Origin of the sequence: Bacillus cereus group sp. BfR-BA-01380 (genome assembly GCF_022663535.1) — a bacterium.
In the GTDB taxonomy this organism is placed as follows: Bacteria; Bacillota; Bacilli; order Bacillales; family Bacillaceae_G; genus Bacillus_A; species Bacillus_A cereus_BB.
On sequence record NZ_JAKUFS010000036.1, the window covers coordinates 1 to 47,486 of the forward strand.

Sequence of the window (47,486 nt, forward strand, 5' to 3'; positions counted from 1 at the left end):
CTAGAATTAGTACAACCATTATTCATAAAAAAAATGAAAATTATACATAAAAAGTGAAAGCTTCTTCGATTAAATCGAAGAAGCTTTCACTTTTTCAGTGGCCTCATTCAATTCAGGGATCATCTTCTTAAAACCGCCTAGGCTTTTTTAAAAATGTCCTTTACAACGGGTACACTTTAAAGCGGTCAGGGCCTTTTCCTTCCACGTGCAAGGGTTAAAACAAAAGGAAAAAGCAAGTAGCGGTCATGGTGTATTATGCGTAGCAGCGACTTATATGTCGAAAAATTAAATTGGATATGTATATACTTGTACCATTATTTTTAACTATTAATATATGTAATCACTTCATTTATATAACAACCTAAAGGTTGTACAGAATCAACAATTAAATAATGAGAATCAGATGGTTTTCTACTATTTTCAATCCATTCCTTAAATAATTCTTCAGATTCTACATGCTGAATTTGAGTAATCATCCGCTTCCGGTTTTTTAACCGATTATTAATTTCATGCATATCATTCAGATAACATTCAACATATTTGTATTTTGCATGATGTTTTTTAGACACAGCTGTCCCCTTTTCTACCATTTCTACATACAAACAAGGACTATCAAGTATCACATCATGCCCTTGTGACAGATGAAAATCTATTAACGCCCATTCAATATCATACGAAATTTTACCAGCAATCCTTGTATCGATATCATCTACTCCAAAAGATTCTAACAGTGCCGATTTCACAATATCATGGTCTATTATAATTGCACCTGTCATTTTTGCTATTTCCCTAGCCAAAGTTGACTTACCCGAACCTGGAAAACCTGACATTTGAAGAAAAAACATATGAATACTCCTTCCATATTACTTTAGTCTTTCATTGTTCAACTCTACTTTTTAGCGCAAACTACTTTCATTATAATCAAGTAAATTAGAAATAATCTTTCATTAATTCTTTCATCCATATTGGAGAACGAGTATCTTCTCTTGAATCAAACTCTGATACATAAGGCTTAATATCTAGGACTGGCGTCTTATTATTCGCATCTAATCCTTTTACAATCATTACATTATCATCAATCGATACTATCTCAACGGTAGAAATACCAATTGGATTCGGACGATACTTTGTTCTTTGTGCAAAACATCCCTTTTCATCTAAAGATTCTATCCCTCTCGGTTTTCTAATCCAAGACTGCGTCTTTTCCTTAAATTGATCCATATAAAAAATAACGATCGCATGTGAATATTCTTCTAATCCAACTAGTCCTTCTTTATATTCCGGATGGATAATGATAGTTGAAACAACTTCCCCCCATCGTTCATATACCTTTTCATCAATCATTGATGCTACTTCACCTATAGAGGACATATTTATTACATTCAATCTTTGGTTCTCCTTTCTTTACATGGTGTACACTTATCGGCAGTAAATGAAATATCTTCTTCATTTTGGATTCTAACACCTATATTTCTTATTTTTTTACAACCCCAAAAGTAATTTTCATACTCGGAGCATAGTTTAAAGAGGAATTAATGTCGAATACCTCAGAAAATCGTAGTTCTGCTTTATACTGTTCATATGCCTCATTACATGCAGCCCCTCGATTTATTAAGCGGTCAATAAACTCTTCTCTTTCAGCGGGAGCTTACCTAGTCCTTCTTCTTTGAGAGAATCATATAGTCTCTGCTTATCTGTTTGGTTTGCGTTAGAGTCAAGAAAATTAACTTTATCGCTAACTCGACAATCAATATTTTTAACACCTAATTTACTTAAGTATGTCGGTAATTTAGTTATTGCCTAACAATATATCCCGTATTTCCGTCACATCTGATACGATTGCACTCGGAATATGTGTAGTAGCTTTGGAAAGGCCCTTTGTATTCACCCAAATGGCGTCCATCCCAGCTTCTATTGGTCCAACTACGTCATGAGTCCAAGAATCACCAATAAAAAGAGTCTCCCCTGGCTTTTTACCAAATCGTTCTAATGCCAGTAAATAGATTTCTGGATCTGGCTTTCTGTAACCTAATTGTTCCGCATGAAGTATTGCGCTGTTGCCGAATACTTCAGACAGTCTCATTTGGAAAATTTTTAATCGCGGATCATATAATCCATTGCTGACTATTCCAAGGTTATAATGTGTTTTTAACTCATTTAATAAACTTGTAATTGAATTATTTATACCAATGCAAGACATACTAGTTTTAAGAAACAGTGCATCAATCTCATCAATAACTTCTACATCAGGTAACACATGAAAATGAGCAAAAGCATGCTTCCACCTAGCTCTTCTAAATTCAACTGGGGTTAGTTCTCGATTCTTAAAACGCTCCAATAAAGACGTAGGAATATGCAACTTTTTTTCAAGGAATATAGATGCATCAAGGTTTTTTGTTATAGGATGCATTTCAAGAGTCTTAATTAGCCCAGCATTAAACCAAGTGGAATCCAGAAGTGTATCGTCCAAATCGAATAAGAGTAAACTATACTTATTCAATTCTCTCCCCCCTTTATATCATGTTATTTTCTACAGTGATAATATTCCAATTTAAGAAAAATCTTTTATATTTTCCTTCTATTATACTACACATACTAATCTCAAAAGCATAAAAAAACACCTCCAAATAGAGGAGGTGCTCACTTAGCAAATACGCGGGAACATGGTGCCTGATAATCGAGTCAGCATTCGTTTAGAGCCAATAGGAGTTTCCAAAAGTAGCTGCCCTTTGCCTTTGCTGGTGATGCTGCCAATGATGGTAGCATCTTTTCCTTCGGGGCGGGATTTTAATATATCGATTACTTTTTCTTTCTGGCTGTCTGCAACGATAAAAATGGCTTTCCCTTCATTTGCAAGATAAAGAGGATCGAAGCCTAGAATGTCACAGGCACCATGTACCTCTTGTTTAATCGGCAGAGACCGTTCATTAATTGTCATCGTAATTTGAAAATCTTCAGCAATTTCTACAAGTGTTGTTGCAAGACCACCTCTCGTTGGATCCCGCATAATACGAACAGTCCCGCATTGCTGAAGTACGCTGTCAATCATGCCATTTAGTGAAGCACAATCGCTTAAGGTAGGAGCTGTTATCCCTAAATCTCCTCTTGCTGTTAGGACTGCAATGCCGTGATCGCCAATCGTTCCTGAGATGATAATAGCATCTCCTTCTTCAAAGACAAGGCTGCAGCCTTTATTGTGTTCATACACGCCAATCCCAGTGGTGTTAATATACACACCGTCGGCACTTCCCTTTTCAACTACCTTTGTGTCACCAGCAACAATCGTAACACCCGTTTTTTTCGCTTCATTCGCCATATCGATTACGATTTTCTTTAAATCAGCAATTGGAAAACCTTCTTCAATAACAAAGCCGCACGTTAGATAAAGCGGCCTTGCACCACTCACAGCTAAATCATTGATCGTACCAGCAACGGCTAATTTCCCAATCGAACCGCCTGGAAAGAAAATTGGCTTAATGACGAAGGAATCGGTTGTGACAGCAACGTTTCCGGTTGGAATATACAATGGTGCTGCATCAAACAATGCTGTATCCTTCTTACCAAATGCAGCTACAAATACATCACGAATGAGACGATGCGTTAATTCTCCTCCATCTCCGTGCGCCAAGTTGATGAACGTTTCCATTACAAACTCTCCCTCATATATTGATAATAGGCGGCACAACTACCCTCTGCCGATACCATGCATGGACCAATTGGATTTAACGGCTGACATGCTTTTCCAAACAAATGGCATTCACTCGGTGAAATCAAACCTCTTATGACTTCCCCGCAACGGCATTTTGTTTTCCGAGGTTCTCCTACTTCCACCTTAAACCGCTTTTTTGCATTATACAAATCATATTCTTTCTTTAAATCTAATCCGCTATTTGGAATAATGCCGATGCCGCGCCATGCTTCATCACAAGTTGTTAAATATGTTTCCATCCATTGCTTAGCAACTTCATTTCCGCTTTCACTTACAACCGATGAATAATTATTTTCAATAGCAGTCTTTTCTTGTAATGCTAAATCAATGAGTTTATAAATGGTAGACAGCAATTCAGCTGTTTCAAATCCTGTGATGCTACCTGACATATTATACTCTTCAACTAAATAGTTATAGGATGATTCCCCTAACACAATAGACACATGTCCTGGAAGGATAAAACCATCGAGTTTTACATCCCCTGCTTCTAGTAAATAGCGAAGAACGGGCTCTACCAATTTCGTTGTCATCCAAATAGAAAAATTCGTAATCCCTCTCTTCTTTGCTTCTCCAACCATTAGTGTAAGAATCGGAATGGTTGTTTCAAACCCAACACCTAAAAAGATGACTTCTTTATCCGGATTTTCTTCAGCGATTGTAACCGTATCGATCGGAGAATAGACAACCCGAATATCACTGCCAGCAATTTTTTTATCTAGCAGAGTTTTGTTCGACCCAGGCACGCGCATCATATCACCAAACGTGCAAATAATGCGGTTATCTTCATCGCTAAGCGCAATCATTGCATCAATAGACTTTTGATCCGTTACGCAGACCGGACATCCTGGACCAGATATTAAATTTACATCAGCCTTTAGGCATTGCTTTACTCCCGTTTTAGCAAGTGCCATCGTATGAGAACCGCATACTTCCATGAAAGCCGGCTTCCGTCCAAACTTCTTTTGAAATTCCTTCGCTTTTTCAAGAACTGCTTCCACAAGCGGCATACATATGCCTGGATCATTCGACTGTTTCAGAATTTCGAGCATCGACCAACTTCCTCCATTCCAACACGCTATCTTTTGCATATTGTTCATCGACAATACTCATCGCTTGACCTGCATGAACAATAACAAATTCCCCTTCTTCTACTTCTGGGACGAAAATAATCCCAACGGTCGTTTGTGATCCCATCACATCAACTACCGCCGTATATTCCATTTTTTTCATAACCTTCGCCGGTACTCCTACACACATGACTGAGCCCTCCTTTTCGCCGCTGCAACGGCCAATTGACCATATGATAAAGCGCCATCATTGCACGGCACTTGTTCTGGTACATATACGGTAAATTTTCGTTTCGTTAATTCTTCTCGTAATCGTTTGCGCAAATAACGATTGTGTAAGCTACCACCGCCGAGTACGACGGCTTTGCTTCGCTCAGGTTGTGTACTAGCTATCCTTTCTATTGCGGTAAGAATAGACTGGACAACCGTTTCATGAAAGCGACCGCTAATATTTGCTGCCTCTTCACCTGCTAAAACATCACGCACAATTTCTTTAATCATTGCTTTCATTTGAATTGTAACAAGCTCGTCTTCTATGTATTCATACGAATATGGCTCGTACACGCATGTTTCATCCACTAATTCTGAGAGCAATATTGCCGCCTCTCCGTCATAGCTCGCAATTTTTGTAATCCCGCATAGCGCGCTAACTGCATCAAACAAGCGACCGCATGTACCAGCTTGAATAATATTTATATGCTTTTCTATCATTTTCTTTAAAATATGAATTTCTTTCTCTTTATCTGGAAATAGAAGGATTACTAAGCTTTCTCCTTCTTCCCCAAGCAAAAATAGCAGCATAGCGACTGCATTTCGCCACGGTTCACGAATACACGCTTCCCCGCCAGGAAGAGGTGTATATTGCAAATGAGCAAGTCTTTCCGCACTGCTGGCATCTCCATAAAAAATTTCAAATCCCCAAATGTTTCCGTCAAGTCCGTATCCGGTTCCATCAAGGATAACTCCATAGGCCTTTCCTGTAAGATGGTGTTCCTCCATACATGCGGCCATATGGGCATGATGATGCTGCACTTCTAGCACTGTATGAAATCCTTCAATAAGCTGTCTCGTTGCATAGCCTGGATGTATATCGATAACTGCGATATCCTGCTCTGTATCCATCCATTTCATTAAATGGTTATACTCCTGCAAGTAATGATTCATTGTTTCCACATTTTCCAAATCACCAATGTGCGGTCCAAGAAAAATTTGCTCATTTCTTCCAATTGTAAAAGTTGTTTTCTGTTGTCCGCCAAAGGCAACCATTCCAGATACACCATGACTTGCCGCAAAAGGATCAGGAACATAGCCCCTAGCTCTTCGGAAAAAATCTAAGCGACCGTCGTTTACTTGCACAACCGAATCATCAACAGGGTGAAGGATGTCTCGATCATGAACAAGAAAATAATCAGCGATTCCGTTTAAGTAAGTCAGCGCTTCATTATCTTTATAGAGAATCGGCATCCCGGAAAGATTAGCACTCGTCATGACAAAGCAACCATTCTCATTATACTTAAAGAGCAAATGATGGAGCGGTGTATAGGGCAGCATCACGCCGACTGTCGTCATGTTTGGCGCTATATTTTCTGCAAGTTTACCTTCTTTTTTCTTTACAATTACAATAGGCGCTTCTGGACTTTTCAACAAATTTCTTTCTGCCTCATTCACATAAGCAAAAGTATCAATTGCAAGAACAGAGGCAGCCATAACTGCAAGTGGCCGTGCCGGACGTTCTTTTCGTTTTCGTAGCAGTGCCACAGCCTGTTCATTTGTTGCATCGCAGCAAAGATGATAGCCGCCGAGTCCCTTTATCGCCAGTATATGCCCCGCTTGTATCAACCGCACGGCTTCTTGAATCGGTTGCTTCATTTCAAGCTTATGTCCATGCTGACCCAAAAGTGTAACTTTCGGACCACATGAAGGACAAGCGATAGGTTGAGCATGATGGCGCCGATTCGTTGGATCTTCATACTCTCTTTGGCAATCGGAACACATCGCAAAGTTCTTCATCACCGTGTACGGCCGGTCATAGGGCAATTCTTCAATAATGGTATATCGCGGTCCACACTGCGTACAATTGATAAAAGGATATTCATAACGGAAATTGTCCTTATCATTCATCTCTTGTAAACAATCATCACATACTGCAGAATCAATTGGGATGACAAGGGATGAAGTTCCCTGACGCTCGCTATCAATAATGATAAACTCGGCTCTATCGGTTGGTTCTATATTTACTACAGTTATGTTATGAATACGCGAGAGACGGGGCGCTTTACTTTGCAGCTCTAACAAAAACTGCTGCACATCCGCCTTCTCTCCTTGTGCTGTAATTCTTACACCGTCCATATTGTTTTGTACTTTTCCCGCTAGATGATATTCATGGGCAAGCTGGTATACAAATGGACGAAATCCAACTCCTTGCACCCTCCCGCGGATACTAACATTTACTGCGTACATTTTTTATACGCCTCTTGAATCCATTCATACCATTCTTCCAGTCCGATTTCTGATCTTGCTGAAAGAGGAATAAGCGTTGAATTTGGGTTAATCTCCATTAAATCCTTCTTTGCTTCCTCCACATTAAAATCAAGATAAGGGAGTAAATCAATTTTGTTAAGAAGAACTAGCTCCGTACGTATAAACATTTGCGGATATTTCGGAATCTTATCATTTCCTTCAGGAACACTAAGAACCGCAACTTTATGGTTCTGTCCCAAATCATATCCAGATGGACAGACAAGGTTCCCTACATTCTCAATAAATAATATATCAATCTCATCTAAATCCAGTTCGCCAAGACTTGCTGCAACCATTCGTGCATCCAAATGGCAGCCGCCATACGTGTTAATTTGGACAGCCTTCGCTCCCATTGCGCGAATACGATTAGCATCTCGCTCCGTTGCTAAGTCTCCTTCAATAACAGCAATACGATAGGATCCAGATAACGCCTTTACCGTTTCCTCTAACAACGTCGTTTTACCAGCTCCAGGAGAACTCATTAAATTAATCACAAGTGTATTTGTTTTTTCAAAAAGATCGCGGTTAAATTCAGCCGCTTTATTATTGTTCGTTAATACATCTGTTCGTAACGTTATATTCATCAATCATCGTTCCCCTCATAAGATAAAATTTGAAATGTTTCCCCCGCTAATACCTTGCCAGATGGAATGTTACAGTTCGGGCACAATGCGATTTTCTGGGTAGGATGATATGTCAAACCGCATATAACACATTCCGCCTTCGCTTCCTCTGTATGAATAATTAATTGTGCTACGCCGCTAAATAGATGTGGGTTTTGATCACGAAAAATTTCGAAGGCCATCTGCAATGCATCTGGCATCGCATTGCTAATTTCTCCTACAATTAATTCAATTTTCTTTATTTGTATGATATTTCTTTTTGCGGCATCCTCTTGAACAAGCTGCAAAATATCTCCCATCAATGACATTTCATGCATCACAATCACCTTTTACTGTTGTCTGTAAAACCAACAACATACATTTGGTCCTTCCTTTTTATCTGTAACCTTTGGACAAATAATTCCCCGCCCAGTGTTTTAAAATCGTAATCCTTGTCACAAATCGTACATGTCGCCCGATGATCATACATACGAACTTGAATGAGATTGGAGCAAATCGGACAAATACCGCTAATAGCATGAGGCTTTTCTTCATGTGAGAAAACGATAATCGCTTTGCCAGAAGCAAAGCGAACTTCCGGCCCGATAATCATTTCATCAACTTTCATCACAGGTACCCATGTAATTCCGAGTGCTCGATCTGCCGCCTCTTCCACTTTTTTTAAATCATCCTTTAAAAAAGGCTCATACACATATTTCACGGTTTGAAATATACTTCCCGCCACTTCTTTAAAAAAATCGAGACGATTCATGATATATGTCTCCAACGATTCACTTGATGCATAACTGCTTGCGCTAAATCTCCTAGTTTTGCCTGGTTCGTTTCCGTTAATTCCACACCAAGCTCTAATGAAGTGGGCTGCATGCCAAACATAATAATCTTTTTCGGATAGCGCTCTCTGAATTTCGCTGCAAATAACACTTCCTGGAAGCCCATTTGATGAACGGACATCTTTATACCAAAATAAGCAGGAATTTCATCCCCTTCTAATGAAAGAATGGTTCCGCCTTCTACACCTGCATTAATCGCATCAATAATAATAAGATTTTCCGCTTCCTCAACCGGACCTAGAAGCTTCATCCCATCCGTTAATCCCTCTATAATCTCAATTTGCTTATCATCCTTATACGCTTCTTCAAGCAGTGGCAGCAAATGAATGCCAACACCCTCATCTGTGAAGAGGGTGTTGCCAATTCCAAGTATCGTAATTTTCGCTTCCTTATTTTGATTCATCATTCTTATCTCCAACTATTTTTTTTGGTTCGGTCTTATAGCCTGTAAACATCGACGAAATGGTACCATTTCGTTCCATATAATCATCACGAACTGCCATATAGACATGAATAACTGTAAATAACATAAACGCCCATGCCACTAAGTGGTGCCAAGAACGAATCGTATAGCTATCTCCGCCAAATAGAGTCGGAATCCAAACAAATAGCTTAGCCCAGAATGATTCTGGCTGCGGCTCAAAATACATATAATAGCCTGTTAGCATCATTACCCAAGAACCAAGACCTATAAAAATCCAATAGCTAAGCTGCGCCAGTGGATTGTGGCCGATGTAATGCGGCTTTTTATTTTTTAAGAATAAGTAAAATTTAATCGTTTCTAATACTTCTTTCCAAAACACCAAGCGAAATGGGTTCGATGTGGCAAATTTATTTCCTATAAACGCCCAGAACAATCGATAAAGAAGATTGATTGTGAAAAGAAATGCTGCAAAAAAGTGTATATATCTCGCCCATCCCATGAGATAGGAGTAATATGCTTCCTCTTGTACGCTTGAACTAACAAATGGTTTTCCAATATAAATTCCCGTTATCATGAGCAAGATAATTGCCACTACGTTAATCCAATGAAACACTCGCACCGGTAATTGCCATACATAAACTTTGACGACATCTTTTGTTTTCTTATATTGAACTGGACGTTCTGGATGAAGCGTCACCTCGCTGTTTTTTTCTGGAACAATCGTATTGGTGTTATGTGTTGTTGGCATGAGGTCTGACATAATGTGTCTCCTCCTAACCTAGTCGGATTTCAGTTGTTTTATTAGACTCTAAATCTGTTAAATGCACTGCACAAGCAAGACAAGGATCAAAAGAATGAATAATCCGTAAAATTTCTAATGGCTGTTCCTTATTCAACATCGGTGTTCCCTTCAATGCCGCTTCGTAAGCTCCAAGATTATTGTTATGATCACGAGGCGATGCATTCCAAGTAGATGGAACAACAGCTTGATAGTTTTTTGTTTTTTCATTTTCAATATCAATCCAGTGCCCTAGTGCTCCGCGCGGTGCCTCAACCCAACCAACTCCTTTTGTTTTCTTCGGCCAACTGCTTGGCTCCCATTTTGTACGATCAAATGTGACCTGGTTTCCATTCTTCACATTATTAAGTAATTCATCCATATCATGTCGAATCCAATTCGATAGAAGAATCGTTTCGAGCGCGCGTGCCACTGTACGACCAAGTGCTGATTTCATTGCAGTAATTGGAAGATCTAGCTTTTTCAACGTGTCGTCCATCAAGCTTATAATCTCTTTATCTCCTGCTGCATAACCAACCATCATCCGAGCCAGCGGACCTGTTTCCATCGGCTGATTCTTCCAGCGCGGTGTTTTCAGCCAACTATATTGCTTATTCGTATCCAGATTCTTATACGGTGCTTTCGGTCCTGTATAATGAAGGGACGTTTCTCCTTCAAACGGATGCTTTCCAATCCCACTGCCTTCCTTGCCATCATATGTATACCAAGAATGATCAATAAACTCTTTCACCTGTTCAGGATCTTTGAGATTTATATCATGTACTTCATTCATATTTCCATTTAAAATAATTCCTCTTGGGAATCGGTATGATTTCGTATCATATATGCTGCGCGTAGAGAAATCACCATAGCATAAATAGTTATCTAATCCGCCGCCATATGTCCAATCTTTATAGTAAGAACCGATAGCAATTACGTCAGGCACATACACTTGACTTACGAATTCACGAGCTTGGTCAATAATTTGAGATACATGCATTAATCGTTCTGCATGAATACCATTGTCACTATTAATATCCAGTGGAGTTGCCATACCGCCTACTACATAGTGAGGATGTGGATTTTTGCCTCCAAAAATCGTTTGTACTTTTACAACTTCTTTTTGCCAGTCCAATGCTTCTAGATAGTGAGCAACTGCTAATAAATTCACTTCTGGTGGAAGTTTATATGCATTATGTCCCCAATATCCATTCGCAAAGATGCCAAGCTGTCCGCTATCTACAAGCTTCTTTACTTTGTTTTGCACATCTGCAAAATAACCGGGGGAAGATTTTGGCCAACTTGAAATCGATTGTGCAATTCGTGATGTTTCAGAAGGATTTGCCTTTAACGCACTTATTACATCGACCCAGTCTAACGCATGCAAATGATAAAAGTGAACAACATGGTCATGAAAGAAGATTACCATATTCATAATGTCTCGTATCAAGTGAGCGTTTCTCGGAATTTTAATTTCTAATGCATCCTCAACAGCCCGAAGTGACGCAAGAGCATGAGTCGATGTACAAACACCGCAAATACGTTGAATGTACGCCCATACGTCACGAGGGTCACGGTCTCGAACGATTAACTCCAGTCCCCGAACCGCTGTCCCTGAACTAAATGCATCCTTAATCATTCCCCTATCATCGATATCTACCTCAACACGAAGATGGCCTTCAATTCTCGTAACTGGATCTACTACTATACGCTCGCTCATTCGTCTTCCCCTCGTTTGTCATCGATTTTTTTCTTAATTACAGTTCCTGCTGCATGAACAGCAATACCTGCTGTCGTAACACCAACGGCTGCTAATCCAATCGTATCCGGATTAATCGTTGTTTGTGAGCCAGGAATTTTCGCTCTTCTTGTGTAGAAAGGACCATTATCCCAGAATCCCTTTTCCGAACAGCCAATACAAGGATTTCCCGATTGAATCGGATAGCTAACCCCGCCATTCCAGCGCATTTCAGCACAGGAATTATAAGTTGTTGGCCCTTTACAGCCAACCTTATATAAGCAATATCCTTGCTTTGCTCCTTCATCATCGAAGGACTCTACAAACAAGCCTGCATCAAAATAGGCACGACGGTTACATTTATCATGGATACGATGGCGATAAAATGCCTTCGGACGTCCGAGATGATCTAATTCTGGCAATTTTCCGAACGTTATAATGTGCGCTATCACACCAGTCATTACCTCTGCAATCGGCGGGCAACCTGGAACGAGAATAGTAGGTGTGCTCGTTTGAAAGCTCGTAATTGGTTTTGCCCCTGTTGGATTTGGATAAGCAGCAGGAATGCCACCCCATGCAGAACAAGATCCATAGGCAATGACCGCTTGTGCGTTCGAAGCCATTTCAATAAAGGTATCTTTTCCTGATTTCCCTCCAATGTTTAAGAAGCCCTCTTGGGGAATACTTCCTTCAACAGCAAGAACATACTTTCCTTTATATTTTTTCAGCACCTGTTCCATCGCTGCTTCAATTTGAAATCCAGATGCAGCCGAAAGAACTTCTGTGTATTCGAGTGAAATCATATCAAATAAAACGCTTTCAACTTTAGGTTGCGAAGAACGGATAAACGACTCTGAACAGCCTGTACAATCTTGGAATTGCAGCCATACTACAGGAACTCTTGTACTCGTCTCCATCGCCTTTACGACTTTATCCGTTTTTGAGAAATCGAGACCAATCGCCGCAGCCAATACAGTGCACATTTTCAAAAAATCTCTTCGGGTAACCCCATTATCCATCGCAGTTTCATAGATTGTTTTCTGCTTTTCCATTTACTAGCCCCCTCCATTTTCCATGGAACAAGTAGGTAATACCCTGAAATTCAGGGTAAATGTAACATACTAACCACATTTTCGTCTTGATATGGAAGAATTGTTTACCCAAAACTCTTTCATCACTTTTCATAACTATTTGATCGCATCCCCTTGCTCGTAAACAGTCCATTCTTTCTCTTCTTCCTGCCTGCGCTTCAATTGCTTTCGAAAAACAAACTTAGAAAGAGAAATACTGATTTCATACAGCACTAATAACGGGATAGTTACGATAAAATCGGACACGAAATCTGGCGGCGTAATGACAACAGCAATTACAGCCAGAACAAAATAGGCATACTTCCGAATGGTTGATAATACATAAGGATTTAAAATACCGAGCGAAGTTAAAAACATAACTACAACTGGAAGCTCGAATAAAACCCCAAACGGCAATGTCACATTCATCAGAAATTGAAAATATTTCTCTACTGTAAATTGAGCCTCAAACATATCCTGACCCAAATGAAGCAAAAATGAAAGAATCATAGGGAATATAACAAAATAGCCAAACGCAAGCCCGATGATAAATAAGAAAAAGAGTGCTGGTACATATGTAAGCGTAACCTTTCTCTCCTTCGGACGCAGCGCAGGACGTACAAACAACCATATCTGCACTGCAATGACAGGGATTGTACCTGCAATTGCAACCACCGTCGCAAGCATAAAATACACCCATAATATATCACTTGGTCCGAGTACCGATAGTTTCATATCTATCCCCTTTGCAAACCATTTATAAATATCAGTGGCAAACATGAACCCAACGATAAAAAAAACGACAAATGCAACAGCTGATATGATAATTCGTTTGCGCAATTCCTCTAAATGGTCTACAATTTGCAATTCTTTATCTATCATCCTCTTCCCCTACCCATTCACAATGGTTACGGCTACCACTTCACAAAAAAACGACTCGCATAAAAACACGAAATCGCTTTCATGTAAAAGTAAAACCGTAGACATTCCACATTCTTCCTACTACACCTTACTTTGTTTCAACTTTTTGCTCTTCTTTCTTCTCGAGCTTTACTTCACTTACCACATCATCCCTTAATTCAGCTGTAGATTTCTTAAATTCTTTCAACGTTTGACCAAGCGCACGGCCAATTTCAGGGAGCTTCTTAGGGCCAAATAAAATAAGTGCAAGAGTTAGAATTAAAATTAAACCAGGAACACCAATATTAGAAAACATGCATATTCACCCCTTCACTTCCGAAGTATATTTCCAAATTAATTATAGTATTATTTTGGTAAATTAAATCCTAAATAGTGGAAAGTTCACAAGAAGTTCGAATATGAACGAAATGTGTCTGTTTTGTTGTTCGTGTAAAAAGGTGCTTTTCATATTGATTTGCACATCAATAAACTAGTGGCAACAACATCGTAATTATCTATTAAACTTTTTTCTTAACTTAACGCCCCTGCTACATATATTCATTTTCATTTTTCGACACCTTTGTCTAGCTCTGCCTCCTAGGCCCTCATATCTAAAAATCTAAACAGTCGGCTCCGCTTTTCTTTATGATCCAGCTCCAGCGGCTATGCAGCATATAACATGACCGCTACTTGCTTTCTCCTTTTGTTTTAAACCTTGCCTGAGGCAGAAAAAGGTCCTGACCGCTATGCATGGCCAGATGCTCTCGCCCTCCTAAAAAAAAGTGGGTTTTATATCGATTTTTTAATTTATATTTATATAGTTTAAGAAGAATTTATGAATTTATTCACTTTTATAATAGTAATTTATTTTTATCTGTTATAATTTACCTTTGAAATGACATTCCTGCATTGTATTTGGTTGAATGTTACTTCTTATTTACTAACATTTATAACGTTTCATCTCACAAGTTATATTATTAAAGGAGGTATTTGAATGGAGATGAGTTTTCTATCCATTCTGGCTTTAGGATTTGTACTTGGAATCAAGCATGCAATTGAGCCGGATCATGTAATCGCTGTTTCTACTATTGCTAGTCAAAGTAAAAAATTATTTCGCTCCACTTTAGCGGGAGTATTCTGGGGAATAGGTCATACTGCTACATTATTTATCATTGGAATTATTCTTATTTTTATGAAAGGTGAAATACCAGAAAAGTGGGCGATGTCATTAGAATTTTTAGTAGGTATTATGCTCGTTTATCTTGGTGTGACCACCGTCTTCTCTTTAAAAAATCTTCATGTACATCAGCACGAACATAATGGAGAAGAACATAAGCATATCCACTCTCATATACATAGCGGTAAACATGAGCATCAACACCAACATAAAAATGTTTCCTATTTAAAATCCATGTTCATCGGCTTAGTGCACGGACTTGCTGGAAGCGGAGCAATGGTTCTATTAACTATGAGTACGGTGAAAAATGTTTGGGAAGCGGCTATTTATATTCTTATATTTGGTGTAGGAACTGTTATCGGGATGCTTTTCTTTACAACAATTATTGGGATTCCATTTGTTTTTAGTGCAAAAAAAATAAGTCTGAATAAAACACTCACCCAAATAACCGGGAGCATCAGTATAGTGTTTGGAATATATTACATGTACAACATAGGGGTGACAGAAGGGCTGTTTAAACTTTGGATCCAATAGCAATTTTAAAAGTATAAAAAGAGATGGGTTTCCCATCTCTTTTTATACTTTTAATTCATTTTTTTCTAATCCGATCCGCCATAACTGACAACAAAAACTTCGGCAGTAACAATAAATCTTGGTTTCTCGTTCTTTTCTGATACCCAATCTTTTAGTATATGTACTACCTGCTTATACTCCAAACTACAAAATGGTATTCCTTTTATGTATTGTTGTTTCATTTCCTAAAGATAATCCCCTTCTATTATTTAACTATTTTCTGTTTAAATTGGCCAACATAACCCCATTATTACAAAAACAAAATCCGTGAACGCTTGTAATAAGTTCACGGGGCGGTAGTTCATTCCCTTCTTCCAATTAACTTTACTGTTTCGAGATCGTAATTCGTATAAATTGTTGTCATCAATTCATTTCCCCTTATTATAGACGATTATTCAAAATGTGCTTCATACAACCGAACAATCTCAAGCGAGTTATCACACTCCTGCAACCTTTTCACTAAACTTTCCACACCAAATATTTCGGTAAACGTATGACTACCCACGATAAGATTAATCTTTTTAAACTGCGCATATTGAACTGTATACAACGTCTTCTCTCCCGTAATGTATGTATCGCAACCACTTTCTAGCGCCGCTTGAATATGATCAGTTGAATGACCTGCTCCTGTTATGATTCCAACTCGTTTTACATCTTTATTATTATTTTTCCACGCCTTCACTTTTTCACCGAGTTTACTTTCTACTCTTTCTACAAGTTCTGCAAATGGAATTGGGTTTGTATATTCACCAACGCCCGGTAATTCTTCATCATCACAAGAAGAATACGTTATCATTTCATCAATTTCGATTGTATGAAATAACGACGTACAAGTTCCAAATTCAACAAAGTCTAACGGTGAATGTATCCAAAAGTGATTGATGTTATATTCTTTCAGTTTAATTAGACAAGCTTCTTCCATTCCGTATAGAAACTCCCATGCATCATGATGTGTTATCATCATATCTACATTTTCTTTCTTTTCTTCTTCAATCGTTTCAAGTGTTAAATTAGTAGCATAACCAATCTTTTGAAAATGGTCATTGCTTACGTTTGTTACCCCAAATTGATCCCCGTACTTACGTAAATGTTCTCCAAATAGTTCTTCAATGTGCTGGTTAAATTGTTCTATATGCATATTTTCCTCTCCCCTTAATCATCTCATTTCCGCAAAAATTATAATTCTATGACTCTATCGCATACTTGTGCTACATATGGATCATGCGTGACAATAACAATTGTCTTTCCTTCTTTATTTAGATTTTTTAAAATTTGTATAATTTCATTTCTATTGTTATCATCTAAAGAGCCTGTTGGTTCATCGGCCAATATTAATTCGCAAGGCTTTAGAAGTATCCTTGCTATGGCAACTCTTTGCTGTTCCCCTCCTGAAAGCTCATGTATTTTTTGCTGTAATGATACACTCAGTCCAACTTTTTCTAAGGCGACTGTTTTCAGTTCTTTCTTTTCCTTCTTTGTTTTTTTCGCATAAATCAAGGGGATTTCTAAATTTTTATTTACAGTATCATTGTCGATAAGTGCATAATTTTGAAAGAGATACGACATTCTTGTTCTCAGAAGCTTATTTGCTTTACTAGAACCCATACTGGGACGCTCTTCACCAAATAATTTAACGACTCCGCTATCTGGATTTTCGAGCATCCCCATAATATTAAGAATCGTTGTTTTACCAGATCCGCTCTTTCCAGTAATCGCAACCATTTCCCCTTCGCAAATTTTCAAATTAAACTTATCTAATATCGCACGATTTCCATAACTTTTACTAACATCTATCAATTCACATATATATTGCATTCGTTTCTATTAACCTCCCTTTATCACCGCTGTTTTATTTCTTCGTTCCATAGTAATTAATGCGATAATCGACGCGGTAATTTCAATTAATATAAGCATAGCCACCACCGCAAGTAATTTCATATCAAACTCTTTTTTTACGATGAAGCAAATTGATAGTTGCACAATCCACGTTAGTACAAATAACAACATGTATCCCTTGTATGTTCTAAAAAAACCTACGCCAAATAAGCGATGCACCACTATTTTCTGCTGATTTTTATTGAAGTATATAATCATATTTTGTGTGACCAAAAATAATATGCCGACAATTAATACACTAGTAACCGTCAATAGCATTTTCATTGTTTTTTGCAGATCGTATATATCTTTTAAAATATCTTGGTCAACTGTTACAAGATATTTTAAGTTATCATCTACCCCTAACCTTTTAAGCTCTGGTTCCAATGTCTTATATGTTAATCCTGCATCTCTGTCAATTAACTTAATCTTTAAAGGATCTTTCGCCCCTCCGCCTAATATAAGATCTCTTTCTCCAACAAAACTATTCTTCTCTGTCATTACCTCAATAATTTCATCTCTAATTTTGTTATTGTCAGATTTATATACATCTGGATTGAAACTAAAGATTTCCTGATTATTCTTTATCCAAATCATTTCTATTTTTCGATTGCGTAAATGATTTGGAACTTCTCTATGCATTCTTTTTTCTTCATATTCTATTTTTGGTTGTCTACGCTCTTCAAAATAACGAAAGATTTCTTTTTCCCTGTTCCGGTATTTTTCAGGTACTAATAAAATCCAGTTTTCTGCATCTTCAGAAACTTGCACTTGCTTATCATTCATGTCATATAGGTGAAATTCACGAAGATAATTATTATTCACTGTAACTGACCGTATTCCTTTATAATCTTTATTTCTAGCCAATTCTATTTCTTCATAATCCTTGGAATCAATTAATACCGCTCCCCTTTTATTTAAAATAGGATACAGATCGCCATTTATACTTGACTCCGTTTTATGCATCCCTTGTTGACCTTCATCATTCCCTACAGAAAGCGGATAAAAGACACCATAATCTTTGTTTTTCTCCCAATTTTTTAAATTCTCTTCTTTTTCTTTTACCGTAATATACTGTTCTAAAATAGGTGCTCCTAATAAAATAAATATGATAGAGCAAGTTACTTTCAACAGCGTATTTAATACAAATATCCCTTTTGTATCTTTTCTATTTTTAATAATTTGATTGACTTTAATTTTGGAAATATAAAAATATGAAACGAGAGATAATATTGTAATGATGAGATACGTTTTACATTGATCGAACACAATGGTGTAGATAAACCCTGCAGTTACATTTTTTACGAAAGCAGCTGCAAGTATGGAAATACATAACGATAAAACAAACATACTAGCAATGGTTCTACCTATAACGATAAACCATAAACGTACATTCGATATGCCGTGCATTTTTATAATACCAATTCTTTTTGATTCATTAAAAACATAGTAAATCAGAAAAAATAAAAGAACGATAAACACGATATATTGAATATAGGATAAATAGCTGATGGGTGAACCGATAGCATCTTCGTTATTACTAAGATTACGTTTAAAATCATCAGCAGTAATATACTGTTTTGGCTTAAAATGCTGATTTAGCTTTTGGGAGAAAAGCTTCAAAAAGGCATTGTATGATTCATCATCTACTACTTCTACAAAATATCTCCCTGCCATTGGAAATTGTTCATAAGACGCTTGAAGTGGTCTCATTGTAATCTTATGATTATCCCCAAAATCCTTTATAACCCCTTTTTGGTTTGTATCCTTCGTATGTACTGTCGATAAAAAAGCATCACCTTGCAATGTGTCTTTCGGCTTTACTATATTTCCGCTACTTAACTGAAACTGTTTGAAATATGCCGTTTCAGTTGTTAGTAACACATACTTCAAAACTTCTGCCTGTTCATCTTTGTGATACGTAACATTTGTACGAAAAATATTTGTATGTGACTCCTTTGCTGCATCAAGCAATATAGGATAAATTTCACTAGGATTTGCAAAACCCAGCACATCCGGGATAATGAATTCTTTACCTATCTTCTGTTCTACCTTTTCCATTTTTTCGAATTCTTTATGATCGGTTTGTTGAAATGCAATAAACCCTGACAATATAGAAGCTACAATAAGAAAAAACACAACTACTTTTTTCATAACACCCTCCCTTGTCATATTTTAGTATATTTTAAGAAAAATGGAAACACCAAGGCAAATATTGTCTATATACCTTTATTTCCAATTATTATTTTTCATTTCAAAATGAAATTTATTAATAACTTGCACACAATCATTCGAAAATTATTGAAAATAAAATTCAAAAAATATAGAATAAAATAAAAAAGGAGGATGAGCAATGAAAGTAATGAACTTAAATGCGACAAGAGAAACTTATTCTGTTCAGATTAAACATTCGATTTTATTCGAAATGGGATTGGGTATTGCGGCTTTTACGTATTACGATTTTCACCATACTTTTGAAAAACCGATAGAGTATTGGAAGGACATTGAGAAAAAATTACCTGCGGCCGTTCGCAAAGAACTACAGTATACACACAAGTACAACACATGGTTCGCTTTGCTGCAATTACTTCACTCCCGTACTTTTGATTCTCTTGAAAGTTTCTTTCATTTTATTGACGAACTAACTGAAGAAGAATTACGTTGGCACTCTCTGCCTTATATCGGCTTACAGCATGAAGATCATCGGCAAAAAGCATCCCAGCAAGACAGTGCAGCTATTACTTCCCTTATAAAAGCTTGTCAACATCATAAATTCTTTCCATCATACATGAAACATATTTCATCTATTGATACTTCCTTGCTAAAACAACATTTAAAAATCATCTCTGAAGGTTGGTATGAAACTGTGATACAACCTAATTACATAGAATTTACCAGTATGCTTGAACGTGATGCCCAGCAAAAACGTGCACTTCAATCAACGTATCATCCAGAGGAGCTTGTCAAATATATAACCGGTAGTCCGTATCAACCTGAGCCTTCTATTCATCAAGTTATACTTATCCCGCAATATGTGTACCGGCCTTGGAATGTAGAAACGGCTTTACCAGGGATGAAAGTATTTTATTATCCGATCTCAGACGATAATGTGAGTTTAATAGAAGATTCTTATTCTCCGCCTTCTACATTAGTTCATAGTTATAAAGCACTTGGAGATGAAACGCGATTAAAAATTATAAAATTGCTAACAGAAAGAGATCATTCACTTCAAGAGCTAACCGAGCAGCTCAAAATTCCAAAAACGACTCTTCATCATCATTTGTCTTTACTTCGAGCAGCACGCATCATTGATGGCAAAGGTTCTCGGTACTATATACAGCTTGATCATTTAACTTCTCTCCAGGAAAAATTACAGCGTTTTCTAGAAAAGGGGTGAACAAATGAAGGAGAATCAACATGTATTTACGAATCGTTCTTTTTTATGTTTATGGCTCGGGGAAACCATTTCTGAACTTGGAGGAGCGATAGGCGCTTTATGTAATTCGTTATTATTGTACGAAATTACCGGATCTAAATCAGCTATGGGGACGCTATGGTTAACGTATTTTATCCCGTCTTTAATTCTTCAGCTTTTTATTGGCCCATTCATTGACAGGATAAGTCGTAAATACATTATGTTGTGGTCTCAAATTTTAAGAGGAATGATGTTCTTCTTACCCGTTCTTCTTATGTTTTCAGGTCAGATTGAAATTTGGAGTTTGTTCGTTATTCAAGTTGTACTTGGAATTTTGCAGCCTCTTTATGTTCCAGCTGCATCAGCCCTGCTTCCTACAATTGTCGAACATCATAAACTCACACAAGCAAATGCTTGGCTTGACGGCACAGTCCGAACAATGAGCTTCTTAGCTCCTACATTAGGAGGACTCATCATTGCTTACATAGGAGCTTCATCTACTTATATAATGGTAGGAATTTTATTTCTTATAAGTGCCAGTAGCCTCGCTTATCTTCATGAGCCTTCAGTCACACACGATAGTAAAAAGGCGGCTTGGTTAAAACAAATCATTTCTGGATATCGATATTTTTTCAAGCAACGTTCGCTTATATGGCTTGGATTCTTTACCTCTTTAGTTCAATTTAGCGTTGGGGTAACGATGGTAATCAATGTCCCATATATAATAGAAGAATTAAGCGGAACATCTTTTTCATATGGTATCTTCATGGGGAGCTTTCCTTTCGGATATGTAATTGGGTCTTTCCTAGTCGGTAAATGGGGAAATACAGGGTCACAAAGATATATTATGCTTTCCGGTCTATTTATGGGCGGATTATCTTTTTTCTTACTTGGCTTTGTAACATCCTTTCCTCTTGCGGTTTTATGCGAAATTCTTGGAGGTATTTGTTTCCCGTTTTTCAATATTCATCAAACGAGTCTTCTTCAAAAAATCGTCCCTTCTCATCTGATGGGACAAATATTTTCTGTTCGCCTCTTCTTAATCCGAGCTACTATGCCTTTAGGTATTTTATTTGCAGGGCAAATTGTTGAAATATCAGGGATCCGTTTTTTGTATATCATGATTGGTAGCTTTATTATTATTCCTGCTTTATTTGGTATGTTACTTCCCTTCTTTTCCTTTTTAGATGAGAAAAAAGAGAGTGTTATTAACACATAGTTTTCTTTATGACATCAAAAAGTCAGTATAATTGTAGGAAGAGATAAATTTACACTAAGGGGGATATTTTCCTATGGATAATTTAAAAATGACTTTGCTAAAACATGAAGTTCAATTTGAAATTATTCATCACGAAAAACAAATACGTACAGCACGAGAAGGTGCAGATTATTTTGGAATTGAAATCGGTCAAACGGCCGCAACATTAGTCATCAAGTCAGAAAAAGACTTCTTTGCGATGATTGTTTCTGGACGCCGCAGACGTATAAACTTAGAAGAAGTATCGAGAATTTTAGGGTGTAATCATTTAAAAATGGCGACTCCACAAGAAGTTAAACAGATAACTGGATACAATGTTGGCAGCGTATCTTTAGTTCTTCCTTTGTCTTGTATCATAGATAGAGAACTTTTCCGCTATCCATTTGTTTACGGAGGTACAGGCGAACCAACATCAACGTTGAAGATTGACCCAAATGCGTTAAAAAAGATAAATCAAGTTGCTGCTTTTCTCGATTAAGGTAGTGACTATAGAAGTTCACCTTTTTTCAACGCTGTTCCCCGACTATCTAGTATAGTAACAAGTGAATTTATCCGAATTATAGACACGAAAAGAAGATGAACATCTATATATAATAGGTGGTTATCTTCTTTTTCAGCTGATTCTTTTAAAAAATATCGCTTATTAAATCACTATATTCTCTACTCAGAGGCGCCTCTGAAAAATGTATTTTCAAACAAAAAATGAACTTTTATCTAGTGATTAACATCTGAACTTTCTTTAAAATAGTTCGTTTTTGAAGGTATTAAGATTGTTACAAAAAGAATTGTGGCAAATAAAGTACCAACAATAGAAAAGATAAGACAAATTAGCTGTAATGAGAACAACTGTGCCAAATAACCTAAAAGAAGTATAAAAGCTATTTGGATAATACCTTCGACCATATTAGCTAGACTGCCGAATCTACCCATGATTTTTACTGGAACATTATTTTGAAAAAAAGTTGTATACCCTGTATTTGCAAATGCCATAAAGAAACCCAAGAAGGCAAATGAAAAAGTTGCGGTGATAAAATTAAAGGATGAATAAAAAAGATATACCCTATGGATGTTAGTAACATTCCACCACCGATATATAACTTTAGATGCGTTTTTTTAGAACAAACTGCTGCAACAAACGCTCCAACTAATGCACCTATTCCCGTTATACTTACTATTAGTCCGTAATCTCTATCAGTTAGTTTTAAAATTTGTTTAATATATGTGACTTCCTGTGTATCTAATGCATATCCAATTAATATTGCACCTTGAAATAATAAATAAACAATAATGAAATATTTTGTTTTTTGAGCGAAAGCCATCACTATTTTCAAATCTGCAATAATCGTCTTCAAGTGAATAGGTTCTCGTAATCCCCCTATATTTTCATCCGCATTAGGAAGAAGATAGATAAAAAACGCACAAATCAAAAAAGTAATAGCATTAATAATAATACATAAATCAACCAAAAATGTTAATATATACATAAAAGACTTAAGGAGACGTGCATATGAGAGAAGATTTCAGTAATACAGCATTAATTATAATTGATGTTCAAAAAGCTTTTGAAGATGAGAAATGGGGCACTAGAAATAACCCTAATGCTGAAGGGAATATTCAAATTCTTTTAAATATGTGGAGAGAAAAAGAATATCCAGTTATACATATTCAGCACTTATCTGATAACGATCAATCCATTTTCCACCCTAGTAAACAAAGTTCAGATTTTAAAGATATTGTAGTTCCAATCAAAGATGAAAAAATTTTTAAGAAGAAAGTAAACAGTGCATTTATAGGAACTGGACTTGAAGAGCATTTGAAAGAAAACAATATAAAAAAAGTCGTAATAGTAGGATTAACAACTCCACACTGTGTATCAACTACTACTCGAATGAGTGGTAATTTAGGATTTGAAACTTACCTCGTATCTGATGCAACAGCTGCATTTGCAATCAAAGGTGCAGACGGCACATATTATACAGCTGAACAAATACATAATGTATCATTAGCAACTTTAGACGATGAGTTTGCCACCGTTTTAACGACTGAAGAATTGCTTAAAAAGTTGATGTTAGTTGAAACAATACAGTCGTAAGGTGCTTGTTTTAACTGTATATGATAAACAAGGTTAGGGATACCATCTTATGCCTATCAAACTTAAGTGAAATTGTATCTATAAGACGAAAAAACGTTATTCTTTTTGGAGAAATATACAGAAAGGATAACGTTTTTGATATGAATTTATTGATTTCTGATAAACTAGAATTAATTTCTAAAAACAACTAAACATTATCTGCACTTAAGAACAATACCATATCGCTTTATCAAAAGATTTTCCAGCATTACCAGATCCAATAGCCCACTGATAAAAGTATTTATCTTACTTACTTTGCGGTTTGCAGCAAGAACCCTGTCACTAGGCCCATTAGTTAATTAAACATTAGAATAATTTTTTCTATTCTCGATTGTATAGCTTTTAGGATTTACCTTAAAATCAATTATAATAGAAGAAACTAGGGTAAGAGTACATATACCTAACAAAACCATTAAACTTCTATATCCTATTTGATCTAGTAAAAATCCAATTAACACCAAGCATAGTTGCATAATGGTTCGATCTAACATTGTTTTAAATGAAAAAAATCTCCCATGAATACTTGAAGGAACTTTTTGTTGTGCATATGTGTATAAAAGAGGATTAAACATGCCATATGCCAAACCAAATATACTAAAAGAGAAAATAGTTAGATAAAAGTTTGTTAATGATAATAAAATTTGAGCTATACCCATCAAACAGCAAGTAAATAAAAGGATACGCACTTGTTTTTGATATCGTTTTATTACTTTTTTGATAAATAATCCTGCAATTAATATACTTGCCCCTTCCATAAAATAGAGTATACCCATGATTGAACCCGGTTGTCCCTTTCCAATCTCAATAACAAATAAATTAAAGCCTGAAATAAAGATTAGAGGGATAATGGATAACGTAAGAACTACTTTAATAGAATGATTCTTTATAATAACAGGGAAAATATCCTTAAAATTAGTCTTAAGTTTTTTAGGATTCACTCGTACATCGTTTGGAATAACTAATAAAAAATTGATAAAGTATAAGGTTACATAAGCAATAAGAGCAATAATAAATAATGTATATAGAGGAGCGACTGTTAATAAAAGACCAGCTAATACAGCTCCAAAAATTCTTGATAAAGTGATAATATTTATATTGATAGCATTAACCGTAATTAAGTCATCTTCTTTAACTAAAGTTGGTAATATTGTTTGTATAGTGGGATTAAAAAAAGAAGCCGAGCAGCCAATTCCTATACTATAAATAACCAGCCAATAAATTGATCCCGTATATATAGCAACTAACATTGATAAAACAGATGCAATTCTCATCAATCCGACTAATTGTAATACTTTTAATTTAGAAGTAGAATCTATATAACGTCCTGCATAAGGGCCTATTATAACCCCAAGGACACCTCCAATAACAAGAAAAAAAGCCTGAAGAACATGAGATTTTATATGTATTTGTAAAAATTGCAAATTACCAATTGTACCGAACCATATCCCTAATTGAAAGACTAGTTGACTTCCTAATACAATACATAAATTTTTATTATGTATGATGGCTTTAAAGGATTTCATCTCAAATCCTCTCCTCTAAATCTAAAATCTCTTCCATGTTTTTTAGCTTCATCACTAATACGTCCTATTCCAGAAAGTCCGTAAACAATTTCTTTTTCTTTATCTATACATAACCTTTCTTCTACATTAAATTAGAAATTTATCACAATGAATATTTTTCCACAAAAGATGTTTTTTGTCAAATAATAGTTAGAAAATAATATCTATTCGTAATTTTAACACCACTAAAACCAACTAGGTTATGAGAAAAGAAGAGTTAAAGATTGTTTTTTGTGCCTAGTCTATTGAGGGGCACATATTATTTCAGGAAAATTGCACGTCTAGAAACATTTTGGGCATAAATTAACTGACTTCCTGTAAGTGGACGGCAACAATTCAAGAATAACCCGCAACACCTGAAATTTTTAACGTTTTAGGGGGGATTTTGTTTTGTTAGCCCAGTACCAGCGTTCTTGTAACTCGGGACAAAGTAGCAAATGGTTATAAAAAATTCGTGACTTGATGGCATGTAGCAATGCCTTTAGTACACCATTTCCCCCTAAATTATTTGTGATTAAGGATTAGCAGTGTAATTTTGTGTTTCCATCTTACCTAGTTAACATAAGTTCAACAAAAAAGAGCCTAATCAATAGGCTCTTCCTTATATATTTTCATTCAAATATCATAACCCAATATCGTTCTCCGGGTTCTCCTTCTTCAACAACTTTCTTCCAACCTTTATTTTCATAGAATTTCATTGCTTTTTCATTTTCAGATACACACTTCAATCTTAATGGTTTATTCATTTTTTCTATGGAGGCATGAAGCAACGCTCCACCAACACCCTTACCGGAAAAGTTGGGATGAACAAATAAATTATGTATAAAGTTTTCTGGCAAGTACAAAGAAGCAAATCCAAGAATATGAGTATTTTCTTCTACTAAAATAATATATTCTCCTACAGTATCCTTATCAAAATCTTCTAGAGTCATTTTTTCTATATCCGCCCAATGGAAACTTTTACGACGTGATTCGAAATATATCTTTCTTAAAGCAGGATAATCTAATTCATTTGCTACTCTAATATTCAAATTTCCACTCTCACTTTCTTTTACATCATGAATTCAACTTTTAATTTTATTCAGTTCTTTTAAAACAAAATTTTCTCGATGTACCCACCAATTTTGTTCACATTGGTGAATCATTTTTTCATTTTGATTAATCGCATCACAAAGCTTCACCCATTGTGGTGTAAATTCTTGTTCAATCTCATACCCTTCTAATTTTTGAGTGGTTTTCTCGCCATTCACTTCACAAAAATAATAATGGGAAGTCATTTGAAAGATAGCATTCTCATCATATTTATCTATATATCTTTCAACGACCACACCCATCTTATTTCTACTTACACAGTTAAGATAGCCTGTCTCTTCAGCCACTTCTCTCATTAATCCTTCTGCATGGCTTTCATCCTTCTCAACTCCACCTCCAGGAAATATATAATCTCCTAAGTTAGAATGAACGAGAAGGATCTTATTGTCTTGCATAATAATAGCTCTAACAGCTTCTCTGTAGTTGATCTTAACTTTACTTTCATCAATTTCTGAAATTCCTAATAATACATGCAAACTCTAAATACCTCCCTCCATTAAAAATTGCTAAACATTTCTATAAAGTAACTTCAAACCCGTCCACATACACCGCACTTCCCGAAATCTCCACTTCTAAACTATCATTCCATTCTTTTCTCACCACTACTTTCACTCGTCCATCTTTCCCTATTTCGTGCCCTTGCTCTACTAAAAGTTCTTTTTTCTCTTTAAACTCTTCATCAATAAATGTAACGTAATATGCCCCCATAACTCCGGAAGCTGTGCCCGTTACTGGATCTTCTATTGTACCCGCATATGCTGATGAAAAATGACGTGCATGCATGTGAGCATTTGAGTCGTATGTTTCGAAACAGAACGGATGAATGGAAGCTCGAGGCCTTTCTTTTAAGATAGATGGAAATATCTTGTTATTCGGTTTCATCTTTTTAAACGACGCTAGATTTTTCACAGGAACCAATAAAGTCCAATTCCCTGTACTTCCATATACAATCGGTAAGTTTTCTTCTAAATCATTCTCATGTAGACCTATGGAAGCAGCTAACTCTTCTCTTGAACCATCAAACTTTTGAAACTGTGGATTTGCTTGCTTCATCGTTATGTATGGTCTTCTATCGGAATCTAGCTCCACTTGTATCAGTAAAACTCCTGCTTTTGTTTCAATTGTAAAGTTTCCTGTCTCTTTGATTAAGCCTCTAGTTTGCAATGCGTAAATGGCAGCTACAGTTCCGTGACCACAAAGATCCATTTCATATCCTGGCGTAAAATAACGAATTCTCCAGTCTGCTACGCTTGACTGCATTAAAAAAGCAGTCTCGTTAAATCCCACTTTATAAGCTATATTTTGCATCTCATCATCAGTTAACTTGTCAGCATGTAAAACAACCCCTGCCGGATTTCCCTTATTTGGTTTATCGCTAAATGCATCATAATGATAAACTGTTACTGTATTCACTGGATTCATCCCTTCATCACATAAAATTCATGAATTCTATTACTTCAAACTTCCCATATAGACTAATCCGTTCGAGCGATTTCCATTCATCGTCACATATTCTACTTTTTCAAATTCTAATTGTTGATAGTCGCTTGTCCATTCTTTTACTCGTTCCTCATTGTGATGACGTAACACAGCCCCATCAACTAATTCAAATACACCGTATGTATGATACTTTTCATAGTATTTGGCATACCGATTTATATTTCTTTCATCATCGTTCAGTAAGAAATCATTAATATAAACAATGCCCCCAGGCTTTAATACTCTTTTCACCTCTTGTAAAATGGCTTCTTGTTCTTCATTCTTATAGACACAAGTTAATACCGCAAATAACAATACTGCATCGAAAGAATGATCCGGAAAAGGAATCTTCCCACTCTCAATTACCTCAAAATGGATGTCTTTATTAAGTAACTTCGCTCGCTTAATCATTTCCTCTGAAAAATCTACACCGTACAAATTCATAAATTGATTTTGTTTTAGCTCAAGTAACGTTCTTCCATATCCACATCCATAATCTAATATAGCGGCTTCTTTGTTCACATATTTTGAAAACCAATCAAATTGAAAAGGTGTAGTAAATTGTTTTTCATTCGCTACTTCATTCCAATATTCTTTTTGGTGATTCATCTCTTCCATCCCCTTCATTATTATTTTTTAAACAATTTTATTGTAGATTAAACCATTTAATTGTTAATCAATATTCCCAATACCATTCCAGACTGTGCTTCGGTAATTACTATATAAGCACAAGGAGCATGTCCACTATCCCGCAGTGCTTCTCTTGGTATAGATTTCTTTCTTTTCCCGCCATGCTCTGAAAAAGATCCTAATCCTCATTAAAATCAACCGAAAACGAACCTTGAAGCATCTCTCTACTTGGTTCTATATAATACGTACTCATCCTCCAAAACCTCATAAATTATTTTTCTTACTTCTCATTATAATATTTTTTAACTTTTCAAATAAATATTTATATCCATCATAAATACACCACCTCATTAAAGGCAATGTTTTTTTAAACAATCTATTTTTTTGCAGAATACCTTTTATCCCGCATTAACGGGCAGTAATACTCCCGCCTCAAAATTCAGCGGAAGCAAAGAAGTTAGGCGGGAGATAAACTGCCCGTAAAAGCCCGATTGGTGAGGGCTGATAATCAGTGTGGGATGAAGAGCCCCCCCACTGATTAAAGTTTCACTTTATTAATTCACCCTCTGCTTCAGCAAATGAAAATATAAAAAAAACAACATCCCTATATATGATGCCGTTTTTTATAATACGCTATTTTTATTCACAACCAGTGATCAACCAATCGTCTTCTAGTTTACACAACAATGTTTGTTCATTTACTTCCTGGCCTAATTTTACTTCGACAGATAATATATCACCGCTAACGCCAATCGCAACTTCTTCTAATGTTCCATCGCTTTTTTTTATAAGAAATAACTTTTCCCACTCATATACGTAAGATGATTGTTGAACGAATACTTCTTCAATCACTCCATTGCATGGGCTGTAAACATTTTGAATTACATCTTTCATTTAAACTTTTCTCCTCGTTACATTTCAGTGTTATATTCCTCACTTATTCTAACATTCTTATGAAACTCAACTCGTATTTTAAAAATTCTTTTATTTATACACATAGATTTTAATTTTTCAATATATAAATCGCTTCTATACCCTGTAGTTTTGAAGATGGATTTCTTGCTCATTTGCTGATAAAAAGCTAAAAAACAAAAGAGAACATATATTATATATGAATAATATGTATTCTCTTTTATCCCGCATTAACGGGCAGTAATACTCCCACCTCAAAATTCAGCGAAAGCATTGTCCAGCTCTAGCGGCTAGAATCTCCGGTCGTTTCTCCCCCTCGGACGAGGCCAAAAGCGCCTCTCTGTCGGGTGCGTGGGCGTCCTGCGATTCTGAGCGAGCCGCTTCCGCTTTTCTTAAGAAGTTAGGTGGGAGATAAACTGCCCGTAAAAGCCCGATTGGTGAGGGCTGATAATCAGTGGGGGATGAAGAAAACCCCCACTAATTAAAGTTTCACTTTATCTGGTAGGAAACAAAAGTAATTTTCAGGAATTCGCGCTAAATAGTTACAAAAAACCTCTAGAAATCTCTAGAGGTTTTCATGATTTTCCGTCTTTTTTTCTTCTAAGCTCGGCATATTAGCCTTTATATCGTTGTTCTGCTGCATTGCACTTTTCCCGGCAAAACCTTCTAACAACTCTTTTAAATCAATTCCTGAAGAAGCCTTCAAAGTTTCTTGCATCGTTGCCATTAAATCCGTCGCATAGCCTGCAACTTTACCAGCACCGCTGTTTTTTCCACCGCCGCCGGTATCGACAACAGTAATTTTATCGATGTTACTAAGCGGGCTTGCAATCTCCTTCGCATAGCTTGGTAACATTTTTAGTACCATATCCATAATTGCGGCTTGACCGTATAGTTCAAATGCTTCAGCAATTTTTTGTTTTGCTTCCGCTTCTGCAAGACCTTTCAGTTTAATAACATCCGCTTCTGCTGTACCTTGTGCTTTTTGTACTTCTGCTTTTGCTAAACCTTCCACACGTACTTCTTCTGCACGCGCTTTTGCTTCTGCTTCAATTTTATACTGATCAGCATCTGCTTTCTTTATTTGTTTCACTTTTTCTGCTTCTGCCGCTTGCTCAACTGCATAACGATCAGCATCTGCTTTTTTCTTCACTTCTGCATCGTATTGCTTTTCGCGACGAGCAATTTCTCTTTCTTCTAATTCAATTTGTTTTTCACGCTCAATAATTTTTACACGCATTTGCTCTTCTGTTACACCTTGTTGTGCCTTTGCTTGCTGCAATTCATAGGAAAGGTCAGCATCAGCACGTGCTTGTTCTTGTTCCCTTTTATATGATTGCACCTTTAATTCTTTATGTTTCTCAGCTTCCGCAATTTGCGCATCACGCTGATACTCTGCTTCTTTTGCTTCTTTTTCAGCACGAGCTTTTTCAATCCGTGCTTCTTTTTCTCGTTCTGCGTTTGCAATTTGTGCATCACGCTTCACCGTTGCAATTTGCGGCTGACCAAGTGCATCTAAATATCCGTTTTTATCACTAATTTCTTTAATTGTAAATGATACGATGCGCAGTCCCATCTTCTTCAAATCAGTGGAAGCAACTTCATGTACTTTCTGAGCAAACTGTTCCCTGTTACTATACGCATCTTCTACTGTCATCGAAGAAAGAATCGCCCGTAAATGTCCTTCTAATACTTCCTTTGCTTCTACTTTTAGTTCTTCTGTTTCTTTTCCTAAATATTGCTCTGCTGCTGTTGATACTTCCTCAATTGTAGAGCCCACCTTAATAATTGAAACACCATTTACTGTTACTGGAACACCTTGCTTTGTATATGTATCACGTGTTCCTACTTCTAATTTATAGTTTAATAGACTAAGGGGCTCTGCTTGTTGCATAACTGGCACAACAAACGTACCGCCACCGCGAATAATTTTAATCTTCTTGCCATCATCTGTTGTCACAACATTTTTCCCGCTTCCTAAACCACTTCCTGTTACAATTAACGCTTCATCAGGCCCAACCGTTCGATATTTCGTAATAAAGACTAAAATCAGAATTGCTAATATCGCTAACAAAACACCGCCAATAATTAATGGAACCATGGTAACTCCTCCTTCAAAAAATATACACAAAAGTATTCATGTGTGGTCATTCATAGGAAATACAACCCTCTAAATCTCCACTTTAGTGCACTTTTTCTTGCATTTACTCTTTTTAGGTGTTTCTCTTTTGTTTGGATATTAATTTGTAACTTATCTGGGTACATTGCAGTAATATAGCCAACATGAGTTATCTTTTTTGTGTCTGTGTATTGTACAATATCTCTATGGCTAAACCCATAAGTTTCAGAATGTATTGCTTTCGTTTTCTTTCTGATTGGTTTAATGACCCAGTCTTTTATGCTTGTATCATTGATTTCTAACCCACAAGTAACTAAAGCGTCATTAGAATGTGACTTTTCAATACCCCAATCTATTCTCCTATTTGCAGTATCTCCACCACTTGTTAAAAGCAAAGCACCATACTGAGATAATTGTTGTTGTAACCAATTTTTACCTTGCATAACGTGTTGAGCAAAGTCTAGTCGTAAACTCTTTCCGTTAATCATTTTTTGATACTTATCAACAAACTTTTCTTCTTTACCTTCTGTTTTTTGGTGACATTTACTACATAGTGTAATCAGGTTATCTAATGTATTAGAGCCTCTTAACCTTCTAGGGACAATATGATGTACTTCTAACATACAGTTTGATTTTCCGCATTCCATACATGTACATTTGTCTCGTATAATTACAGCCTTTCTCATGTTTTCATCTAGTCGATTGGATTTTTGATATTGCCATCTGTATAGCTTCTTATCATCAGTTAATGCTCGTATATCTATTTCAACATCTTCTAAATGAATACTTACGATATCTATCCATTTTGAAATCTTATTTACAAACCTAATAATCGTTTGTCTCTTTTGAAGTATACTAGGTGCGATTCTTCCTTCTCTTCTACTACTTGCACGATTATCAAATTTTGCTTGACGATACCGTTTGTGATTTCTTTTGTATCGTCTATATCCTCTTCTTTGCTCCATTAGCTTTGATACATCTTTTCGATGTTCAATAGTAGCTTTAAAGATTGGTTTGTTTTTTGTTTTACATTCTTGTACTAACCCAACCCCAACATGTAAACTACCATCGTCTATCCCCAACCTAATTTTATAATCTACATCTTCCACTGACTTATGAAGTTGAATTACCATTGGGTATTGCGCAACAAGTTTTGCTCTTTTCTTCCTAATTAAGTACCATCCATTGTTGACACTTGTAGGTGCTAATTTCCCTCCTTCTACATCCAATACAAAACAATATTCTTTGTTTTTATTTTTAGTCATCTCTGACCAGCCATCCTTTCGGAGAATTTCGCTTTTTGCCAATGACAGATGAGAGTTCATGTGTTTCGGTGTTTGACTACAGGGCAGTAGTAGTCGGTCATCCTTCCACACTCTTAGAGCAACGGACTAAAGCGTGTATCCGAGGGTAAGTCTTCAACTTACTCATCAATCGTAGTTCATCATGCAATTTAACTTTCGTCAAAACGCACTCACTTAGGCTTGAAACCGAATCAATAGTAAGTATACGAACATATTTGCCCACGTTTGTATACTTTTGTATATGAAAATGACTACTATTGATTTAGTCCTTATCATTTCGGTTTTTTTAAAGAAATTGCTAAATTTTGTACAAGTAAAATACCGTCTTGTACGCCTTCAACAATGACATACGATCCTTGTAAAATATCTTTCTTTCCTATCGTTTTAGCTGGCATCGCATTGCTACCAAATTGAGAAGCTAGCAACACCTCACCTAGCCCTTCTTTCGGAATTGTGATAATTACTTCTCCTTTGCAGCCAACAAATTCTTCCATACGGTATATTGTATTTTGCTCCGCTTTAGAAATTGGTGCTAAAACAAGCATTTTCATTGTAATCACACCAACAAGTGCGAGAAAAAATGAAATAACAAAAATAGCAACACTACCCCAAGAAAATAAATATTCTAATATGTAACCAAATCCACATAGCATCGCAAGAAAGCTAAATAAGAGTGTAAAAGGCGAAGTAGCTCCGCTTGATATACTAAAAAGGGATTCTAAAATATCACCGAAAAGCAAATAAAGAATGGCAATAGCTGCAGTTATAATAAGCCCATATAAATAAATTGTTTCAATTGGAACGTTAAATAACATATTGCTTCACTCCTTTCAACATAAGTGAAACTTGTTAACAGGTTCTTATTTAATATGTATTCCCCCCTTCTTTTTATTACCTTAATTTTCAGTCATTTAAACTTTTGAAAAAAGAGCCTTATTGCAGACTCCAAAAAAGAACAGGAGAAAGCTACGTTGACAGCCTCCTCCTGAAAATAAACTACTATATGGTATATTTATATAATACGAGATTTTACACAAAAAGTAAAGTCATATATATATTGGAAGGTATTTTTATGATCCACCTATGGAAATCCATGTTAATTTTTCAGCATATAAGTCGCTTCTATGCACGGCCAGATGTTCTCGTCCCCCCTAAAAAAGGGGTTTTTATGTCTATTTTCTTCATCGCCACTGATGAAGAAAATAGACAGTGGATTTTTATGCATTTATGGACAAACAAATAATCCTTTCTCATGTAAATCGAATATCTTAATCACATAGGAGGGAAAGCATGAAAGAAGAACACCTTATTCTTACTATACTTGGAAGCAGTGGCGGCGCTGCTCGTGCATTTTTATCTTTATTAAATCATGCCGTGAAAGACATTCATAATCCTTTATACTCTCAGTTGCAAAACTGTTCCATTCATTTAATTGATATCAAACAAAAACCGCAATCTTATTTTGAAGATATGTATCCTGCATTATACGAAAATTTTACATTCCATATGTTCGATCTAAGCGATAACACATTATTTCGAAATCATCTACAAAAAACGGGGACAACCCTAGTTATTGATGCTTCATTAGCAGATGCAGTAGAAATGTTAACATGCTGCAATGAAGCTAATGTACATTATATTAATACAGCGTTGCAATCACCGGCAATCGATGCAAATGAGCATATTAAACGGTTTAGTTTATTAGAAAGACAAAATTTCTTTGAAAAGCATAAACCTGCCTTCACACAAATGACAGGCATTATTTGTTCTGGTATGAATCCTGGCGTCGTCCAATGGATGGCCATTAAGTTAATGAAGCAAAACCCTACGGAAATCCCCCTCGCTTGTTTTATCGTCGAACACGATACAACTTTCTATCACGATCCAACTCTTATTCAAGAAAAAACGGTATACTCGACATGGTCGCCTGCGGGATTTTTAGAAGAAGCTATTTTAAACTATCCTCTTTTTATGAAACATCAAACTCCGATGCTCTTCTGTAACACCTCTTACGAACAAGAGTTTAAAGTAACGTTAGGAGATAAACAGTTTTTTGGTTGTTTAATGGGGCACGAAGAAGTAATTAATCTCGGAAAATTGTACGATATGGAGGTCGGTTTTTTATATCGTATTAATGATTATATGACACAATTAATTCATGACAATCAACATAATGTTGATGAACTATGGAACTGGAATCATCACGTGTTAAATCCAGAAAATGGACAACTCCTCGGTGAAGACTTAATCGGTGTATTACTTGTTTATAAAGACAAAGAAGTCTATATGTACAATACAACTGCCACCCAGCATGTATACACACAATACGGAACAAACGCAACCTATTTTCAAGTGGCATGCGGCGTTTACGGTGCACTCGCTAGCCTCTTACTCGACAAATTACCACTTGGTTGTTACTTTGTAGACGAACTTCTTTTAAATACAGATTCAAAATACGGTGAGTATCTTTCTTATTATATGAAAGATTTTGTAATAGGAGAAAATCATACGACAGATGGTTTATTATTTGATCGTATAAAAAAGATTGAGTAGGTGTTTCTACTCAATCTTTTTTATTTTGCTTACAAACAAAAAACTCTGTATTTAGGTGATTAAGCCATCTTTCCCTTCTCAAGAAAAAAGCTCTTCATCGCATGAAACTTTCAACTCATATTTCATATTAAAATTAACTATTTGATAGAAGAAAAAACTCCTTTTCAAAACCTATATTCTCCCAAAAATCTAAAGCTAATTTATTCTCTACATCCACATTCACGTGAACGAAAGAAATACCTTCCTGATTCAACCAGCCTATTAAATGTTCCACTAAATTTTTAGCAATTTGCTGTCTTCGATATTCTTCCCTTATATAAACCTCATCAATTTGACCATATAACATATCAGTAACTAAGTCTTGTTTAATAGAAGCTATGCCATACCCAATCATATTTTGGCATTCATCAGTTACTATAAAAACAGCGCCATATTTTGATTGGACAAATTGTTCTAGTTGCTCATGAATACCCATTCTATCGCTTTCGCTCAATTCACATTCTGCTGCTTCTATAGCGTTCATATTCCATAATTCTATAATTTTTTTTATAAACTTTTGATAATCAAATTCCTTATTAAGTTGTTCGATACGTATGTTCACTCCACTTCCCCCTTTTATAAGCTATTTTAATAAATTCTGTGCTGTAGTATGAAGAAGGAATTAGTTAAAAAATACATATGAGATTCCGATATAAAAATTTTAATCTTATTAAAGTATGGTTTGCTAAATGGAGCTGGATTTCAATTATTAACTAATAAGCAGTGAATCAAACATGTTACAAAGATTTATTAAAAAACCAAGTATTTACAAACAAAAACCCCCTACACTTAGGGGGGTCAAGCCATCTTCTCATTTGACTCTTCACGGAAAAAACTCTTCATCGCATGAAACACGTCAGCTTTTTGTTTTAAAATATAATAGCGAAACTTCTCATCTTTTACGTTTTTATATGCTGACATGAGTGTACTGTGGCGGTTGTACTGGTTCACCTCTCCATACCCAAACATGTTAGATACTTTCATCAATTCCTGCACCAGTTTGACACAGCGTGCATTGTCAGAGGTTAAATTATCTCCATCTGAGAAATGAAATGGATATATGTTATAGCGTTCTGGAGAATACTTTGTTTCAATCAGTTCTAATGCTTTTCTGTATGCTGATGAACAAATTGTTCCACCGCTTTCGCCTTTTGAGAAAAACTCTTCTTCTGTAACAACTTTTGCTTCTGTATGATGTGCGATAAATTCAATATCAACTGTTTCATATTTGGTACGTAAAAAACGAGACATCCAGAAGAAGAAACTGCGAGCCATATATTTTTCCCAAAGCCCCATCGAACCGCTCGTATCCATCATTGCTAACACAACGGCTTTCGATTCTGGTTTCAAGACTTCGTTCCACGTACGGAATTTTAAATCTTCTCGTTTAATTGGATGAAAGGCTGGATTCCCATTCATTGCATTTCGTTTATAAGCAGAGATTATCGTCCGTTTTTTGTCAATGTTTCCCCAAAGGCCCATTTTGCGAATGTCGTTAAATTCAATATGTTCAGTGCGATTTTCATCCATTTCTTTCCGTTGTAAATTAGGAAGCTCTAATTCTTTAAAAAATGCTTGCTCAAGCTCTAAAATCGATACTTCTGCCTCGTAGTAGTCTTCTCCTGCAGAGTCCCCAGCGCCTTTCCCTTTTCCTGGCCCTTTTTGTTTTTGACCGCTCGATCCATCTCTCGCTACAACATCACCGACTTTACTATCACCTGTCCCTTGACCAACATGCTTATTTTTATCATAGTTATAACGAATTTTATATTCATCTAGTGAACGAATTGGTATTTTTACAACATCCCTGCCATTGGACATGATAATGCTTTCTTCTGTAACAAGATCTGGCAAATTATTTTTTATTGCCTCTTGTACTTTTTCTTGATGACGTTGCTGATCATCGTATCCTTTACGATGGAGGGACCAATTTTCCTGTGAGATCGTATAATTGTATTGATTTTCTTCTGTCATTCCTTTCCCTCCTTACATATTTTTTTATATTTTCATGAAAACACATCTTAAAACATGAGCTTCTTAGTTAGAAAATAAACAATGAATAAATACACTTCATAATTAAGAAAGAAACACAATGCATTGTTGCACACTTTACGGCTATGCAACATATTGTATTGTGTTGACTTTTTTCTGTATGAATGGTTGGTTACTCTATCATATGCTCGTTGTGAAAATAATTGACAAATAAATTCATAAGATTGCATTTTAATTTATTCATAGTGGACAAGCTCTGCCTATATATAAAATCCAGTTGAAAAACGATATAAAAAAGCCTGTTCTTTTTAGGTGGGCGAGTGCGTCTGCCGTGCATAGGTGCGGTCAGGGCCTGTTCCTGCCACTTGCCAGGTTTAAACAAAGGGAGCATACGAGTGTAGGGCTTGTTGTGTTTTGCATAGCAGCGATTTATATGCGGGAACATGAAAATGATTTGAAAACCTCTTTCTTTTTTTGGGGAGGACAAGGATATCTTGCCGCGCATAGAAGTGGTTGCCACATGCCAGGTTTAACATAAAATATACAAAAAAACTGCCTCAAATAAGAGACAGCTTTTCTATTGTAACCATTATCGATTTAATAAACTTCCTACATAACGAAGCAGTTCGTTTGCAGATGTGGAATTGTAGCCATGTTCATCAATTAATCGCGCTACAACGTCATTAATTTTCTTCAACTGATTTTCATCTGGTGTTTTCGTTGACGTCGTAATTTTGACAACATCCTTCAAATCAGCAAATAGTTTCTTCTGGATTGCCTCGCGAAGACGTTCATGCGAATTATAATCAAACCGCTTTCCTTTGCGAGCATATGCAGAGATACGAATTAAAATTTCTTCACGGAACGCTTTCTTTGCGTTTTCAGAAATACCAATTTGTTCTTCAATCGAGCGCATCAGTTTTTCATCCGGACTCATTTCTTCTCCCGTTAATGGATCACGCAGTTTAGACTTATTGCAGTATGCTTCTACGTTATCTAAGTAATTATCCATCAATGTCTTCGCTGACTCTTCATATGAATATACAAATGCTTTTTGTACTTCTTTCTTCGCAATTTCATCATATTCTTTACGCGCTAATGAAATGAAATTCATATAGCGTTCACGATCTTCATTACTAATCGATGGATGTTGATCTAATCCATCCTTTAAAGAACGTAATACATCTAAAGCATTAATTGCTGCTACTTCTTTACGAATAATTGTAGAGGATATACGGTTGATAACATAGCGCGGATCAATTCCACTCATACCCTCATCTTGGTATTCACGCTGCAATTCTTCTACATCAATAGAATTGTACCCCTCTACCATTTCGCCGTCATATAAACGCATTTTCTTAATTAAATCGATATCTGGCCGCTTCGGATCTTTTAAGCGTGTTAAAATTGTAAACATCGCTGCAACGCGAAGCGTATGCGGTGCGATATGCACATCAGAAACATCACTTTCATGAATCATCTTTTCATAAATATGCTCTTCCTCACTTACCCGTAAGTTATATGGAATTGGCATGACAATAATCCGTGAATGAAGTGCTTCATTTTTCTTATTAGAAATAAAGGAGCGATATTCTGTTTCATTCGTATGAGCAACAATTAGCTCATCTGCGGAGATTAATGCAAATCGACCTGCTTTAAAATTTCCTTCTTGCGTTAATGATAATAAATGCCATAAAAACTTTTCATCACATTTTAACATCTCTTGAAATTCCATCATTCCGCGGTTTGCTTTATTTAACTCCCCGTCAAAGCGGTAAGCGCGCGGATCAGATTCTGAACCATATTCAGCAATAGTAGAGAAATCAATACTACCTGTTAAATCAGCAATGTCTTGTGATTTTGGATCAGATGGACTAAATGTTCCAATCCCTGTTCTGCGATCTTCCGAGAAGAAAATACGCTCCACAATTACATCTTCAATTCTTCCTCCGTACTCTTTTTCTAAGCGCATTAAGTTTAACGGTGACAAATTCCCTTCAATCCGTACTCCATACTCTGCATAAAAATCATCACGTAAATGATGTGGAATAAGATGAAGCGGATCTTCATGCATCGGACAACCTTTTATTGCAAAAATCGAACCACGATCTGTATGCGAATATGCCTCTAATCCGCGTTTTAACATTGTAACTAATGTAGATTTACCACCACTAACTGGTCCCATTAATAATAAAATCCGTTTTCTTACATCTAAACGTTTTGCAGATGGATGAAAATATTCTTCTACAAGACGCTCTAAAGCTTCTTCTAAGCCAAATAATTGATTACTAAAGAAATTATATTTTCTCCGGCCGTCTACTTCCTCAATCCCAGCATCCTTTATCATATTATAAATACGAGAATGCGCTGTTTGTGCCACCCCTGGTCTTTCTTTAAGAACTTCTAAATAGTCAGCAAATGTCCCTTCCCACTTTAAACGCTCTTCTGCTTCCCGGTGCTGTTCGATTTTCTTTAAAATGTCCATTATAGCTCCTCCCCCATCTCCTTGTTCAAGCGGATTATTATAAAAGTATGCGAGGATGTCCTTAAACATTCATACGAATCAAAATGAAATCGTACACAAACTTTATAAAGTTTATTACCAAAATCGAAAGAAAATTCGGTATAATACAAATGATAGAGATAAAATTATGAATGGGGGCTATGCTCATGAAGCTTTTATTAATTTTAGGTGTTATGCTCACATTTCTTACTGCTATTTTCACATCAGGATACAATGATAAGCCAAGAACAAAATAAAAAGTGATGAGCATGCTCATCACTTTTTATCTGCTATAAAATATAAGTCTCTCCATAGGACAGCTTTTAATAAACAATTTCTACATCTAATCCTGGATAATTTTGTTGACGTAATGCCTCATAAATTAAAATAGCTGCAGTATTAGATAAGTTTAAAGAACGAACTTTATCAGTCATTGGGATGCGTAAGCAATGATCAAAATTATGTTCAATCACATTCGCTGGAAGACCATTTGTTTCTCTTCCAAATACGAAATAATAATCTTTTTTTACGTTGCTGTAATCAAATGTTGTGTGTGCTTTCTCTCCATACTTTGTTAAATAGAAAAACTCACCATTTTCATTTTTTTCATAAAATTCCTCAATAGAGTCATAATACGTAATTTTTACGTGCTCCCAATAATCTAATCCAGCACGCTTTAACGCTTTATCGTCAGTAGAAAATCCAAGCGGTCTAATTAAGTGTAATTCTGCACCTGTTGCTGCACAACTACGCGCAATATTACCTGTATTCGCTGGAATTTCTGGTTGATATAAAACAACATGTATTCCCACAATGTTCACCTCAATCTTTTTCTACTACGTATTATACCACTTGGATAAAAAATCTCTAGTCATTATCAAGAATATGAAAAAACTTATATTTCATTTGTGGTGTATACTTACTTGAATCTTCATAATCCCAATAACGTCTGCGACTATTGGCAGAATGTGCATTTACAAGAGGCATACCATTTGCATCTTTTGCCACGACAATTGTCGTATGATTCCATCTTCCATCATTTTCAAAATCATATACAATGATATCTCCAAGCATAAGATCCTGTGGCTTCTCAACTTGCTTTGCTCGAAGTCCCATAGAATCACTTGCCAAGTACCAATGAAAAGAATGAGCTACCGCCCAGCTCCAGCTCCATTGACGATTTTGCTGCCACCATCCACTGCGAATATTCGGATATCCACTCATTGGTGTTTCACCAGCATGCAGACATTGAGAAATAAAATTTGTACAATTATCTTGGAAGTTCTGATAAGCTGGATTCCGATCATCCCACCACCGCTCTGCATATTTCACTGCCTCTAAGCGATTATAACTGTATGGAATATATTGTCCTTTTCCCTTTGTTACTTCACGTTCTAACGTTCCAACTTTCTGTTCATCTATCGGCGTTCCAATTGCGATATCTTGCTTAATACATCCATCTTCTAATCGTAAACGCCTCTCCATTTGTTCTTCCTCTACATAAAATAAATGATGATGACGAATAAAATACTGAAAATGAATTTGATAATCTACTTCATCGTAGTTCACACCTTTTAACTGTCTAATAAAAGATACGTTAGCATTGCTTTTTACAATCTCCGCATTACGCCTTGTAAAGAGCTTCTTTTTACGGTCTAACATGTCAGCAATATCATCTGGAATTTCTGCTTCATTCATACGTTTATTTGTTATATAATCCAATTGCCCTTGCAGACACTGTTGAAGATGCTGTTTTATAGACATAGAGTCTCCCCTCCCCTTATTACAATATGAGGGACCGAGGGATAATCTGCTATTTTTTCTCAGCTAACAGTTCCAGACCACGATTCATCTCATGAAGAACTTCTTCATCCTTTTCCCGTGCTTTCGCTTTTTCAATAGCCTCTTGCACACCTTCTCCGCCAATTTTACCTAGTACCCATGCTGCTGTTCCGCGAATAACAGGACGAGGATCTTCTTTCATTACAGCAATTAAATCCGGAATGGCCGTTTCATCTTTAAAATGAGCCAGTGCCAAGATCGCATTTCGCTGTAACGGCTTTTTCCCGCGCCACGATCCAGACATAATCCCATACTTTTCTTTAAATTCACGATTGCTAATGGTCAGAAGCGGTTTTAATAGCGGTTTTACAAGTTCAGGATCCGGTTCCATTTCTGGATGATTATGAAAATCTATCCCTTTATTTTTTGGACAAACAGTTTGACACGTATCACATCCGTAAATGCGATTTCCAATCTTATCTCGATATTCTTCCGGAAGGAATCCTTTCGTTTGCGTTAAAAACGCAATACATTTTTGAGAATTTAATTGTCCTCCTTGGACAAGCGCTCCTGTCGGACAAACATCAATACACTTCGTACAACTCCCGCATTGATCTTCAATTGGAGTATCTGGTGGAAAAGGAATATTTGTAATCATCTCTCCCAAATAAACGTACGAACCAAATTCCGGTGTAATAATAGAACAGTTCTTTCCGCCCCAACCAATGCCTGCTCGCTCTGAAACAGCCCGGTCGCTTAATTCTCCCGTATCTACCATCGATTTAACTTCTATATTTGGTAAGCGTCCGATTAAATATGCCTCCAGCTTCTCTAAACGATCACGCAAAACAAGATGATAATCTTGTCCCCAAGAAGCACGGCAAAAAATGCCTCGTCTCTCTCCTCGTTTGCTTTGCGGTGCATTTTTTAGCTTCGAAGGATACGCCAATGCAATGGCAATAATTGATTTTGCACCTGGTAATAACAATTCCGGGTTCGTTCTCTTTTCTATATCTGATTCTTCAAAACCTGATTGGTATCCTAATTGTTGCTGCTGAATAAGACGTTGCTTTAATTCCTCAAATGGCGTAGCACTCGCAAAGCCTATCTTATCAATACCAATTGTTTTACTATACGCAATAACATCTTGTTTTAATTGTTCAAAATTCACACTTACTCTCCTTATAAGATGCATATTTATTTTATTTCACAAGCAGTCAATTACTTATTAGCCAAAAGATGCATTTCATTTTACTAACGCAATATATATCGTGACTAATCATACATTACTATTTTTACATATATCCATGCACTCAAAACATAAAAAAACGCAATGCCTCGTTTATCTAAGAAACGAAACACTGCGTTGATCACAATAATTATAAGAATTCGGAATAATTTCTGGAGCGGGTGAAGAGAATCGAACTCTCGACCAGAGCTTGGAAGGCTCTTGTTTTACCACTAAACTACACCCGCAAATATGAAGAAAATATTAATTTTTTGTTAACTTATGTTAAGAAGTATAACATGGAATATAAGGCGAAGCAATAATTTTATCGAAAAAAGTCGAAAAAGCGATGAATATCTCATCACTTTTTCGTAACTTTATCAATTGCCGCCTTAATACTATCATAATCTGGATTAACAAGTTTACCATTTACATATATAGATGGTGCACCTTGTACTTTTAATTTTTGAGCAAGGTCAAAATCTTTCTGTACTGTATCTTTTATTTCCTTACTTTTTAAATCCTTTTTAAACTTCTCCATATCAATAGTAGGTAGCTTTTGCTTTACTATATCTACTACTAGATCCTCTGTAATCCACTCTTCTTTTTCATTCTTTTGATTTTGATATATTTCATCATAAAATGTCCAAAAAGCTTTTGGATCTTGCTTATAAATTGCTTCCCCAGCTGCTGCACCTATATGAGAGTCTTTCCCGATAAAAGGAAAATTAATGAAATGAAGCTGAGCTTTCCCTTTATTAATATACTCTTCCTTTAAGCGTGGCAATACGGTTGTATCCCATGTACGACAAGCCGGACATTTAAAATCCCCAAATTCAACAATATGAATCGGAGCATCTTTCTCTCCTAAAGATTGTTGTGTACCATATAAAAACGTATCTTTTCCTTTTTCCTTCTTATCGTTCACAAGACTATATACAATTGTCCCAATTACAATAAGCACTGCAACAGAAAAAATAACACCGAGAATCATAATATTTTTTGACTTCATATACATTCCTCTTTAATGTTTTATTCTTTGTATGTACTATACATACAATATTTATGATATCAACTCTCCTATAAACAGTCCATTGAAGTAGCTCATAAAATAAACAAAATCAACCAAATGTGACAATATTGTGTCTCACTTCTCTTCTATTCATTCACGTAAAAAAGAGTAAATTCTTTTTGAACTTACTCTTAACTCACAGCTTTCACACGCTCTACTGGTTGTTTATTAGGGATATCGTGGCGAATAACAAGTTTTTCACTTGTAGCTTGTACATATTCAGCATGAGTAATATATCCCTCTCGTTCCATGAGCTTCAACACAATATTACGTCTTTCTACAGCCTTATCATAATTTTGTACTGGAGAATAATAAGCTGGTGCTTTCACAACGGCCGCTAACATAGCATTTTCACCTAATGTTAATTGATCTACCTGTTTACCAAAATAAAGTTTCGCAGCTTTTTCAATTCCCCATGCCCCTTCTCCATAATAAATATTGCTTACATAAAGTTTTAAAATCTCATTTTTCGTAAATGTTCGCTCAATTTTTTTTGCATAGAAAACTTCATCCCATTTACGAGAAAACGTTCTTTCATTTGTTAAAAAAACATTTTTGGCAAGCTGCTGAGTAATTGTACTGCCACCTTGTACAACCCCACCAGCCTTTATATTTTCTATCGTGGCTCTAACAATTGCAATATAATCTAATCCGCTATGATGATAGAACCTCTTATCTTCAGTTGCGATAAATGCATTCCCTAGCTGTTCCGGCAATTCAAACTGAGCAGGTACTCTCAATTTACTTATATCCTTGCTTTCAATCATTTTATTTCCAGCAAATAATAATGTACAGCCTAGTAATAATAATAATAATATAAGGGCTTTATAAAAAACCTTCGCTATCGGAGTTAAAGACACATTATGATGCAAAGCATTGCGATATGCTGCTCGTTCCTTCACAACAGACACCCCATTTCTTTCAGCATTCATTGCTCTTAATTTAAGAATACCTTTCTTTTTAAAAATATCCAATTGATTTCTCTTACAACTACCTTACAAAATTGTAATTTTAAGGGCTTGAAAGATAAAAGCGCCTTCTACAACAGTAGAAAACGCTTAATGTAATCAAGTTACTTACATAAAAAAAACGAGTTACCTCGTCTATACAGTACCGATGGTCGGGATCAAACCGACACTCCCTAAGGAACACGATTTATTAACAGCTTTAATTATAAGAATATCTACTCATTTTCGCAAGTACTTTTGTTAGCCTTGATTCTTTAAATACTAAAAAAGACAGGTAAAACCTGTCCTTTCCTTAATAATACTGTATTCATCGCCAACGCCACGCAATCATTGTATCTTCGATGTGAACAGCCGGAATACTTATCCCTAAGTAGTTCTCTTCTTTTTCGTCAAAAACAGACCAATTCTCCTCATCTAAAAATTCATGGTCTATGCTTTCAAAATCAAATGCACTTTCTTCATCAACCATTCCACGGAAGTATTCTTGATAAGGTTTGCTTTTTTCATTTAAATGTATAGTTCCATATATCCATGGCGTTTCAGTAAAAATGTCTGTAACTTCTCCTAATTCAATATCTTTAAAGTATAGTTTCATATGTACACCTTCTTATTCATGAATTTTGAATACTCTTTAGGTAGTTCTCCTCTAATAAAATAGCTACATCTTTAACATCGCCATTGCGAATTGCTGTTCTTAAACCGTTAATGTCTAATTCAATTGTGTTGCCTCCATATTTCACTGTTGGATTGTTATTAATAGAAAAACTTGTATATGGACTGTTATTTTTCCACCTTTACGATACCCACCTAAAATATGTTCTGTAACAGTAACCTATCTTCCTTTATACATTCCCTCTTTGTTAGCTGGTACAAGATTCCCCGCCTCATTGATATAAGATTTTTTTATTCCTTTCGCATTCATTGTGAAACGTAAAAAATCATCAGAACGAAGCAAATTTTTAACTTTAGAAATAAGACCAGGTACTATCCTCCTATCATTGTGTATAATTGATGCACATGATTAGAAGGGATTTAGTAGTGCTATATATAAGCTCTGAGGGCATAAAAAAAGCGCCTCCCACCGCAGTAGGAAACGCTTAATATTATCGAGTATTCACGTATATAACATGCTTATAAACAAAAAAAAACGAGTTACCTCGTCTATACAGTACCGATGGTCGGGGTCGAACCGACACTCCTTACGGAACACGATTTTGAGTCGTGCGCGTCTGCCAATTCCGCCACATCGGCATAATATGGAGGCGGCAACCGGATTTGAACCGGTGGTAAAGGTTTTGCAGACCTCTGCCTTACCACTTGGCTATGCCGCCATATTAAATTTGGAGCGGAAGACGGGATTCGAACCCGCGACCCCAACCTTGGCAAGGTTGTATTCTACCACTGAACTACTTCCGCAAAAATGGCTGGGCTAGCTGGATTCGAACCAGCGCATGACGGAGTCAAAGTCCGTTGCCTTACCGCTTGGCTATAGCCCATCGAATAATTAATACATTATATGATGTATCCATTATTTTATTACTTAAAATATCCAAACCGGACATTTAATATATTATCATAATCAATTTGTTTTGTAAAGTAATATTTAAAAATGGGGCGACTGATGGGAATCGAACCCACGAGTGTCGGAGCCACAATCCGATGCGTTAACCACTTCGCCACAGCCGCCATGCTGTATTGGCAGGGGCAGTAGGAATCGAACCCACGCTGGAGGTTTTGGAGACCTCTGTTCTACCGTTAAACTATGCCCCTATATAAAATATAAATGGTGGAGGGGGGCAGATTCGAACTGCCGAACCCGAAGGAGCGGATTTACAGTCCGCCGCGTTTAGCCACTTCGCTACCCCTCCGAAACTTACATGGTGCCGGCTAGAGGACTTGAACCCCCAACCTACTGATTACAAGTCAGTTGCTCTACCAATTGAGCTAAGCCGGCTTATTTATTTGAAAATGGTGGCTCGGGACGGAATCGAACCGCCGACACGAGGATTTTCAGTCCTCTGCTCTACCGACTGAGCTACCGAGCCTTTATACAAATGGCGGTCCCGACCGGGGTCGAACCGGCGATCTCCTGCGTGACAGGCAGGCATGTTAACCACTACACCACGGGACCATTGGTTGCGGGGACAGGATTTGAACCTGCGA

General features: G+C 36.3%; 44 protein-coding genes, 11 tRNA genes and 2 pseudogenes. 6 read left to right on the forward strand and 51 right to left on the reverse strand.

The genetic code is table 11. The features are described from left to right. Positions 1–320: 320 nt before the first annotated feature. The 17 genes and pseudogenes from MR076_RS23160 to tatA form a co-directional block, all read right to left on the reverse strand. Entirely contained in the window at positions 321–845 is a 525-nt protein-coding gene (locus MR076_RS23160) for a P-loop nucleotide/nucleoside kinase family protein (protein WP_242224579.1), read from the reverse strand. An 85-nt stretch (positions 846–930) separates the two neighbouring features. Beyond that, positions 931–1,386: a tRNA (N6-threonylcarbamoyladenosine(37)-N6)-methyltransferase TrmO gene (gene tsaA, locus MR076_RS23165; protein ID WP_242224582.1), complete on the reverse strand. Its 456-nt coding sequence runs from the start codon at positions 1,384–1,386 to the stop codon at positions 931–933. Positions 1,387–1,474: 88 nt separating this feature from the next. Then, positions 1,475–1,791 (reverse strand): annotated as a pseudogene (locus tag MR076_RS23170) (class I SAM-dependent methyltransferase); the annotation flags it as partial. Continuing rightward, positions 1,790–2,500 carry an HAD family hydrolase gene (locus MR076_RS23175; RefSeq protein ID WP_242224584.1) on the reverse strand — a complete coding sequence of 237 codons (711 nt, stop codon included), beginning with the start codon at positions 2,498–2,500 and terminating at the stop codon, positions 1,790–1,792. The gene MR076_RS23175 and the pseudogene MR076_RS23170, both read right to left, overlap by 2 nt. A 144-nt stretch (positions 2,501–2,644) precedes the next feature. Further along, a complete protein-coding gene (gene hypE, locus MR076_RS23180; protein WP_242224586.1) occupies positions 2,645–3,646 on the reverse strand; it encodes a hydrogenase expression/formation protein HypE in 1,002 nt (333 codons plus the stop codon). Next, positions 3,646–4,758 (reverse strand): hydrogenase formation protein HypD, encoded by a 1,113-nt coding sequence (hypD, locus tag MR076_RS23185; RefSeq protein WP_242224588.1) that lies wholly within the window; start codon positions 4,756–4,758, stop codon positions 3,646–3,648. Before hypD ends, hypE begins: the two co-directional genes overlap by 1 nt. Further along, complete coding sequence (locus MR076_RS23190; RefSeq protein WP_242224590.1) at positions 4,730–4,966, reverse strand: HypC/HybG/HupF family hydrogenase formation chaperone; 237 nt, start codon at positions 4,964–4,966, stop codon at positions 4,730–4,732. Before MR076_RS23190 ends, hypD begins: the two co-directional genes overlap by 29 nt. Then, on the reverse strand, positions 4,957–7,236 hold the full coding sequence (gene hypF / locus MR076_RS23195; RefSeq protein WP_242224592.1) for a carbamoyltransferase HypF: 2,280 nt from the start codon (positions 7,234–7,236) through the stop codon (positions 4,957–4,959). Before hypF ends, MR076_RS23190 begins: the two co-directional genes overlap by 10 nt. Then, on the reverse strand, positions 7,224–7,880 hold the full coding sequence (gene hypB, locus MR076_RS23200) for a hydrogenase nickel incorporation protein HypB (protein ID WP_242224655.1): 657 nt from the start codon (positions 7,878–7,880) through the stop codon (positions 7,224–7,226). Before hypB ends, hypF begins: the two co-directional genes overlap by 13 nt. After that, entirely contained in the window at positions 7,880–8,236 is a 357-nt protein-coding gene (locus MR076_RS23205; RefSeq protein WP_242224594.1) for a hydrogenase maturation nickel metallochaperone HypA/HybF, read from the reverse strand. The genes hypB and MR076_RS23205 overlap by 1 nt, the downstream gene beginning before the upstream one ends. Before the next feature lie 5 nt (positions 8,237–8,241). Then, positions 8,242–8,670, reverse strand: a complete 429-nt coding sequence (locus MR076_RS23210; protein WP_242224595.1) for a hypothetical protein — start codon at positions 8,668–8,670, stop codon at positions 8,242–8,244. Next, positions 8,667–9,152, reverse strand: coding sequence for a HyaD/HybD family hydrogenase maturation endopeptidase (locus tag MR076_RS23215; RefSeq protein ID WP_242224596.1), 486 nt, complete (start codon positions 9,150–9,152; stop codon positions 8,667–8,669). Before MR076_RS23215 ends, MR076_RS23210 begins: the two co-directional genes overlap by 4 nt. Continuing rightward, entirely contained in the window at positions 9,139–9,933 is a 795-nt protein-coding gene (cybH, locus tag MR076_RS23220; RefSeq protein WP_242224597.1) for a Ni/Fe-hydrogenase, b-type cytochrome subunit, read from the reverse strand. The genes MR076_RS23215 and cybH overlap by 14 nt, the downstream gene beginning before the upstream one ends. 13 nt (positions 9,934–9,946) lie before the next feature. Further along, positions 9,947–11,671, reverse strand: coding sequence for a nickel-dependent hydrogenase large subunit (locus MR076_RS23225; protein ID WP_242224601.1), 1,725 nt, complete (start codon positions 11,669–11,671; stop codon positions 9,947–9,949). Continuing rightward, a complete protein-coding gene (locus tag MR076_RS23230; protein WP_242224604.1) occupies positions 11,668–12,741 on the reverse strand; it encodes a hydrogenase small subunit in 1,074 nt (357 codons plus the stop codon). The genes MR076_RS23225 and MR076_RS23230 overlap by 4 nt, the downstream gene beginning before the upstream one ends. Positions 12,742–12,876: 135 nt before the next feature. After that, positions 12,877–13,641 carry a twin-arginine translocase subunit TatC gene (tatC, locus tag MR076_RS23235; RefSeq protein WP_242224607.1) on the reverse strand — a complete coding sequence of 255 codons (765 nt, stop codon included), beginning with the start codon at positions 13,639–13,641 and terminating at the stop codon, positions 12,877–12,879. A 127-nt stretch (positions 13,642–13,768) separates the two neighbouring features. Further along, positions 13,769–13,975, reverse strand: a complete 207-nt coding sequence (tatA, locus tag MR076_RS23240; RefSeq protein WP_242224608.1) for a twin-arginine translocase TatA/TatE family subunit — start codon at positions 13,973–13,975, stop codon at positions 13,769–13,771. 678 nt (positions 13,976–14,653) lie between these two features. Between tatA and MR076_RS23245 the strand changes: the two genes are divergently transcribed. Next, a complete protein-coding gene (locus MR076_RS23245) occupies positions 14,654–15,370 on the forward strand; it encodes a HoxN/HupN/NixA family nickel/cobalt transporter (RefSeq protein WP_242224610.1) in 717 nt (238 codons plus the stop codon). 86 nt (positions 15,371–15,456) lie between these two features. Here the strand turns inward: MR076_RS23245 and MR076_RS26885 are convergent. The 4 genes and pseudogenes from MR076_RS26885 to MR076_RS23260 all read right to left on the reverse strand — a co-directional run. Next, positions 15,457–15,591 (reverse strand): annotated as a pseudogene (locus MR076_RS26885) (WecB/TagA/CpsF family glycosyltransferase); the annotation flags it as partial. Positions 15,592–15,800: 209 nt separating this feature from the next. Beyond that, the gene (locus MR076_RS23250) at positions 15,801–16,547 is read right to left on the reverse strand and encodes a Nif3-like dinuclear metal center hexameric protein (protein ID WP_242224612.1); all 747 of its coding nucleotides are present in this window, start codon (positions 16,545–16,547) and stop codon (positions 15,801–15,803) included. Between the two features lie 38 nt (positions 16,548–16,585). Next, a complete protein-coding gene (locus tag MR076_RS23255; RefSeq protein WP_242224614.1) occupies positions 16,586–17,224 on the reverse strand; it encodes an ABC transporter ATP-binding protein in 639 nt (212 codons plus the stop codon). Between the two features lie 9 nt (positions 17,225–17,233). Further along, positions 17,234–19,438, reverse strand: a complete 2,205-nt coding sequence (locus tag MR076_RS23260; RefSeq protein ID WP_242224616.1) for a bacteriocin-associated integral membrane family protein — start codon at positions 19,436–19,438, stop codon at positions 17,234–17,236. A 199-nt stretch (positions 19,439–19,637) separates the two neighbouring features. Between MR076_RS23260 and MR076_RS23265 the strand changes: the two genes are divergently transcribed. The 3 genes from MR076_RS23265 to MR076_RS23275 all read left to right on the forward strand — a co-directional run bounded on the left by MR076_RS23265 (position 19,638) and on the right by MR076_RS23275 (position 22,435). Beyond that, positions 19,638–20,681, forward strand: coding sequence for an ArsR/SmtB family transcription factor (locus MR076_RS23265; protein ID WP_242224617.1), 1,044 nt, complete (start codon positions 19,638–19,640; stop codon positions 20,679–20,681). Positions 20,682–20,685: 4 nt separating this feature from the next. Continuing rightward, positions 20,686–21,918 (forward strand): MFS transporter, encoded by a 1,233-nt coding sequence (locus tag MR076_RS23270; protein WP_242224620.1) that lies wholly within the window; start codon positions 20,686–20,688, stop codon positions 21,916–21,918. A gap of 73 nt (positions 21,919–21,991) precedes the next feature. Continuing rightward, positions 21,992–22,435, forward strand: coding sequence for an aminoacyl-tRNA deacylase (locus tag MR076_RS23275; RefSeq protein WP_242224621.1), 444 nt, complete (start codon positions 21,992–21,994; stop codon positions 22,433–22,435). A 457-nt stretch (positions 22,436–22,892) separates the two neighbouring features. Here MR076_RS23275 and MR076_RS23280 read toward each other — a convergent pair whose 3' ends face one another. Then, the gene (locus MR076_RS23280; RefSeq protein WP_242224623.1) at positions 22,893–23,441 is read right to left on the reverse strand and encodes an MFS transporter; all 549 of its coding nucleotides are present in this window, start codon (positions 23,439–23,441) and stop codon (positions 22,893–22,895) included. A 23-nt stretch (positions 23,442–23,464) separates the two neighbouring features. Here MR076_RS23280 and MR076_RS23285 point away from each other — a divergent pair, with 23 nt between their 5' ends. Continuing rightward, entirely contained in the window at positions 23,465–24,049 is a 585-nt protein-coding gene (locus MR076_RS23285; RefSeq protein WP_242224626.1) for a cysteine hydrolase family protein, read from the forward strand. A 338-nt stretch (positions 24,050–24,387) separates the two neighbouring features. Here the strand turns inward: MR076_RS23285 and MR076_RS23290 are convergent, their stop codons facing one another. The 9 genes from MR076_RS23290 to MR076_RS23330 all read right to left on the reverse strand — a co-directional run bounded on the left by MR076_RS23290 (position 24,388) and on the right by MR076_RS23330 (position 34,001). Further along, positions 24,388–25,611 carry an MFS transporter gene (locus tag MR076_RS23290; RefSeq protein WP_242224628.1) on the reverse strand — a complete coding sequence of 408 codons (1,224 nt, stop codon included), beginning with the start codon at positions 25,609–25,611 and terminating at the stop codon, positions 24,388–24,390. Positions 25,612–26,261: 650 nt separating this feature from the next. After that, positions 26,262–26,681 carry a GNAT family N-acetyltransferase gene (locus MR076_RS23295; protein WP_242224630.1) on the reverse strand — a complete coding sequence of 140 codons (420 nt, stop codon included), beginning with the start codon at positions 26,679–26,681 and terminating at the stop codon, positions 26,262–26,264. A gap of 33 nt (positions 26,682–26,714) precedes the next feature. Beyond that, on the reverse strand, positions 26,715–27,218 hold the full coding sequence (locus MR076_RS23300; protein WP_242224632.1) for an NUDIX hydrolase: 504 nt from the start codon (positions 27,216–27,218) through the stop codon (positions 26,715–26,717). A gap of 40 nt (positions 27,219–27,258) precedes the next feature. After that, positions 27,259–28,155, reverse strand: a complete 897-nt coding sequence (locus MR076_RS23305; RefSeq protein ID WP_242224634.1) for a PhzF family phenazine biosynthesis protein — start codon at positions 28,153–28,155, stop codon at positions 27,259–27,261. Positions 28,156–28,194: 39 nt separating this feature from the next. Then, positions 28,195–28,830 (reverse strand): class I SAM-dependent methyltransferase, encoded by a 636-nt coding sequence (locus MR076_RS23310; RefSeq protein ID WP_242224636.1) that lies wholly within the window; start codon positions 28,828–28,830, stop codon positions 28,195–28,197. 660 nt (positions 28,831–29,490) lie between these two features. Further along, a complete protein-coding gene (locus MR076_RS23315; RefSeq protein ID WP_242224638.1) occupies positions 29,491–29,745 on the reverse strand; it encodes a hypothetical protein in 255 nt (84 codons plus the stop codon). Between the two features lie 583 nt (positions 29,746–30,328). Next, entirely contained in the window at positions 30,329–31,864 is a 1,536-nt protein-coding gene (locus MR076_RS23320) for a flotillin family protein (protein WP_242224639.1), read from the reverse strand. Between the two features lie 50 nt (positions 31,865–31,914). Further along, positions 31,915–33,147 carry an RNA-guided endonuclease IscB gene (gene iscB, locus MR076_RS23325; protein ID WP_242224641.1) on the reverse strand — a complete coding sequence of 411 codons (1,233 nt, stop codon included), beginning with the start codon at positions 33,145–33,147 and terminating at the stop codon, positions 31,915–31,917. 311 nt (positions 33,148–33,458) lie between these two features. Continuing rightward, positions 33,459–34,001 (reverse strand): NfeD family membrane protein, encoded by a 543-nt coding sequence (locus MR076_RS23330; RefSeq protein WP_242224643.1) that lies wholly within the window; start codon positions 33,999–34,001, stop codon positions 33,459–33,461. 475 nt (positions 34,002–34,476) lie between these two features. Between MR076_RS23330 and MR076_RS23335 the strand changes: the two genes are divergently transcribed. Beyond that, entirely contained in the window at positions 34,477–35,739 is a 1,263-nt protein-coding gene (locus tag MR076_RS23335; protein ID WP_242224645.1) for an S-adenosylmethionine decarboxylase related protein, read from the forward strand. 133 nt (positions 35,740–35,872) lie between these two features. On the opposite strand, the gene MR076_RS23340 is transcribed toward MR076_RS23335, so the two are convergent. The 20 genes from MR076_RS23340 to MR076_RS23435 all read right to left on the reverse strand — a co-directional run bounded on the left by MR076_RS23340 (position 35,873) and on the right by MR076_RS23435 (position 47,454). Next, positions 35,873–36,340: a GNAT family N-acetyltransferase gene (locus tag MR076_RS23340; RefSeq protein ID WP_242224646.1), complete on the reverse strand. Its 468-nt coding sequence runs from the start codon at positions 36,338–36,340 to the stop codon at positions 35,873–35,875. A gap of 236 nt (positions 36,341–36,576) precedes the next feature. Beyond that, entirely contained in the window at positions 36,577–37,752 is a 1,176-nt protein-coding gene (yhbH, locus tag MR076_RS23345; RefSeq protein ID WP_242224647.1) for a sporulation protein YhbH, read from the reverse strand. A 607-nt stretch (positions 37,753–38,359) separates the two neighbouring features. After that, entirely contained in the window at positions 38,360–40,255 is a 1,896-nt protein-coding gene (locus MR076_RS23350) for a PrkA family serine protein kinase (RefSeq protein ID WP_242224648.1), read from the reverse strand. A 341-nt stretch (positions 40,256–40,596) separates the two neighbouring features. Further along, entirely contained in the window at positions 40,597–41,085 is a 489-nt protein-coding gene (gene trmL / locus MR076_RS23355) for a tRNA (uridine(34)/cytosine(34)/5-carboxymethylaminomethyluridine(34)-2'-O)-methyltransferase TrmL (protein WP_242224649.1), read from the reverse strand. 55 nt (positions 41,086–41,140) lie between these two features. Then, positions 41,141–42,037: an amidase domain-containing protein gene (locus tag MR076_RS23360; RefSeq protein ID WP_242224650.1), complete on the reverse strand. Its 897-nt coding sequence runs from the start codon at positions 42,035–42,037 to the stop codon at positions 41,141–41,143. Positions 42,038–42,086: 49 nt separating this feature from the next. Next, positions 42,087–43,226 carry a tRNA epoxyqueuosine(34) reductase QueG gene (gene queG / locus MR076_RS23365; RefSeq protein WP_242224651.1) on the reverse strand — a complete coding sequence of 380 codons (1,140 nt, stop codon included), beginning with the start codon at positions 43,224–43,226 and terminating at the stop codon, positions 42,087–42,089. A gap of 231 nt (positions 43,227–43,457) precedes the next feature. Further along, a tRNA-Gly gene (locus MR076_RS23370) sits at positions 43,458–43,531 on the reverse strand. 113 nt (positions 43,532–43,644) lie between these two features. Next, positions 43,645–44,295 (reverse strand): DsbA family protein, encoded by a 651-nt coding sequence (locus tag MR076_RS23375; protein WP_242224652.1) that lies wholly within the window; start codon positions 44,293–44,295, stop codon positions 43,645–43,647. A gap of 191 nt (positions 44,296–44,486) precedes the next feature. Continuing rightward, the gene (locus MR076_RS23380) at positions 44,487–45,257 is read right to left on the reverse strand and encodes a transglycosylase domain-containing protein (RefSeq protein ID WP_396021729.1); all 771 of its coding nucleotides are present in this window, start codon (positions 45,255–45,257) and stop codon (positions 44,487–44,489) included. A gap of 373 nt (positions 45,258–45,630) precedes the next feature. Further along, entirely contained in the window at positions 45,631–45,918 is a 288-nt protein-coding gene (locus MR076_RS23385) for a hypothetical protein (RefSeq protein WP_242224654.1), read from the reverse strand. A 574-nt stretch (positions 45,919–46,492) separates the two neighbouring features. Next, positions 46,493–46,574: transfer RNA gene (locus MR076_RS23390), tRNA-Leu, on the reverse strand. Positions 46,575–46,580: 6 nt separating this feature from the next. Further along, positions 46,581–46,654, reverse strand: a tRNA-Cys gene (locus MR076_RS23395). 10 nt (positions 46,655–46,664) lie between these two features. Further along, a tRNA-Gly gene (locus MR076_RS23400) sits at positions 46,665–46,739 on the reverse strand. Between the two features lie 5 nt (positions 46,740–46,744). After that, positions 46,745–46,819 (reverse strand) — tRNA-Gln (locus MR076_RS23405). A gap of 114 nt (positions 46,820–46,933) precedes the next feature. Continuing rightward, positions 46,934–47,009 (reverse strand) — tRNA-His (locus MR076_RS23410). 10 nt (positions 47,010–47,019) lie between these two features. Then, positions 47,020–47,093, reverse strand: a tRNA-Trp gene (locus MR076_RS23415). Between the two features lie 14 nt (positions 47,094–47,107). After that, positions 47,108–47,191: transfer RNA gene (locus MR076_RS23420), tRNA-Tyr, on the reverse strand. Positions 47,192–47,201: 10 nt separating this feature from the next. Beyond that, positions 47,202–47,277 (reverse strand) — tRNA-Thr (locus MR076_RS23425). Positions 47,278–47,292: 15 nt separating this feature from the next. Continuing rightward, positions 47,293–47,368, reverse strand: a tRNA-Phe gene (locus MR076_RS23430). A gap of 10 nt (positions 47,369–47,378) precedes the next feature. Then, positions 47,379–47,454: transfer RNA gene (locus tag MR076_RS23435), tRNA-Asp, on the reverse strand. Positions 47,455–47,486: the final 32 nt, after the last annotated feature.

Bases quoted from the DNA above. Each gene is read 5' to 3' on its own strand.
- MR076_RS23280 (WP_242224623.1), bottom strand. From the start codon at position 23,441: ATGTATATATTAACATTTTTGGTTGATTTATGTATTATTATTAATGCT.
- MR076_RS23360 (WP_242224650.1), bottom strand. From the start codon at position 42,037: ATGTCTATAAAACAGCATCTTCAACAGTGTCTGCAAGGGCAATTGGAT.
- MR076_RS23190 (WP_242224590.1), bottom strand. From the start codon at position 4,966: ATGTGTGTAGGAGTACCGGCGAAGGTTATGAAAAAAATGGAATATACG.
- MR076_RS23215 (WP_242224596.1), bottom strand. From the start codon at position 9,152: ATGAATCAAAATAAGGAAGCGAAAATTACGATACTTGGAATTGGCAAC.
- tatC (WP_242224607.1), bottom strand. From the start codon at position 13,641: ATGATAGATAAAGAATTGCAAATTGTAGACCATTTAGAGGAATTGCGC.
- MR076_RS23260 (WP_242224616.1), bottom strand. From the start codon at position 19,438: ATGAAAAAAGTAGTTGTGTTTTTTCTTATTGTAGCTTCTATATTGTCA.
- MR076_RS23160 (WP_242224579.1), bottom strand. From the start codon at position 845: ATGTTTTTTCTTCAAATGTCAGGTTTTCCAGGTTCGGGTAAGTCAACT.
- MR076_RS23265 (WP_242224617.1), top strand. From the start codon at position 19,638: ATGAAAGTAATGAACTTAAATGCGACAAGAGAAACTTATTCTGTTCAG.
- MR076_RS23330 (WP_242224643.1), bottom strand. From the start codon at position 34,001: ATGTTATTTAACGTTCCAATTGAAACAATTTATTTATATGGGCTTATT.
- MR076_RS23285 (WP_242224626.1), top strand. From the start codon at position 23,465: ATGAGAGAAGATTTCAGTAATACAGCATTAATTATAATTGATGTTCAA.
- MR076_RS23310 (WP_242224636.1), bottom strand. From the start codon at position 28,830: ATGAATCACCAAAAAGAATATTGGAATGAAGTAGCGAATGAAAAACAA.
- MR076_RS23335 (WP_242224645.1), top strand. From the start codon at position 34,477: ATGAAAGAAGAACACCTTATTCTTACTATACTTGGAAGCAGTGGCGGC.
- hypB (WP_242224655.1), bottom strand. From the start codon at position 7,880: ATGAATATAACGTTACGAACAGATGTATTAACGAACAATAATAAAGCG.
- MR076_RS23225 (WP_242224601.1), bottom strand. From the start codon at position 11,671: ATGAGCGAGCGTATAGTAGTAGATCCAGTTACGAGAATTGAAGGCCAT.
- yhbH (WP_242224647.1), bottom strand. From the start codon at position 37,752: ATGACAGAAGAAAATCAATACAATTATACGATCTCACAGGAAAATTGG.
- MR076_RS23245 (WP_242224610.1), top strand. From the start codon at position 14,654: ATGGAGATGAGTTTTCTATCCATTCTGGCTTTAGGATTTGTACTTGGA.
- hypD (WP_242224588.1), bottom strand. From the start codon at position 4,758: ATGCTCGAAATTCTGAAACAGTCGAATGATCCAGGCATATGTATGCCG.
- MR076_RS23255 (WP_242224614.1), bottom strand. From the start codon at position 17,224: ATGCAATATATATGTGAATTGATAGATGTTAGTAAAAGTTATGGAAAT.
- hypF (WP_242224592.1), bottom strand. From the start codon at position 7,236: ATGTACGCAGTAAATGTTAGTATCCGCGGGAGGGTGCAAGGAGTTGGA.
- MR076_RS23320 (WP_242224639.1), bottom strand. From the start codon at position 31,864: ATGGTTCCATTAATTATTGGCGGTGTTTTGTTAGCGATATTAGCAATT.
- MR076_RS23230 (WP_242224604.1), bottom strand. From the start codon at position 12,741: ATGGAAAAGCAGAAAACAATCTATGAAACTGCGATGGATAATGGGGTT.
- iscB (WP_242224641.1), bottom strand. From the start codon at position 33,147: ATGACTAAAAATAAAAACAAAGAATATTGTTTTGTATTGGATGTAGAA.
- MR076_RS23290 (WP_242224628.1), bottom strand. From the start codon at position 25,611: ATGAAATCCTTTAAAGCCATCATACATAATAAAAATTTATGTATTGTA.
- MR076_RS23375 (WP_242224652.1), bottom strand. From the start codon at position 44,295: ATGAAGTCAAAAAATATTATGATTCTCGGTGTTATTTTTTCTGTTGCA.
- tatA (WP_242224608.1), bottom strand. From the start codon at position 13,975: ATGTTTTCTAATATTGGTGTTCCTGGTTTAATTTTAATTCTAACTCTT.
- MR076_RS23315 (WP_242224638.1), bottom strand. From the start codon at position 29,745: ATGAAAGATGTAATTCAAAATGTTTACAGCCCATGCAATGGAGTGATT.
- MR076_RS23250 (WP_242224612.1), bottom strand. From the start codon at position 16,547: ATGCATATAGAACAATTTAACCAGCACATTGAAGAACTATTTGGAGAA.
- hypE (WP_242224586.1), bottom strand. From the start codon at position 3,646: ATGGAAACGTTCATCAACTTGGCGCACGGAGATGGAGGAGAATTAACG.
- MR076_RS23205 (WP_242224594.1), bottom strand. From the start codon at position 8,236: ATGCATGAAATGTCATTGATGGGAGATATTTTGCAGCTTGTTCAAGAG.
- MR076_RS23210 (WP_242224595.1), bottom strand. From the start codon at position 8,670: ATGAATCGTCTCGATTTTTTTAAAGAAGTGGCGGGAAGTATATTTCAA.
- MR076_RS23270 (WP_242224620.1), top strand. From the start codon at position 20,686: ATGAAGGAGAATCAACATGTATTTACGAATCGTTCTTTTTTATGTTTA.
- MR076_RS23385 (WP_242224654.1), bottom strand. From the start codon at position 45,918: ATGAAACTATACTTTAAAGATATTGAATTAGGAGAAGTTACAGACATT.
- MR076_RS23350 (WP_242224648.1), bottom strand. From the start codon at position 40,255: ATGGACATTTTAAAGAAAATCGAACAGCACCGGGAAGCAGAAGAGCGT.
- cybH (WP_242224597.1), bottom strand. From the start codon at position 9,933: ATGTCAGACCTCATGCCAACAACACATAACACCAATACGATTGTTCCA.
- MR076_RS23275 (WP_242224621.1), top strand. From the start codon at position 21,992: ATGGATAATTTAAAAATGACTTTGCTAAAACATGAAGTTCAATTTGAA.